Annotated in this window: 50 protein-coding genes and 1 tRNA gene (1 of these 51 running past the window's edge); 28 read left to right on the forward strand and 23 right to left on the reverse strand. The window is 63.2% G+C overall.

Annotation, left to right across the window (positions count from 1 at the left end; all coding sequences use genetic code 11):
* The first annotated feature begins 40 nt into the window (after positions 1–40).
* Both IB279_RS27895 and IB279_RS27900 read left to right on the forward strand, forming a co-directional pair.
* A tRNA-Met gene (locus tag IB279_RS27895) sits at positions 41–117 on the forward strand.
* 465 nt (positions 118–582) lie between these two features.
* Positions 583–1,665: a sensor histidine kinase gene (locus IB279_RS27900; protein WP_192340076.1), complete on the forward strand. Its 1,083-nt coding sequence runs from the start codon at positions 583–585 to the stop codon at positions 1,663–1,665.
* A 96-nt stretch (positions 1,666–1,761) separates the two neighbouring features.
* Here IB279_RS27900 and IB279_RS27905 read toward each other — a convergent pair whose 3' ends face one another.
* Both IB279_RS27905 and IB279_RS27910 read right to left on the reverse strand, forming a co-directional pair.
* A complete protein-coding gene (locus tag IB279_RS27905) occupies positions 1,762–2,802 on the reverse strand; it encodes a DUF2950 domain-containing protein (protein ID WP_246802169.1) in 1,041 nt (346 codons plus the stop codon).
* 21 nt (positions 2,803–2,823) lie between these two features.
* On the reverse strand, positions 2,824–4,203 hold the full coding sequence (locus IB279_RS27910) for a DUF3300 domain-containing protein (protein ID WP_034787232.1): 1,380 nt from the start codon (positions 4,201–4,203) through the stop codon (positions 2,824–2,826).
* Between the two features lie 321 nt (positions 4,204–4,524).
* Between IB279_RS27910 and IB279_RS27915 the strand changes: the two genes are divergently transcribed.
* A complete protein-coding gene (locus IB279_RS27915) occupies positions 4,525–5,673 on the forward strand; it encodes an AI-2E family transporter (RefSeq protein ID WP_060517439.1) in 1,149 nt (382 codons plus the stop codon).
* Here IB279_RS27915 and IB279_RS27920 read toward each other — a convergent pair whose 3' ends face one another.
* On the reverse strand, positions 5,674–7,440 hold the full coding sequence (locus IB279_RS27920) for a hypothetical protein (RefSeq protein ID WP_112771868.1): 1,767 nt from the start codon (positions 7,438–7,440) through the stop codon (positions 5,674–5,676).
* 294 nt (positions 7,441–7,734) lie between these two features.
* Positions 7,735–9,732: a bifunctional diguanylate cyclase/phosphodiesterase gene (locus tag IB279_RS27925; RefSeq protein WP_060517443.1), complete on the reverse strand. Its 1,998-nt coding sequence runs from the start codon at positions 9,730–9,732 to the stop codon at positions 7,735–7,737.
* Positions 9,733–10,045: 313 nt separating this feature from the next.
* Here IB279_RS27925 and IB279_RS27930 point away from each other — a divergent pair, with 313 nt between their 5' ends.
* Positions 10,046–11,089, forward strand: a complete 1,044-nt coding sequence (locus IB279_RS27930; protein ID WP_112771870.1) for a class I SAM-dependent methyltransferase — start codon at positions 10,046–10,048, stop codon at positions 11,087–11,089.
* A 99-nt stretch (positions 11,090–11,188) separates the two neighbouring features.
* Here the strand turns inward: IB279_RS27930 and IB279_RS27935 are convergent, their stop codons facing one another.
* Positions 11,189–11,788, reverse strand: coding sequence for a TetR/AcrR family transcriptional regulator (locus IB279_RS27935; RefSeq protein WP_034787219.1), 600 nt, complete (start codon positions 11,786–11,788; stop codon positions 11,189–11,191).
* A 270-nt stretch (positions 11,789–12,058) separates the two neighbouring features.
* Here IB279_RS27935 and IB279_RS27940 point away from each other — a divergent pair, with 270 nt between their 5' ends.
* Positions 12,059–13,216, forward strand: coding sequence for an efflux RND transporter periplasmic adaptor subunit (locus IB279_RS27940; RefSeq protein ID WP_181529555.1), 1,158 nt, complete (start codon positions 12,059–12,061; stop codon positions 13,214–13,216).
* Positions 13,213–16,311 carry an efflux RND transporter permease subunit gene (locus tag IB279_RS27945; protein ID WP_060581231.1) on the forward strand — a complete coding sequence of 1,033 codons (3,099 nt, stop codon included), beginning with the start codon at positions 13,213–13,215 and terminating at the stop codon, positions 16,309–16,311. Before IB279_RS27940 ends, IB279_RS27945 begins: the two co-directional genes overlap by 4 nt.
* Positions 16,312–16,409: 98 nt before the next feature.
* Here the strand turns inward: IB279_RS27945 and IB279_RS27950 are convergent, their stop codons facing one another.
* The 3 genes from IB279_RS27950 to IB279_RS27960 are packed head-to-tail and all read right to left on the reverse strand — an operon-like array spanning position 16,410 to position 19,067.
* Complete coding sequence (locus IB279_RS27950) at positions 16,410–17,168, reverse strand: ABC transporter ATP-binding protein (protein ID WP_060517449.1); 759 nt, start codon at positions 17,166–17,168, stop codon at positions 16,410–16,412.
* A complete protein-coding gene (locus IB279_RS27955) occupies positions 17,165–18,133 on the reverse strand; it encodes an iron chelate uptake ABC transporter family permease subunit (RefSeq protein WP_060581232.1) in 969 nt (322 codons plus the stop codon). Before IB279_RS27955 ends, IB279_RS27950 begins: the two co-directional genes overlap by 4 nt.
* Positions 18,123–19,067 (reverse strand): ABC transporter permease, encoded by a 945-nt coding sequence (locus tag IB279_RS27960; RefSeq protein ID WP_192340078.1) that lies wholly within the window; start codon positions 19,065–19,067, stop codon positions 18,123–18,125. The genes IB279_RS27955 and IB279_RS27960 overlap by 11 nt, the downstream gene beginning before the upstream one ends.
* Before the next feature lie 253 nt (positions 19,068–19,320).
* Between IB279_RS27960 and IB279_RS27965 the strand changes: the two genes are divergently transcribed.
* From IB279_RS27965 to IB279_RS27995, 7 genes are all read left to right on the forward strand, one after another.
* Positions 19,321–20,250 (forward strand): siderophore ABC transporter substrate-binding protein, encoded by a 930-nt coding sequence (locus IB279_RS27965; protein ID WP_034787212.1) that lies wholly within the window; start codon positions 19,321–19,323, stop codon positions 20,248–20,250.
* Between the two features lie 1,111 nt (positions 20,251–21,361).
* A complete protein-coding gene (locus IB279_RS27970) occupies positions 21,362–22,162 on the forward strand; it encodes a response regulator transcription factor (RefSeq protein WP_060517453.1) in 801 nt (266 codons plus the stop codon).
* Between the two features lie 540 nt (positions 22,163–22,702).
* Positions 22,703–23,743 carry a UDP-glucuronic acid decarboxylase family protein gene (locus tag IB279_RS27975; protein ID WP_112771872.1) on the forward strand — a complete coding sequence of 347 codons (1,041 nt, stop codon included), beginning with the start codon at positions 22,703–22,705 and terminating at the stop codon, positions 23,741–23,743.
* 1 nt (position 23,744) lies between these two features.
* Positions 23,745–24,728, forward strand: coding sequence for a UDP-glucose 4-epimerase GalE (galE, locus tag IB279_RS27980; RefSeq protein ID WP_034787210.1), 984 nt, complete (start codon positions 23,745–23,747; stop codon positions 24,726–24,728).
* Positions 24,725–26,689 (forward strand): glycosyltransferase family 2 protein, encoded by a 1,965-nt coding sequence (locus IB279_RS27985; protein ID WP_112771873.1) that lies wholly within the window; start codon positions 24,725–24,727, stop codon positions 26,687–26,689. Before galE ends, IB279_RS27985 begins: the two co-directional genes overlap by 4 nt.
* Before the next feature lie 50 nt (positions 26,690–26,739).
* A complete protein-coding gene (locus tag IB279_RS27990; RefSeq protein WP_034787207.1) occupies positions 26,740–27,255 on the forward strand; it encodes a DUF995 domain-containing protein in 516 nt (171 codons plus the stop codon).
* Positions 27,256–27,278: 23 nt separating this feature from the next.
* Positions 27,279–28,235, forward strand: coding sequence for a glycoside hydrolase family 26 protein (locus IB279_RS27995; protein ID WP_112771874.1), 957 nt, complete (start codon positions 27,279–27,281; stop codon positions 28,233–28,235).
* Between the two features lie 156 nt (positions 28,236–28,391).
* On the opposite strand, the gene hppD is transcribed toward IB279_RS27995, so the two are convergent.
* Positions 28,392–29,504 carry a 4-hydroxyphenylpyruvate dioxygenase gene (gene hppD / locus IB279_RS28000; RefSeq protein WP_112771875.1) on the reverse strand — a complete coding sequence of 371 codons (1,113 nt, stop codon included), beginning with the start codon at positions 29,502–29,504 and terminating at the stop codon, positions 28,392–28,394.
* 131 nt (positions 29,505–29,635) lie between these two features.
* Between hppD and IB279_RS28005 the strand changes: the two genes are divergently transcribed.
* Entirely contained in the window at positions 29,636–30,115 is a 480-nt protein-coding gene (locus tag IB279_RS28005) for an Lrp/AsnC family transcriptional regulator (RefSeq protein ID WP_034787199.1), read from the forward strand.
* Between the two features lie 4 nt (positions 30,116–30,119).
* On the opposite strand, the gene IB279_RS28010 is transcribed toward IB279_RS28005, so the two are convergent.
* Positions 30,120–30,584 carry a MarR family winged helix-turn-helix transcriptional regulator gene (locus IB279_RS28010; protein ID WP_060604581.1) on the reverse strand — a complete coding sequence of 155 codons (465 nt, stop codon included), beginning with the start codon at positions 30,582–30,584 and terminating at the stop codon, positions 30,120–30,122.
* Positions 30,585–30,757: 173 nt separating this feature from the next.
* Between IB279_RS28010 and hmgA the strand changes: the two genes are divergently transcribed.
* The 5 genes from hmgA (at position 30,758) to purU (ending at position 35,828) form a co-directional block, all read left to right on the forward strand.
* Complete coding sequence (gene hmgA / locus IB279_RS28015; protein WP_060517464.1) at positions 30,758–32,125, forward strand: homogentisate 1,2-dioxygenase; 1,368 nt, start codon at positions 30,758–30,760, stop codon at positions 32,123–32,125.
* Entirely contained in the window at positions 32,122–32,991 is an 870-nt protein-coding gene (locus tag IB279_RS28020; RefSeq protein WP_060517466.1) for an MBL fold metallo-hydrolase, read from the forward strand. The genes hmgA and IB279_RS28020 overlap by 4 nt, the downstream gene beginning before the upstream one ends.
* Positions 32,992–33,060: 69 nt before the next feature.
* On the forward strand, positions 33,061–34,086 hold the full coding sequence (locus IB279_RS28025; protein WP_034787188.1) for a fumarylacetoacetate hydrolase family protein: 1,026 nt from the start codon (positions 33,061–33,063) through the stop codon (positions 34,084–34,086).
* 20 nt (positions 34,087–34,106) lie between these two features.
* Positions 34,107–34,745: a maleylacetoacetate isomerase gene (maiA, locus tag IB279_RS28030; RefSeq protein ID WP_060604589.1), complete on the forward strand. Its 639-nt coding sequence runs from the start codon at positions 34,107–34,109 to the stop codon at positions 34,743–34,745.
* Positions 34,746–34,943: 198 nt separating this feature from the next.
* Positions 34,944–35,828, forward strand: a complete 885-nt coding sequence (gene purU / locus IB279_RS28035) for a formyltetrahydrofolate deformylase (protein WP_034787183.1) — start codon at positions 34,944–34,946, stop codon at positions 35,826–35,828.
* Positions 35,829–35,927: 99 nt separating this feature from the next.
* On the opposite strand, the gene IB279_RS28040 is transcribed toward purU, so the two are convergent.
* The 6 genes from IB279_RS28040 to IB279_RS28065 all read right to left on the reverse strand — a co-directional run bounded on the left by IB279_RS28040 (position 35,928) and on the right by IB279_RS28065 (position 43,946).
* Entirely contained in the window at positions 35,928–37,109 is a 1,182-nt protein-coding gene (locus tag IB279_RS28040) for an acetyl-CoA C-acyltransferase (RefSeq protein ID WP_112771876.1), read from the reverse strand.
* 135 nt (positions 37,110–37,244) lie between these two features.
* Positions 37,245–38,639: a dihydrolipoyl dehydrogenase gene (lpdA, locus tag IB279_RS28045; protein ID WP_112771877.1), complete on the reverse strand. Its 1,395-nt coding sequence runs from the start codon at positions 38,637–38,639 to the stop codon at positions 37,245–37,247.
* A gap of 7 nt (positions 38,640–38,646) precedes the next feature.
* Positions 38,647–39,945, reverse strand: a complete 1,299-nt coding sequence (locus IB279_RS28050; RefSeq protein WP_112771878.1) for a dihydrolipoamide acetyltransferase family protein — start codon at positions 39,943–39,945, stop codon at positions 38,647–38,649.
* Between the two features lies 1 nt (position 39,946).
* The gene (locus IB279_RS28055) at positions 39,947–40,960 is read right to left on the reverse strand and encodes an alpha-ketoacid dehydrogenase subunit beta (RefSeq protein WP_034787163.1); all 1,014 of its coding nucleotides are present in this window, start codon (positions 40,958–40,960) and stop codon (positions 39,947–39,949) included.
* Position 40,961: 1 nt separating this feature from the next.
* Positions 40,962–42,194: a 3-methyl-2-oxobutanoate dehydrogenase (2-methylpropanoyl-transferring) subunit alpha gene (locus IB279_RS28060; protein ID WP_034787158.1), complete on the reverse strand. Its 1,233-nt coding sequence runs from the start codon at positions 42,192–42,194 to the stop codon at positions 40,962–40,964.
* A gap of 420 nt (positions 42,195–42,614) precedes the next feature.
* Positions 42,615–43,946 carry an FAD-binding oxidoreductase gene (locus IB279_RS28065; protein WP_112771879.1) on the reverse strand — a complete coding sequence of 444 codons (1,332 nt, stop codon included), beginning with the start codon at positions 43,944–43,946 and terminating at the stop codon, positions 42,615–42,617.
* 185 nt (positions 43,947–44,131) lie between these two features.
* Here IB279_RS28065 and IB279_RS28070 point away from each other — a divergent pair, with 185 nt between their 5' ends.
* Complete coding sequence (locus IB279_RS28070) at positions 44,132–44,533, forward strand: winged helix-turn-helix domain-containing protein (RefSeq protein WP_060517635.1); 402 nt, start codon at positions 44,132–44,134, stop codon at positions 44,531–44,533.
* 100 nt (positions 44,534–44,633) lie between these two features.
* Here the strand turns inward: IB279_RS28070 and modC are convergent, their stop codons facing one another.
* The 3 genes from modC to modA form a co-directional block, all read right to left on the reverse strand.
* On the reverse strand, positions 44,634–45,707 hold the full coding sequence (modC, locus tag IB279_RS28075) for a molybdenum ABC transporter ATP-binding protein (RefSeq protein WP_112771880.1): 1,074 nt from the start codon (positions 45,705–45,707) through the stop codon (positions 44,634–44,636).
* The gene (gene modB, locus IB279_RS28080; RefSeq protein ID WP_090298031.1) at positions 45,704–46,405 is read right to left on the reverse strand and encodes a molybdate ABC transporter permease subunit; all 702 of its coding nucleotides are present in this window, start codon (positions 46,403–46,405) and stop codon (positions 45,704–45,706) included. The genes modC and modB overlap by 4 nt, the downstream gene beginning before the upstream one ends.
* A gap of 163 nt (positions 46,406–46,568) precedes the next feature.
* A complete protein-coding gene (gene modA, locus IB279_RS28085) occupies positions 46,569–47,360 on the reverse strand; it encodes a molybdate ABC transporter substrate-binding protein (RefSeq protein WP_090298028.1) in 792 nt (263 codons plus the stop codon).
* 235 nt (positions 47,361–47,595) lie between these two features.
* On the opposite strand from modA, the gene ung reads away from it, so the two are divergent.
* The 6 genes from ung to IB279_RS28115 all read left to right on the forward strand — a co-directional run bounded on the left by ung (position 47,596) and on the right by IB279_RS28115 (position 52,776).
* Positions 47,596–48,300, forward strand: a complete 705-nt coding sequence (gene ung / locus IB279_RS28090; RefSeq protein ID WP_112771881.1) for a uracil-DNA glycosylase — start codon at positions 47,596–47,598, stop codon at positions 48,298–48,300.
* A gap of 97 nt (positions 48,301–48,397) precedes the next feature.
* Positions 48,398–49,168, forward strand: a complete 771-nt coding sequence (gene cobF / locus IB279_RS28095; protein ID WP_112771882.1) for a precorrin-6A synthase (deacetylating) — start codon at positions 48,398–48,400, stop codon at positions 49,166–49,168.
* A gap of 110 nt (positions 49,169–49,278) precedes the next feature.
* Positions 49,279–50,646: a precorrin-3B synthase gene (gene cobG / locus IB279_RS28100; protein ID WP_192340108.1), complete on the forward strand. Its 1,368-nt coding sequence runs from the start codon at positions 49,279–49,281 to the stop codon at positions 50,644–50,646.
* Positions 50,647–50,648: 2 nt separating this feature from the next.
* Entirely contained in the window at positions 50,649–51,281 is a 633-nt protein-coding gene (locus IB279_RS28105) for a precorrin-8X methylmutase (protein WP_034787118.1), read from the forward strand.
* A complete protein-coding gene (locus tag IB279_RS28110) occupies positions 51,278–52,015 on the forward strand; it encodes a precorrin-2 C(20)-methyltransferase (RefSeq protein WP_112771883.1) in 738 nt (245 codons plus the stop codon). The genes IB279_RS28105 and IB279_RS28110 overlap by 4 nt, the downstream gene beginning before the upstream one ends.
* Entirely contained in the window at positions 52,012–52,776 is a 765-nt protein-coding gene (locus tag IB279_RS28115) for a precorrin-3B C(17)-methyltransferase (protein WP_060517485.1), read from the forward strand. Before IB279_RS28110 ends, IB279_RS28115 begins: the two co-directional genes overlap by 4 nt.
* Here IB279_RS28115 and IB279_RS28120 read toward each other — a convergent pair.
* On the reverse strand, positions 52,755–53,540 hold the full coding sequence (locus IB279_RS28120; protein ID WP_192340080.1) for a cobalt-precorrin-6A reductase: 786 nt from the start codon (positions 53,538–53,540) through the stop codon (positions 52,755–52,757). The two genes, IB279_RS28115 and IB279_RS28120, sit on opposite strands and share 22 nt — an antisense overlap.
* Here IB279_RS28120 and cbiE point away from each other — a divergent pair.
* Both cbiE and cobM read left to right on the forward strand, forming a co-directional pair.
* Positions 53,509–54,750 carry a precorrin-6y C5,15-methyltransferase (decarboxylating) subunit CbiE gene (gene cbiE / locus IB279_RS28125; protein WP_112771885.1) on the forward strand — a complete coding sequence of 414 codons (1,242 nt, stop codon included), beginning with the start codon at positions 53,509–53,511 and terminating at the stop codon, positions 54,748–54,750. The genes IB279_RS28120 and cbiE overlap by 32 nt on opposite strands.
* A gap of 68 nt (positions 54,751–54,818) precedes the next feature.
* Positions 54,819–55,580 carry a precorrin-4 C(11)-methyltransferase gene (gene cobM / locus IB279_RS28130; protein WP_060517490.1) on the forward strand — a complete coding sequence of 254 codons (762 nt, stop codon included), beginning with the start codon at positions 54,819–54,821 and terminating at the stop codon, positions 55,578–55,580.
* 53 nt (positions 55,581–55,633) lie between these two features.
* Here the strand turns inward: cobM and mnhG are convergent, their stop codons facing one another.
* The 3 genes in view from mnhG to IB279_RS28145 are tightly spaced (each overlapping or abutting the next) and all read right to left on the reverse strand, a layout consistent with a single transcriptional unit that may run on beyond the window.
* Complete coding sequence (gene mnhG, locus IB279_RS28135) at positions 55,634–56,005, reverse strand: monovalent cation/H(+) antiporter subunit G (protein ID WP_112771886.1); 372 nt, start codon at positions 56,003–56,005, stop codon at positions 55,634–55,636.
* Positions 56,002–56,283: a K+/H+ antiporter subunit F gene (locus IB279_RS28140; protein ID WP_034787089.1), complete on the reverse strand. Its 282-nt coding sequence runs from the start codon at positions 56,281–56,283 to the stop codon at positions 56,002–56,004. The genes mnhG and IB279_RS28140 overlap by 4 nt, the downstream gene beginning before the upstream one ends.
* Positions 56,280–56,639, reverse strand: the 3' portion of a protein-coding gene (locus IB279_RS28145) for a Na+/H+ antiporter subunit E (RefSeq protein WP_034787086.1). The gene runs 126 nt beyond the window's last position; the window shows 360 of its 486 coding nt (coding positions 127–486); the start codon falls outside the window, past its right edge — the gene reads right to left on this strand; the stop codon is at positions 56,280–56,282. Before IB279_RS28145 ends, IB279_RS28140 begins: the two co-directional genes overlap by 4 nt.

Genomic DNA, 56,639 nt, shown 5'->3' on the forward strand with positions numbered 1-56,639 from the left:
TTACGTTACCGCGATAAATCCCATCGGGATTTACGCTTGGCGCGGGGTGGAGCAGCCCGGTAGCTCGTCAGGCTCATAACCTGAAGGCCGCAGGTTCAAATCCTGCCCCCGCAACCAAATCAAAAAAGCCCGCATGGAGAAATCCAGCGGGCTTTTTGGCGTTTAAACCGCAGGGAAAAGACCCGGACGGGCGCAAGCGGGCAGATCAGGCAACGTTCCTGAGACCTGATCGCGCCCCGCAAGTCCGAGAGCAAGACGCCGTAACGCAGTGAGCGAGCTTCGCCGGGCGCTTACGTAGTCGCCACCAAAGCCGCGACATGCCATCACATGATCGCAGCCACGCCCGTTTCGTGGTCAAGCCCGTCCCTCAACGCACTCTCGCCCGACGCCTGCCGTCGTCGGCCCACGTGGCTTTCCACGGGGTCGAGCCATCTCCTCGACTTCCGCCGCAATCTTCGCGCGGAAAGACCGAACCGAGTGATCCTTTTAGTTGCTAAATTTCTTTATTTGCTTTTTCAAATAGCCGCCCCTCGTCATGCTGGCGCCTGGGGCTTGGACCCGAATTCAGCACGACAGAGTTTGATGAAGCACATCACCATCCCCACCGACAGTTTCCTGGACGGCAACCGGTTTCGCGTCGTCACCCTGCGGCTGGCACTGATCTACGCGGCGGCCGAATTCCTGATCAGCAGTCCCATCTGGCTCACGATCGGGGACAATCCGCTGAAGCCCCTTCTCGGCAAGCTGGCGCTCGAAGCGGTCTTTGTCTTCGTCGCCATCCTCCTGGCGCAGCTTCTCAGCCGGATGCGGCGGCAGAGCTATGGCCGGCAAATCGCGGCGTGTCTGTTGCTGTCGCTGGTCAGCTCGCTCGGCATGTCGCTGCTGGACGCCTATCTCTATAGCCTGATCATGCTGCCCGTGGTCGTGCCGTTCAGCATCATGGATTACGCCTATGCGGTCTGCTATCGCATGTCGATCTTCTTCGGCTGGTCGTTCCTCTTCGTCGCGTTGCTCAATCACATGGACGTGCGCGACCGCGACCTGAAGCTGATCGCCTCACGCGAAGAGGCGCTCGCGGCGCAAATGCGCGCCCTGCAGTACCAGATCAACCCGCATTTCCTTTTCAACACGCTTAATTCCATCACCGGCCTTGTCGAGGAGGGGGCCTCCGAGCGGGCCGAACGGATGATCATGTCGCTTTCGGCGTTCCTGCGCTCGACGCTGCAGCTCGACCCCATGCGTGAGCTCAGGCTTGCCGACGAGATGGCGCTGCAGAAGGAATATCTCGAGATCGAAAAGGAGCGGTTTTCGGACCGGATGCGCGTTCGGATCGACATTCCCGGCGAACTCGAGGATGCGAAAGTTCCAAGTCTCATCCTGCAGCCTTTGGTCGAGAACGCGGTCAAACACGGCGTCGGTCGTTCCAGCAGCACAGTCGAAATCCTGATCCGCGCGGCAAGGCGCGGGGACAGGCTCAATCTGATCGTCGAAAACGATGTTGCCGCAGCGACTGCGGCGGGGATGACGCACGGGCTCGGCATCGGTCTTGCCAATGTGGCCCACCGCGTCAGGACCCATTTCCCGGAGGGAGCTTCGCTGACAGCAGGCCCGATCGAGCCGCGCAAATTCCGAGCCTCGCTCGATATGCCCTTGATACTTGTTTGAGGCAGAGGAAGAGGCTGGCGGACGGGCCGGCGAGGTTATTGTCTGACGCCGCCCGACTGGGCGGCGCTGTCGTTCATGCCGATGGTAGCATCCCCGTCAATCGTCGACGACGGACCACTTGTCGTCCGGATCGAAGCGGTCGATGAAGGGTACGATTGCTTCCGTGCTCGGCCCGAGGTCGCGCTCGTAGACGATACCCTGCTGGTTGACGACGAAGGTCTTCACGCCCGTCTCCGCATAGGTGACCGGCCAGGCGATCAGCGCAAAGCCGCCGATCATGTTGCCGTTGATCACATAGTCGTAGCGACCGCCGGCAATGTTGTCGCCCTGCGAGGTCAGGATACGGAAGCGGTAGCCGAAGTATCCTTCGCCAGCCTTTGCCTTTTCCAGGGCCGCTTCGCTGATCGAGTCTCCGACGGGGCTTTCGCCATCCCCCTGGTCGGCCGGCCAATAGAGACCGTCGGTCTGGCCGGGCGTGCTGATCAGCTTCTGGGCATATTCGAGCACGCCGTCGGAGTCGCGATCCTCAGAGGCGTATTCCTTCTGGGCATCGACATAGGCCTCGACCGTGTCGATCGCCTGCAACTCGTTCTCACCGACGCGACGATTGACGATCTCTTCGAGCCCGACATAGGTATCGAAGGCCCATTTGCCGTCATCGCCCTTGGTGAGCGGGAAGGGCAAGGGCCAGAGCCGGTCGCCGATCTGCAGGATCTTTCGACCCTCCAGATCGCGAACGACGACATTGCGCGCTGCCCCTTCGCGGATAAGAGCGAACGTATCCTTCACCCCTTCGCTGTCTTTCAGCTTCTCCGCATTCAGCCCCAAAAGTTTTGCCAGGCCGTCGAAATCATCCGCGGCCAGCCTTGCCTTGAATTCGCCGATGGCTTTGTCCGGATCGTCGAAGACCGGCGGGTCTTCTGCGGCGGCATAGGCATCGAGCCCAACCACCATCTGGTCCGCCGGCGGCTGATCGGCCGACGGTTGGTCTCCTGCAGGCTGATCGCCGGCAGCTTGATCGCCAGCAGGTTTATCGGCAGGCGGTTTGTCCTGCGAATAGGCGGAGCCGATCGGCGTCGCTACCAGAACCAGCGCCATCGCTGATCCCAGGAGAAGGGAATTGAAGAGCTTTGTCATGGTCGTTCTCCTGTGATCCGATCAACGTCTGCGGCCGCCGCCGCCGCGTCCGCCACCGCCACGGTGCATCGGCGGCCGGCCGCCACCACGGCTCATCTGTGGCCGCCCACCGCCGCGATGACCACCGCCAAGGCTTTGCCCGCCGCGGCGTGACGAAGCGACCTCACGCCGTCCGGAATTGACATTGCCAAGGCCCGATGGCTTCTTCGGCCGGTTCTGCGCCTTTGCCGCCATCTTCTTCTTGCCACCGCTGCGGTTGACCTGCGACGGCTTGTTGCCCGGGCGATTGATGCTCGGCTTTCCGTCCCCAGCGCGGGCCTTGGCGATCGCCTGACCGCCACCGCCGCCGCCGGGCCGAGCCGCCGGTCTCTGCTGCGCTTTCAGCCCGTCGAGCGTGCTCTTGCGCACATCCCTGATCTGGCCGCCGCCACCTCCGCCGGGCCGTGCGTTCGGCCGGTCGCGATTGATCTCGGCGGCGCGGTTGCGCAGGTTGTTGTTGCCGTTCGCCTTGATGTTGTTCTTGATGCTGTTTCGGTCGAAATGCTGAAGCTGGTCACGATTGAAGTTGATCTTGCTGCGGTCGACATTCTTCCAGTCGACGTCGTTCCACTTCACCTTGCCGTTGATGTTGTTGAAGCAGTTGTTGCAGTCGATGTCCATGTCGCCGCCGTTCCAGCGGCCACCCCAGACGCCCCAATCGTCCCAGTCGACGATCGCGGCGAAGGCCGCACCCGTGACCGCGCCGGCGAAGAAGGCCGCACCCGGATACCAGTAGGCGGGATAGGGCTCGTCATAGTAGCCGATCGGCGCCGGCGCATAGTTCGGCTCGTAGAGCATCTCCGGCGGATACTGCGGCACGTAGATCGTTTCCGGGTTGGCCGCCTGGATGACGACGTTGTCGCCTTCCTGGACCACCTTTACCTTGTCGTCGGTCTTGATGATGTTCTTGGCGACCGCCTCGTCACGCAGTTGCTGGATGGCCATCAGCACGTCTTTCTGCTGATTGGCGATCGCATCGCCGAAAGACTGCGTCCACTCGAGATCCTCGCTCATCATCTTGACGATCTGGGGGTAGTTCAGCAGCGATATGATGCTGCCGTCCCAGTCGTCTTTCGGCTTCATGTCGGGTTTCTTCTCGCGAGCCTCAAGAAACCGTTCTGCCTCGACGATCTGCAAAGGATAGAGTGCGGCGGCGGAAATGAGCGCCACCAACTCGTCCGGGTAGAGCGCGATGCGCGCCACCAGCACCTCGAGCTCATCGTCGCTGAGCGGCTCGGGTGCTGTCTGTTGTTCCTGAGCAGCCGGTGCGGCTGCCGTCTGCTGTGCAAGAACCGCCGTGACGGGTGTTGTTATCAAAACCGCGATTGCGCTGCCGAGCGCGATGATCGTCTTTTTGATCATCTATCCAGCCTCCCTCGTGTATTGGGCAATGGCACGGGCGCTTGAACTGGCGCGCGGGACAGCCCCCTGTCGACGCTTCTTGTTCTGCAATTTCAAGCTGATCGCGCAGCAGTCTCTGACCACAGCCGTCATCAGTCAATGGAATCTCTAGAGGAGGCCGGCGGATCGGGAAGCCCGGCAGGCGTATTCTACTGTATGTTACTGCCCCACGGTTGCCGTGGGCGTGCCATCCACGTGACGGTAGAGCTTGCAACTTGCAAGGTGCCGGCGAGCATAGAGCTGCGGGTGTCGGCTGTTTCGCGTGAGGGGGAAGGGGCTAGCATGGACGAGGATCCTTCCCGATCGAATGTGGTCCGCAACGGAACGAACGGGTCGCCTTCCATCGAGGCGAAGATCACGGATATCGCCCGGATCGGCATCGTCGGGCTTCTGGCCTACTGGTCTCTGACGCTGATCGCACCCTTCGCGATCATTCTGATATGGGCGGCAATCCTCGCGGTGGCGCTCTTTCCAGCCTATGCCAGGCTGGGACGCCTGCTCGGTTCGCGGCGCCTTGCCTCATTCCTGATCACGCTGATATGCCTCGCCGTCATCGTCGCCCCGCTGACTGCGATCGCGGTCAGTTTTGCCGAAGGGTTGCAGGCGCTGCTTGCCAGGCTTGCCGACGGTTCGCTGAGCGTACCGGTCCCGCCGGAATATATCCGCACGTGGCCTGTCGTCGGCGAGCGCATACATGCGGTCTGGAGCATGGCGTCGGGCAATATCGAAGCACTGCTGAGCAAGATCGAACCGGCGCTGATGCAAGCCGGGACCAAGGTTCTCGGCAAGGTCGCGAGCGTCGGCGCCGAGGTCTTAAGTTTCGTGGTCTCGGTGTTGATCGCAGGTTTTCTCTTCGGTTCGGCGGAGCGGCTGGCGGAAATGGCACAGCGCTTTGCCGGCAGGATCGGCGGCCAGCGGGGCATCGGTTTCCTCAAGCTGGCGACGGCGACGATCCGCAACGTGGCGCGCGGCGTCATCGGCGTGGCGCTGCTACAGGCATTTCTGTGCGGACTGGTGCTCAGCCTGTTCGATGTTCCGGCGCCTGGCGCGATTGCCTTCGTCGTGCTGATCCTCTGCATCATCCAGATCGGCCCCGCGCTGGTGTTGCTGCCCGTCATGATCTGGGCCTGGTTCACCATGGATTTCGGTCCGGCGCTGTTGCTGACGATCCTGTTGATCCCGCTGTTCGTCATCGACAATGTGATGAAGCCGATCCTGGTGGCACGCGGGCTGTCGACGCCGACGCTGGTGATCCTGCTGGGGGTGCTTGGCGGCACGCTGTCCTACGGCCTGATCGGTCTTTTTCTCGGGCCGATCGTGCTGAGTGTCGCGCATGATCTGCTGATGGTCTGGGCGCGCTCTGATGCGGCGCCAGAGAAGGCGGCTGAACCGGCCGTCCGCGACGGCGAGCTTGAACCCGGCAATATCTGATCAGCGTATCGCGCTGGTGGTACCTGCCTGCTGATACTCCGCTTCGGGCACAGCAACGCCGGCGGCGCGCAGGCCGTCGAACAGGCGGTGCTGATCCTCGGGACGGTGAAACTGAAGGGCAATCGCTTGCCCGAGGTTACCGAAGAGAGCCGGGGCGTTGGGCTCGAACCACTTTCGCTCCTCACGCGCCTGGTCCGCCTTGCCGAGCTTTCCGAGAATCGCAAGCAGCAGGACCCGGTCGGCCGGGTTGGCGCCCGGATTGGCGAGGCGCGCCCACCGTTCGGCGGCGACGTAGTCGCCGGCGAAATAGGCGCAGCTTGCCAACCCCCTTTCGAAAACGCCAGTTTGGCCGAGGTTGCGTTCGATTGCGTCCGACAGGAGCTTGCAGCCCGCATCCCATTGGCCCGACTGCGCGAGCCGGAGGCCGTATGCGCCGGCAAGTTCGGTGTCGTTGGGATTGATGGCAAGCGCGCGGGCGCCGACGGCCAGGGCAGCATCGACTTCGCCGCGAGCGAAGAGGACGAGCATCTGTGCTTCGAGGGCGCGAACGTCGAAGGGGGCAAGATCGACGGCGTGCGCCGCCGCTTCGCCAGCCTGTTCCAGCAGCCCTGCTGAGGCCGAGGGATCGAGGCCATTGCTCAGCGCATCTATATAGCTCATCGACAGAAGCGCCCAGGCGGTGGCGTAGGTCGGGAATTGCCGGGTCGCGCGCTGCAGGCACTCCTCGGCGGAGCGACGGGATTGCGGATCGATGTCGCCGCGATGGTCGTAGTAGGTGAGGGAGCAGGCATAGGCCTGCCAGCCCTCGGGAACCGAACGCCTGAGTTCGGCTGCGCTTGCCTGGAAGATGGCCCCATAGGGTTCTGCCACCGCGCTCGAGACCGCGGCCGCCGTCCTTGCCTGCTGATCGATGACGTCGCCGGACTGCAGTCGTTCGTCGTAGGTGTTCGCCCAGACGACCGCCCCGTCGGATCGCTGGATGAGCCTCACGACCAGCCGCAGCCGCTCTGCCTCGAGCCTTACCCGTCCTTCAAGCGCATAGGTTTGATCGGCCGATGTCCGTAATGGATCGCTGACCGTGACCGGTACAATCTCCTTGAATTTGGCGAGGTTGCTCACGACTTCGTCCGTCAGCCCCTGCGCCATCATCGCCGATTGCCGCGTCCCCGAGATGTCCTCGAAAGGCGTGACGATCACCTTCGGAATATTTGGCCGACCGGCCGCCGTACTGTTGTCACCGGAAAGAAGCAGCAAGCCGGCCGACAGACCGGCGAGGCCACAGACAAGCGCCGCAGCGCCAAGCAGGATGCGGCGGAGATGACGCCAGCCGACCGGCGCGGCGTCGGACGGTGGCATTCCGCTTTCTCTAACGGCTGCTGGCTGCTTTTCGGCTCGTCTTTCGAAGGTCGGCACATAGGCGCCCTTCGGCATCCGGATCACGATCGGGTCGCTGCGTCCGGCGACGAGGTAATAGCGTTCGAGTGCCCGACGAATGCGGCCCGCCTCGATCCGAACGGCGGGATCCGTTTGCGGGTCGAAGGAGGAATCCCGGCCGAAAACCTCGGTGGCAATGGAATAGGCCTTGATGCGGTCGCCGCGCCCGGCCAGCGTTTCCTCGATGACATAGGCCAGGAATTTACGGTCGCGGTCTGGAGCATCGAATTCGGCGCTCAGGCGAATGCGCTCAAGCTGTGCCAGAACCTCCACGCTGCTGGGCGGAGATATGGTCGGTTCAACGCCGACGTCCTGCTGGTCCCCGATGGCCATCACGCGCCTCCATGGGCACAATGTGAGATTGTATCCGGCGGCAGTGTAGTCTCCCGTATCCTACGCACCGGTTCGGTCGGAGCGCAACATTTATTCGCGTCGGGCTTCACGTTCCCTGCCGAGGTTGCGCGGGCGGGCGCTGACGATGCCGAGGACGCGGCGCGCGGCCGGGCGTTTCGCTCGCCGATGTCATTGATCAGCGCCGAACGGGAAGCGGCAGCGGCATTCCCGTCCGCCGATACCGGTTTGCCTTCCTTCGACCGCAAATCGTGGCAAATGAAGTCGACAAGGCTACTAGGTACGGACGCCGTTTCGAAGCGGGAGGCGTGGCTTGTCGGTGGGCGTGCGGAACATGTCCGCTGGCGCCGGGCGTCCGACGTGGAAACCCTGGACGTGATCGATCCGAAAGCGCCGCATCAGGGCCAGTTGCTCGTCGGTCTCCACGCCCTCGATCAGGATCTTGTGGCCGCGGTTGCGCACGAGCCCGATGATGTCCTGCAGCATCGCGCGGCCCTTCGGCGTGGCGCAATCGTGCAGGAACGACCGGTCGATCTTCACCGTGTCGAAATCGATCAGGCGCAGCCAGGAGAGGCCGGCGAAGCCGGTTCCAAAATCGTCCAGCCAGATGCGGATGCCAAGGGTCTCCAGGTCACTGATGCAGCGCAGGATGCCCGAGTGCATCTCCATCTCCAGCCCTTCGGTGATCTCGAAGGCGAGCCGGCTTCCGGCAACCCCGGTTTCTCCCAGGATCGCCGCGACCGAGGTCGCAAAGCCCGGCGTCTTCAGCTGGATCGGCGAGACATTGACGCTGACCAAGGGAACGTGATTGTCGACAAGCAGTTCGCGGCACACGGTCTTTATCGCCCAGCGGCCGAGATCGAGAATGGCGCCGGTCCGCTCGGCGACCGGAATGAACAGGCTTGGCGGAACCGAGGTGCCATCCAGCATCGTCAGGCGCATCAGCGCCTCGACGGCATCGACCTCGCCGGTCGTCACGTTCGTGATCGGCTGGTAGACGAGGGATACCAGGTTCTGGTCGACGGCGATCTTCAGGAGGGCTGCGATGTTCTCGCTCTCGTCGCTGCTCTGCGGATCGTTCGGATCGAACAGCTTCGAGCAGTTTCGCCCGCTCGCCTTGGCCGCGTAAAGCGCGCGGTCGGCCTCGTGGATGATTTTCTCGAGCTTGGCGCCGGTGTGATTGCGGGTGAAGGCGGCGCCGACGCTGACGGTGACGATGGACACGCCGTCGCGTCGCTGCTCGTGGATCAGCCCCATGCTTTCAACCGTGCGGCAGATGACCTCCGCAAGCTCGGCCGCCTGCTCGCGCGTATCCAGGCGAGCAAGGACGATGAACTCCTCGCCGCCGTAGCGGCCGATCGAGCCGTGATAGTTCCTGATCGCTTCGCCGAGCGCATTGGCCACGAGAATGAGGCAGCGGTCGCCCTCCTGGTGGCCGTAGCAGTCGTTGTATTTCTTGAAGAAATCGACATCGATCAGCATGGCGGTGAAGTTCTTGCCGAGCTTCTGCCAATCGTTCCAGTAGTCGCGCAGCTGCTGATCGATGGCGCGGCGGTTGTCGAGACCGGTCAGCGGATCGGTGTTGGACAGCCGCAGAAGCGCCATTCCTCGCTCGGAAGCTTCGTTCTGCTGGATCTTCGCCTCGAAGGCGTTGAGGAAAACCTTGTAGCGCTCGCGGTTGAGCTTCCAGTTCACATAGGAGGTGAAGACGAAGCAGGAGACGTAGAACGTTCCGAAGGCGATCAGGTAGGCCGGATCGTGTTCGGAGAAGAACGACAGCGCGATGAAAAACGTCACCAGCACGATGCTGGAGGCGACCACCGAGAGGCGGAACCGTAAGCTGAAGAAGAGATTGGCGCCCATCATGAAGATGGCGCCGAAAATCATGTAGTAGGACATGCTGCTCGTATCGGCCGTCATCATCGCCGGAACGAGCCAGCCTATGTAGCCGAAGACGAGGGCTGCGGCGCAGGTGCCGTCGAGCCATTTGGTCTGGGCCTTCAGCCGAAACAGGATCTCGAAGGTCAGAAGCGAGCCGATGCCGACAAAGAGGCGCGAGACGATCGTGTAGAAGGCGACGTCGGGGACGAGCAGGATGTCCGGGATGAAGAAGAGCAGGTAGACGACGACGGCAACCCACAGCCCCTGCCGGGTCGAGGCGCGCCGGCCAGCCTCGCCCTCCATGCGATAGAGGGTCTGAAGCTCAGCCAGGTGCGGCCTGTGCGGCTGCTTGTGTAGGTCGATGTCAACTACGTCGGCCAACGTGTGCTTCATGCACTGATCCATCGCGCTGCGTCACGGTCAACGGAAATCTGTCGTCGCTTTTCCATCAATGGACGTTGTTTCGGACACTCCCTGCGTGTTCGCCGCAGCCCATATGCAACAAGGGCGGGAAACGCTGCGAGGCATGATAGGAGGTGTCCATTAAGTTTTGTTAAATTAATGGGTCAGGGCATCTGCGAATCGGTATCACCCAAAGGGGTGAGCTCCGAGTATTTACCTTATTATATACAAAAACTTGCATTCCGAGCCGTAATGCGCGCATCTTCGCGACTATTGTTAACAAAGCTTTAACGGATGGTCTCGCGTGCGCCAATTTCAGACTGTTTTCGACGGTCAGAGCCTCATTACTCCCAAGGCAATGGCTGATGAGTTCGTTTCGCCCCGCGGCGAACGACATGACGAACAGCTCTCGACCGCTAAGGCCGAGCTCGCATTGATTCTCAGGGTCGCTCAGGAACAATTCATTCAAGGAACGGATGCGTCGAAAATTATCGACCGGCTCGCGGCCTCCCTCCACCAGACCCGTGCCAAATACCACCCGAGCGTGTGGCAGGAGCTAATCCCGATCGCCCAGGATCACCCGGTTTCGGAGTACTTCCTGCAGGATCCGTTCACCCGGTGGTCGTTCGACAAGCCCAGGGGATATTCGGGTGACGCGCAGTTGCTCGACTTCATCTACGGCCATGCAAGCGTTGCCGGCGAAATCGAGCAGGCGTCGCCGGTCGGGCGCGCCCTTTACGACTACACGAAGGACGCTTCGTCCTCGGTGGCGGTGCGCGAACGCCGCGATATCCTCACGCGCCACGTCGACGAGATCGCGGCGAGCCGGGGTTCCGAGGCGGAGATCCTGACGATTGCCGCGGGTCATCTGCGGGAAGCCAACCGGTCCAAAGCGCTCGAGGAACGCCGCATCAAGCGTTGGGTGGCGCTCGATCAGGATCCTCTCAGTGTCGGATCGATCAGCCGCGATTTCTCCGGCACGGCGATCGAAGCGGTCGACGGTTCCGTTCGCAGCCTGCTCGGCCGCGACCAGAAGCTCGGCACGTTCGACTTCATCTATGCGGCTGGTCTCTACGACTATCTCGCCGACAAGGTGGCCATCAAGCTGACGCATCGCTGCCTGCAGATGCTGAAGCCGAACGGCGTCTTCCTTTTTGCCAACTTCGCTCAGGACATCGGTGTCGACGGTTACATGGAGACCTTCATGAACTGGGCCTTGCTTCTGCGTTCCGAATTGGACATGTGGAACATCATCCACAAGAGTGCCGGGAAGTCTGCGATCGACGCGCGCGTCTTCTTCGGTGCCAACCGCAACATCGTCTACGGCGTCATCCAGAAGCATTCCTGAGATTGCTTCGACGAACTGCCTCGGCTTCAAGCCGAGGCGGGCCGGCAACCGGAGACCGCAGGGTGCCGAAGGGCCGCTGCGGTTTCGTATTTCTCACGCTCAGTCTTGCGTGCGCAGAAAGCGGCTCAACAGGCGGTGTAGCAGCACGCCTTCCTCCTTCGGCTTGAAGCCGGGATCGACCGCGACCCTGCTGAAGATGCCGTCGATGATCGCGGCGATCCAGCGGGCAGCGCCCTCCGCGTCGAGGGTCCTGTCGATCTGGTTTCGGCTGGCGGCGTTGCGCAGGAGTGCCACGAGCGCCGACTGGAGTTCCGCGTCGTTCGTCGCCGCGAGCGTCCCGATGCGCTCGTCACGCATTGCTTCGGCGGCGATTTCGAGCGCGAGGCTCGAATAGGCAGGATCGCCCGCGAGTTCGAGAACGCTATCCATGAAGCCCAGCAAGGCGGCGAACAGATCCTCCTCTTCGCCCAGCTTTCGGAAAATCTCCGCCGTTTCTTGACGTTCCTCTTCCACGATCGCTGCGATGATGGTGTGCTTGGTCGGAAAATAATGGAAAAGATTTCCCGGGCTCATGCCTGCCTCGGCGCAGATCTCGGCCGTCGACGTGCCGTGAAAACCCTTGCGCGAAAAGCAGGCGATTGCCGCATCGAGAATCAGCCGACGCCTGGCCGCATGTTTTTCGGGGTCGATCTTGCGCATCGCCGGTTCTCCTTGCATGCCGTTCAATTATTAGATCAAGCACTCTGATTTCGGTGGGCAGACGATCGGTGTCAAGGCCGCCGGCCGTTTGCACGATCTCCGCCATCTTCCCGCAATGCTCGTGTGTGATCTGCCTTACAATTGTCGCGTTTGATGAATTCTATTGTTAGATTGAATGATCTAATAAATTATCGACGCCCTTTGCCCGACCCGGGATCCGGTATCGCAGGCGCATCACGCCGCCGACCCCGCCAATGGAAAGCCAATGAAATGAGACGTACAGTTGAGTTGAACGTCGCTCTCGCAGCGTTGCTTGTGATTGCGGCGGCTGCTGGTCCGGCGCGCGCCTCGGGGGAGGCCGCCGCCTCAGTTCCCGCCCCGTCTGCCACCCGCACGGTAACGACGCTTGTTGCCGACAGCCGCCCACAGCAATGGACACGCTCCTTTGCCGGCATCTTCGTTGCCCGCGAGGAGATTGCCGTCGGCACAACCTTGACTGACCAGCGTATCGCCAGTGTCGAGGTCGAGATCGGCGATCGGGTAGCCGCGGGGACGGTGCTCGCCCGGCTGGAAACCGACATGCTGGAGAACCTGCTGCGCGAGGCCAAGGGCCGCGTCGCGCGCGCCAGTGCAGCGATGGCGCGGGAGGAAGAGACGGTCACGCAGGAACAGCGAAAACTCGCGCGCGCCCGCCAGTTGAGCCACCTTCAGGCCGCGACCATTCTCGAGGAACGCGTCTCCGCGCTCGCCCTTGCAGAACAGGCAGTCGAGGTCGCGCGGGCCGATTACGACCAGGCGGAAGCGCTTGAGGCCGAGGCGCGCCGGAGGCTCGATCGTGCCGTGATCGTGGCACCTGCCGACGGGATCGTTTCGGAACGGCTGGCGCGCGCCGGTGCGCTTGCGGGCTCGGACCCGCTGCTCAAGCTCATTCGTGGTGGCGAAATCGAGTTTGCGGCCGAGGTGCCGGAAACCGAACTGCCGTTGCTCGCGGTCGGCCAGCCCGTGAAGGTCAAGCTTTCGGGCCGAGCCGACTGGCTCCAGGGGCATGTGCGGGTAATCAACCCGAAGATCGACCGCGAGACCCGCCTCGGCACCGCGCAAGTCACGCTGTCCACCGAGCGCCCGCCTTTCGCGGGCACGTTCGGCCGGGCGGAGATCGTGGTGGGCGAACGCAAGGCGATCATGGTCGACGATTCCGCCCTGCTTTTCGGTGCGCCGGATGGCGCCGTCTCGGTCTTCGTCGTCGATGGGGGCCAGGTCGTGCGCAAGTCGGTCAAGCCGGGCATGCGCCAGGGCGGCAAGGTGGAGATTACCTCGGGCCTTTCGACCGGCGAACGGGTCGTCCTTAAATCCGGGGCGTCGCTGCGCGAAGGCGAAGCGGTCGCAACGAAAGACGTCCAGCCGACGCAGACGGGCGACCAGCAATGACGAGCAACATTTCCGCCTGGGCGATCCGCAAGCCGGTTCCGACGATCGTTCTCTTCGTCGTGCTGACGCTGATGGGGATCGCCTCGTTTCTGAGGCTGCCGGTCAACGCCAATCCGAGCGTATCCTTCCCGATCGTGACGGTGACGATCACGCAACCGAGCGCACAGCCGGGCGAAATGGAAACGCAGGTGACGCGCCGCGTCGAAGGGGTCGCCTCCGGCCTTGTCGGGGTCAGTCACATCCGCTCGACCATTACCGACGGCGTCTCCACGACCACGGTCGAATTCAAGATCGGCACGGATCCGGACCGGGCGGCAAACGACGTGCGCGAGGCCGTGGCGCAGATCCGCGCCGACCTGCCGCAATCCATTCAGGAGCCGATCGTCTCGCGCCTCGACGTCGACGGCAGCGCCATCGTCTACTACGCCGTGCGGGCGCCCCACATGTCGGAAGTGGAGCTGTCCTGGTTCGTCGATGACACGATCACCAGCGAACTGCTGACACTGCCCGGCGTGCAGAAGGTGCAGCGTCTCGGCGGCGTCAGCCGCGAAGTGCGCGTTTCGCTCGATCCCGAACGGCTGCTGGCGCTTGGCGTGACGGCCGACCAGGTGAACACGGCGCTCAGGGAAATCAACATCAACATCCCGAGCGGTCGCGGCGAAATCGGCGGGCGCGAGCAGTCGATCCGCACCGTCGGCAGTGCCGGCTCGGTGGACGAGCTCCGGCAGCTTTCGATCCCGCTTGCAGGCGGCCGCTGGCTGCAGCTCTCCGACATCGCGACGATCGAGGACACTTCGTCCGAGCCGCGCAGCTTTGCCCATTTCGATGGCGAACCGATCGTGAGCTTCTCGGTTTCGCGCAGCAAGGGAGCGAGCGACACGGTCGTTGCCGAGCGCGTCATCGAGCGGCTGAAGGAAATCCAGGCGCGCACTCCCGGCGTCGAGATGACCGAGCTGATCTCTCTCGTCGAGTATACGCAGGAGAGCTACGATGCGGCCGTCACGGCCCTGATCGAAGGCGCACTTCTGACCATCGTCGTCGTCTTCGCCTTCCTGCGAAACTGGCGGGCGACGCTGATCTCGGCGCTTGCCATGCCGCTCTCCATCCTGCCGACCTTCGCGGTGATGGACCTGCTCGGCTTCACCCTCAACGGCATCAGCCTTCTGGCATTGACGCTGGTCATCGGCATTCTTGTCGACGACGCGATCGTCGAAATCGAGAATATCGAGCGACATGTCGACATGGGCAAGCGGCCGTTCATCGCGGCAATCGATGCGGCCGATGCGATCGGCCTTGCGATCGTCGCAACGACGCTGACGATCGTCGCCGTCTTTGCGCCGGTGAGCTTCATCGGTGGTGCGGTCGGGCAATATTTCAAGCAGTTCGGCCTGACCGTCGCGATCGCCGTTCTGTTCTCGTTGCTGGTGGCACGCCTGCTGACGCCGCTGATGGCGGCCTATCTGTTGCGGCCGAAACCTGGTCACGGCCATGCCGTCAAGCCGTCGCGCATCAGCGACGCCTATCGCAGCATGCTCGGCTGGACCCTCGATCACCGCAAGACCGCGCTTTCGATGGTCGCGCTGATCTTCGTCGGCTCGATCGCGCTTTTGAGCATGCTGCCGACGGGTTTCATGCCGACGAGCGACAGCAACGTCTCGCAGCTCAAGATCACGCTGCCGCCCGGCACGAGGCTCCAGGAAACCGCGCGCATTTCCGACGATCTGGTGGCCAAGCTCAAGGAACGCAAGGAAGTCGAGAACGTTCTGGCGACGACCGACAGTCTCAACGAGGTATCGCTGCGCATCAAGCTCAAGCCGCGCAAGGAGCGTGAACTCGACCGCAAGTCCTTCGAACTTTCGTTGCGGCCCCTGCTGGCGGAGACCCCCGACATCCAGGCAACCTTCTCCTCGACCGAAGGCGCGAAGGACCTCTCCATCTACCTGACGGGCGATGACCCGGAAACGTTGATGGCTTCGGTGCGGCGTCTGGAAAACGAGATGCGTGCACTCCCCGGGCTGGTCAGCGTTCGGTCGACCGAGCCGCTGCTTTCGCCCGAGCTTCTGGTCAAGCCGCGCTTCGACGAGGCGGCAAGGCTCGGCGTGTCGGTGACCTCGATCGGCACCGTCGCCCGTATCGCGACGATGGGCGACAGCGAGAGCAACTCCGCGCGGTTCAACCTCGGTAACCGCCAGGTGCCGATCCGGGTGATGCTCGACCGGTCGGCCCGCGGCGATTTCGACACCTTGCGCAATCTGCGGGTGGGCACGAATGCGGGTGCCCTGGTGCCGTTGACGTCCGTCGCCGACGTCTCCTTCGGCGCCGAGGAAAGCAGCGTCGAGCGTCTCGATCGCAAGCGTCTGATCGCCGTCGAGGCAAACCTCAACGGCATGACGCTCGGCACGGCCTTCGAGGCGATTTCGGCATTGCCGGCCATGAAGGAACTGCCCGCGGGCGTGACGCAGGCCAACTATGGCGACGCGGAATACATGTCGGAGATGTTCCGCAACTTCGCCCTGGCGCTGCTTGCCGGCATCCTGATGGTCGTGGCGGTTCTGATCCTGCTGTTCAAGGATTTCCTGCAGCCGGTGACCATCCTCGTTGCCCTGCCGTTGTCGATCGGCGGCGCGGCGCTGGCTTTGATCCTGTTCGGTGCGGCACTCGACCTTTCGTCGATGATCGGGATCCTGATGCTGATGGGGATCGTCTGCAAGAACTCGATCCTGCTGGTCGACTATGCGATCGAGTGCCGCAACGACGGTGCCGACCGGCGCACGGCGCTGCTGACGGCGGGCGTCACCCGCGCGCGGCCGATCATCATGACGACGATCGCCATGGTGGCGGGCATGGTCCCGGCAGTCATCGGCGTCGGCGCCGGTGCCGCCTTCCGCGCGCCGATGGCGGTTGCGGTGATCGGCGGCCTGATCACCTCGACGATGCTGAGCCTTGTCTTCGTGCCGGTGATGTTCACCGTGATGGACGACATCAACACGAAGATGGGCCGCTGGCTGAAGCGCTTCTCCTCCGTGACGGACGAGGACCACGCGGCGGATGCGGCCCGGATCGGCAAGGAGGGCGCACCCGGCGCCGCCGGATAGCGTCCGCGCTGTTCCCGGCATGATCATTGTCGAAGCGCGCTGCATGGGTGTCCGTGCAGCGCGCTTCGCGCATTCGGGCCAAGGCGTATGTCTGCGTTCTAGTCGAAATAGTTGACGAGGCGCGTGTCGCCGACGGCATGGACGCGGCAGTCGACATCGAAGATCGCCTGCAACCGCGACGGCACGATCATGTCTTGCGGCGGTCCCTCGAAGGCGAGGCGGCCGCCCTGCATGGCGACGATGCGGTCGGAATAGGCGGAGGCGAAGTTGATGTCGTGCAGCACGACGACCACCGTCTTGGCGAAATCGTCGGCCAGCCGGCGCAGGAGCTTCATCGTCTCGACCGCATGCTTGATGTCGAGATTGTTGAGCGGCTCGTCGAACAGCATGTAGTCGGTGTCCTGGCACAGCACCATGGCGATGAAGGCGCGCTGGCGCTGGCCGCCGGAGAGTTCGTCGAGAAAGCGGTTCTGGTAGGGTTCGAGCCCGAGATAGGCGATCGATCGGTCGATATGCTCCGCATCGGCCGCGGTCACCCGTCCCTTGGAATAGGGATAGCGGCCGAAGGCGACGAGGTCGCGCACGCTCAAGCGCGCGCTGATGTGGTTGTCCTGGCGCATGATCGACAGTCGCCGGGCTAGCACGTCGCCGGCGGCGCGGCTGACGTCGAGGCCGTCGACCAGCACCTTGCCCGTATCCATCGGCATCAGCCGGCTGACGATCGACAAAAGCGTCGACTTGCCGGCACCATTTGGGCCGATGATCGAGGTCAGGCCGCCTGCGGGTAGCGTCAGCGACACCCGGTCGACGACCGCGGTGCCGCCATAGGATTTCGTTACCTCTTGGATCTCGATCATCGCGCGGAGCCTCGGACGAGCAGGAAGATGAAGACTAGGCCACCGAAGAATTCGATGACGATGCTGAGCGCCGTGTTGAAGGAAAACAGCCGCTCGAGGATGACCTGGCCGCCGACGAGCGTCGCGACCGCGATAAAGACTGCGACCGGCAGGACGAAGCGGTGGCTGGCGGTGGGTGACAGCTGCCAGGCGAGACTTGCAACGAGCAGACCGAAGAAGGTGACCGGCCCGACGAGCGCGGTGGAGACCGAGACCAGCACGGCGATCAGCACCAGGAGAAGCGTCACCACGCGCTGATGGTCGACGCCAAGCCCGATCGCCGCCTCGCGCCCGAGCGAGAGCACGTCGAAGGTGGGCGACAACCGCCACAGGACGAAGGTCACGGCGAGGGTGGCTGCGGCGGCAATGCCGAGCAGGTTGGCATCGATACTGTTGAAGCTTGCAAACAGCCTGTCCTGCAGGACGATGAAGTCGTTGGGGTCGAGAATGCGCTGCAGGAACGAGGAGAGGCTGCGGAACAGGCCCCCGAGAATGACGCCAACCAGCATCAGGAGATGCAGGCTACGGCTGCCGCCGGAAAAGAGGGCGCGGAACAGGAGCAGCGACAGGCCGACCATCACGGTCGTTTCGAGCGTGAACTGCATCTGCGGGTTTATGCTTGCCGCGCCGGCGGCGCCGAGGAAGAACACCATGACCGTCTGCAGCAGCGTGTACATGGCGTCGAAACCGATGATCGACGGCGTCAGGACGCGGTTACCGGAAATTGTCTGGAACAGCACCGTCGAGACGGCGATCGCGTAGGCGACCAGCACCATGCCGAGAAGCTTTGTGCCGCGGAAAGAGAGGATGAAGCTCCAGCTTCCCTTCGCGCCGATGGTCATGAAGGCGATCATCGACAGTAGCGCCAGCGCAGCGGACGCAAGAAGGACGGTCGACGGAGAGATCCGCTTGGCATCAGCCTGCATGGGACCGCCTCGAAAGCAGGAGATAAAGGAAGGCGAGGCTGCCGATCACGCCCATGACCGTGCCCACCGGCACCTCGTAGGGCGCAATCACCATCCGCCCAACGATGTCGCAGGCGAGAACCAGCCCAGCGCCGGAGATGGCGACCACTGGCAATGTGCGCCTGAGATTGTCGCCAAGGGTCAGGCTGACGATATTGGGAACGACGAGGCCGAGGAACGGGATCATACCGACGGTCGCAACCACCGTCGCCGTGACCATGGAGACGATGGCAAGTCCGAGGATGACCACCTTGTCGTAGTCGAGCCCGACATTGCGGGCGATCGCCTCGCCCATGCCAATGACGGTGAAGCGCGCGGCGGTCGCGTAAGCGACCAGCGTCAGCGCTAAACCGATCCATAGCAGCTCGTAGCGTCCGCGAAGGACGACCGAGAAATCGCCGGACATCCAGGCGCCCATCGACTGCATCAGGTCGTAGCGATAGGCGATGAAGGTGGTAACGGCGTTGACCACGCCGCCGAGCATGAGGCCGATCAGCGGCACCATCAGCGCCGAGCGCAGCGGAACGCGGCGCAGGATCTGCAGGAACAGGGCGGTTCCGGCAAGCGCGGTCAGGGTGGCGAAGGCCATCTTGCCTGCCACCGGCAGGCCCGGCGCGATCAGCATGGCCAGAAGCATTCCGAGGGCGGCGGACTCGGCGGTGCCGGCGGTCGACGGCTCGACGAAGCGGTTGCGCGCCAGCATCTGCATGATCGTGCCGGACACGGCGAGGCCGGCGCCTGCGAGCATCAGCGCCAGTGTGCGTGGCAGGCGGCTTTCGACGACCAGAAGCCAGCCGCGGCCGTCGTCGCTGGCCGCAAGACTGCCGACACCGGTAAAGACGCTGACGGCGGCAAGCAACAGGACGACCGGGATGGCGAACAGGACCGGCCTCATGGTTGCGTCACGCTCCAGCTGCTTTTCGTTCTGATCACCGCTCTCGTATCCGTGGCTGCATTTTTCCATCGACCGCCGCAACGAAACCCCTGAGGCTTGCGGCCGTGAGGAGGTGCTCGATCGAAGGCTCGCCTTAGTCATATATATGATCGGCTTCGTCAAGTTTTGTGAGGCGGGAATGACGCGGAATGCGCGCATTGCCCTCCCGGGAAAATCGCGCTAGGGAGGAGGAGAAAACATGAGGTAAATAGTCATGAATATATCTCCCTTCTCTAATGGTTTGCGCGGACTGCTCGTCGCGGCCGTGATGACGGTTGGCGGCGCATCGGTGGCGATGGCCGAAACACTGAAGATCGAACACAGCAGCGGCGTCACCGAGGTGGAGAAAAACCCGAAGACCGTGCTGGTCTATGATTTCGGCATGTTGGAAACGCTGGATATGCTCGGCGTCGCCGTCGCCGGCGTCCCCGGATCGGCCGTCCCGCCGTCGCTCGAAAAGTACAAGGCCGACACCTATGCGAAGATAGGCACGCTGTTTGAACCCGACTTCGAGGCGATCAATGCGGCGGAGCCCAACCTCGTCATCGTCGGCGGGCGGTCGCAGGCGAAATATGCTGAAGTCGCCAAACTGGCACCGACGATCGACCTGACCTCGGACGACAAGGATCTGATCGGCAGCGTCAAGAAGAATGCAGAGATCCTCGGCGAGATCTTCGGCAAAGAAGCCGAGATCAAGGCAAGCATCGCCAAGCTCGATTCCTCGATCGAGGCGCTGCGTGGCCTTGCTGCGGAACGTGGAACGGGTCTCATCCTGCTGACGACCGGCGGAAAGATCAGCGCCTATGGCAAGGGATCGCGCTTCGGCGCGTTGCATGACGTCTTCGGGATCAAGCCGGCCGATCCCGAGCTGCAGGTCGCGACCCACGGCCAGGCGGTTTCCTACGAATACATTCTCGAAACCAACCCCGACTGGATCTTCGTCGTCGATCGCGATGCAGCCATCGGCCAGCAGGCACAGCCGGCAGCGGCCCTGCTCGACAACGAACTCGTGCGGCAGACCAAGGCCTGGAAGGACGGACACGTCGTTTATCTCGACTCCGCCAAGCTTTACCTCACGGCATCGGGCCTGAAGTCGCAACAGGACATTGTCGATCAGCTGGCGCAGGCGCTGAGCAAGAAGTGATCGCAGCGGCGAGCCGCCTTGCGGTGTCGCCGCGTGGTGCCCGATTGCATCATTGAGTGACAGGCAGCGCGCCGCTTTCCAGGCGCGCTGGTCATGGCTGCCTCTTTCGGCGTTGCCTGACGTCGCCGGGCGCGGTTTTCGTTGCTGGAGCGGATTTCGGAAAAAGGGGAGGCCAACACCAAATACCCTTAACTCTTACGGTATTTTTCCGGTGTTGGCTCCGTTTGGAAGAACGATAATATCTTGATTTAGAGATTTTCGCTTTTTTGCTAAATTTATTTTAGTTTTTACTTTTTTATATAATTTATGCCCGGATTTAGGTCCGGTTTGTATGTTGACTTGCTTTACGCTTACTCGGTGGAACGCTGACGCTACTCTCCGGAGGTCGAGGCTTCTCACGGCTGGAAGCGCTTGGTGGCGCTCAGCCGGTCCCTTTTGATCTTCCGGAACGAACGCTCAATTTGACACCAAATCGCGTGGCGCGGAAGATACCAATTCTAGTTAGTGGTTTGTAATTACTGACACTTTCTCGCCTAGCCATCGACCGCAAGCCATTGGCGCAGCGAGGAAATCCCCTGCTTTTTCAGGGGCATCTGCCGACCGGTACCTCCGCGCTTTCCACGCTTTGCGCTTGGCTTCGGGCTATCGTCGACAGCAGCGGACGGGCCTCCTAGTACCAACTAAGTATTCCTGCGTATATCGGAGCGGAAGAGGGGGGTTAAGCGCGGCTGCACGAGGCCGCTTAACTAATCCATTTATCGCGCGCCGTCGGGTCCGTCTTGGCAGAAATGCATAGGACGCTCGCTCTGCTGGGGGTATCCTAGAGGCTTGTTTTTGAGAGCGTTCCGCGTCTTGGTAAACAGAACGTTAGCAATATAACCCAAAGATGGTTCGATTTATAACGATTTAAGTGCCCTTCCGGCGCTTCTCTAATCCTTTTGGGCTGTTTCGTTGCGGAGATCTTTACGTTACATTAGCTATCGCGAATTTTATCGCACAGGAATAATCGTGACGCATAAGTGGTTCCGAATAAATTTTTTGAAAGTGGGGCGTGCCCACGGCCAGACCGGGGCACCCATAAAAATAAATGGAAAAATCCTAGGAGGGCGTAATGTATCCTGGAAGCTCCAAAGTGGGTGATTTTGAAGATAACAACAAGGCTTTGTCACAAAAGAAAAAAATCGTAATGCTCGCCAAGATCGACCTGTTCGCCGAATGCCTGATGCAGGCCGTCGGGTCCAGGTTTCAAGGGCACGATATCGTCAGCTTCTCCGATCCCGACAATCTGCTTGACGGTAGTCTCGTCGATGTCACGCTGATCATGCTGTACCGGATGCCTCCCAAGTCCTTTCCGGCTATCTTGCGGACCATTCACGAGTTCCACCCGCGGGCATCGATTGGCCTGGTGGTGGAGAATGCCGAGGAACTCGATCCGTCGATTGCCGGCTTCGTCGAAGAGCGCCTCATCCATGGCGTCCTGCCGTTGAACCTCAATCTGGATGTCTGCCTTGCGGCCATCGACTTACTGATGAAGGGCGGCGAACATTTCCCGGCGGCTCTGCTGCGGCGGCTTTCTCCCGAGCCTTTCGCGGCGAACAGCCTTTATGGCCGGCGCGGGGAGGCCCCGGGCCAGACGACCGTTTCGGGAACAGGACGGCGCAAGCGCGATGCTGGCCCCGATGGCCTGACGACACGCGAGGTCCAGATCCTCGATCTGATCTGCAAGGGCACGCAGAACAAGATCATCGCGGACCGGCTCGGGCTGTCGGAAAATACCGTCAAGGTTCACGTCCGCAACATCTATAAGAAGATGAACGTTCGCAACCGTACGGAAGCGGCGTCTCGATACTTCACCAACGATGCGGCGACGGAGCGCAACGGCGACGTCCTCCTGTCGCGTTGGAAGAACTAGGCGCGACGTAAGGCAGACATTTGTCTGCTTGAGGGCTTGGCCGTCGTCGAAGGCGTGCCAAGTTCAACTCGGCCCCAGGTGCGTTCTCCTGGGGCTGATTCCCGAAATCAAATGCTACTTTGAGCCTGCCCCGGCGATTGGCCGGGCGGTCCCGCTGTGGCATGTCTCCTCGACAGGTGCGTGAAAGCTCGAAAGATCACACCGAAAATTACCCTAGAATATACTGGTAAATATTTCGTTACTTTTGGCCTGGATTGGCTGAAATGTAATCACATATGATTATGTCAATAGTAATTTGTTGTAATTTTGGATTATTTACTGGAAATAAATTCCATACATATTGACTGGACGGTTCGTATTTGATAATTAGCTAATATTGAAATTGAGAATCTAAAAAATATTGATTGAAATTGAATAGTTTATTTTTTGTCGGGTTGTGCGTGTCGTTGTAATAAAGAGAATATTTTTATTATCTATTGCGCTCGCATCCCGTCTCCAAATCACCAACGAAAATGGTGAGTTTAATAATTGGAGGTGCGCATGCGAAAGGTCGTCACGGGACCGCTGTCCGTGGTCGGACAGCGGGAGTTTCTTAAGAAGATCGCAGGAATACCGAAGAGAATACTAATAACGGGTGGAAGTGGTTTTCTCGGATCTCATATTTGCGAAAGACTTATTTCCCTGGGTCATACGGTCATCTGTCTTGACAACTTTTCGACCGGCCGGCGCGAAAATCTCTCTCATCTGGCGCAGGACCCCCATCTCCACATCATCGATCACGACGTTCGAAAGCCCTACCTGATCGATGCCGATGTCATCTTCAACTTTGCCTCCCCCGCGTCACCACCGGACTATCAGGCGGACCCGGTCGGGACATTGATGACGAACGTTCTCGGCGCGCTGCATGCGCTCGAAAACGCCAAGGCCACTGGCGCCACCGTCATCCAGTCCTCGACTTCGGAAGTCTATGGCGATCCGCTGACCAGTCCGCAGCGGGAAACCTATTTCGGCAACGTCAACACGATCGGGCCGCGAGCCTGCTATGACGAAGGCAAACGGTCGGCCGAGACGCTGTTCTTCGACTACCACCGGACTTACGGCGTGAAGATCAAGGTCGCGCGTATCTTCAACACCTACGGTCCGCGCATGCGTCCCGACGACGGGCGGGTGATATCCAACTTCGTCGTCCAGGCCCTCCAGGGCAAGGACCTGACGATCTATGGTGACGGGCACCAGACCCGTTCCTTCTGCTATGTCGACGACCTGATCGACGGTTTCCTCCGCCTTTCGGTCTCGGCCGACCCGTGCACCGGGCCGATCAATCTCGGCAATCCCGGAGAGTTCACGGTTCTCGAGCTCGCGCGAATGGTGCTTTCGATGACGGGCTCGCGCTCGCGCATCGTGCATCTGGCGGCGGCCACCGACGATCCTCGCCAGCGGCGACCCGATATCACCCAGGCGCGTGGTGAGCTCGCATGGGAGCCGAAGGTGATGCTGCGCGAAGGCCTCGAGCGCACGATCGCCCATTTCGACGAGCGCCTCAGTGCGGCCGGTCGCGCAGTGGCCGGAGAGGCGGTATGACATGTCTCGCGTCGCACTGGTCACCGGCGGAGCCGGCTTCATAGGCAGCCACACCTGCAAGCGTCTGGCTGAGCAGGGCATCGTTCCCGTCGTCTACGACAATCTCTCGACGGGGCATCGAGCCAACGTGAAATGGGGCCCCCTCGTGGAGGGGGCGATCGAGGACAAGGAACGACTGGCGGCGGCAATCCGGACCCATTCGCCCGAATGCCTCATCCACTTTGCCGCATCCGCCTATGTCGGGGAATCGGTCGAGGATCCGGGAAAATACTACACAAACAATGTCGCCGGCAGCATCGCGCTTCTGGAAGCCTGCCGGGCGACCGGACTTGGACGCATCGTCTTTTCCAGCTCGTGCGCCACCTACGGTATCCCGCCGCAGCTGCCGATTACCGAGGACATGGTTCAGCTGCCGATCAATCCCTACGGCCGCACCAAGCTGATGATCGAACTGATGCTTGGCGACTATGCCCGCGCCTACGGCATCCGCTCGGTGGCGCTGCGCTACTTCAATGCGGCCGGCGCCGATCCGGAAGGGCAGCTGACGGAAAAACACGATCCGGAAACGCATCTCATTCCCCGTGCGCTGATGGCGGCGGCCGGGCGGATCGACAGGCTCGATGTCTTCGGCGACGACTATGCGACACCGGATGGCACCTGCATCCGCGACTACATCCACGTGACCGATCTTGCCGACGCGCATGTGGCGGCGGTGAACTATCTGCGCGACGGCGGCGAGGTGTTGCACGCCAATCTCGGTTCTGGCCATGGGACGTCGGTCCGGCAGGTGCTGTCGGCCATCGACCGGGTCACCGGTCGGCCGGTTCCGGTGCAGATGCTGCCGCGCCGGCCCGGCGACCCGCCGGTTCTCTATGCCGACACGAACTGGGCGCGCCAGAGGCTGGGTTTCCGTCCGCAGCTTTCGGACATCGACACGATCATCGCGACGGCCGCGCCGAGCTTCGGCCTGGAGGTGCGCTCATGAACTGGTCGCTGGAAACCGCGAAACCGGATGAGACGATCGCCTTCCGGCAGAGCCGGAAGGCCGCTTCGGCGCCCGCCGCCCTGTTTTCGGGCCGGCTGCGACTGCTCCATGTCCTCGGCATTGCCGCATGGTTTGGCGCCCTCCTGTATTTCTGGCAGTGGTGGCTTGATCCTGCCCACGTCGTCGACTGGCCGTCCTATGTGCTGATCACGGTGGTCGTCGGATGGATCACGCTGCTGCCGGTCTATTTCATCGTGATCTTTTCCGGCGCGAAGGTTATGGCGGCAAGCGCCGGCCCGGTGCCGCAGGGGCGGGTCGCGATGGTGGTAACCAAGGCGCCTTCGGAACCCTTTTCGGTGGTGCGCAAGACGCTGCTCGCCATGCTCGACCAGACCGGCTGCGAATTCGACGTGTGGCTCGCCGACGAAGATCCGTCGCCGGACACGATTGCCTGGTGCGCGGCGCGCGGGGTGATGATCTCCACGCGAAAGGGCGTCGCAGACTACCATCGCTCTTCCTGGCCGCGCCGGACCCGGTGCAAGGAGGGAAACCTCGCCTATTTCTACGATCACTATGGCTACGAGCGCTACGATTTCGTCGCCCAGTTCGATGCCGATCATGTGCCGGAAACCACCTATCTCGTCGAGGTGCTGCGCCCGTTCAACGACCCGTCTGTCGGTTATGTCTCGGCGCCGAGCATCTGCGATGCCAACGCCGCCACCAGCTGGGCAGCGCGCGGGAGGCTCCACGCGGAGGCCAGCATGCACGGCTCGCTGCAGGCCGGCTACAACAACGGCTGGGCGCCGCTGTGCATCGGTTCGCACTATGCCGTTCGGACGAAGGCCCTGAAGCAGATCGGTGGGCTTGGGCCCGAACTTGCCGAAGACCATTCGACAACGCTGATCATGAATGCCCATGGCTGGCGCGGCGTGCATGCGCTGAACGCGATCGCCCATGGCGACGGACCGGCCAATTTCGCCGATCTCGTGGTTCAGGAGTTCCAATGGTCGCGAAGCCTCGTCACGATCCTGTTGAAATACTCGCCGGTCTACGTGCCGAAGCTGTCGCCGCGGCTGAAGTTCCAGTTCCTGTTCTCGCAGCTCTGGTATCCGCTGTTTTCGTCGTTCATGGCGCTGATGTTCCTGATGCCGATCGTGGCGCTCGTCTCCGGTCGGACCTTCGTCGCCGTCACCTATCCGGAATTTCTGCTGCATTTCGCGCCGCTCTCGCTGGTGCTGATCGCGCTTGCCTATTTCTGGCGCTCGACGGGCACGTTCCGGCCCTATGACGCACGCGTCCTGAGCTGGGAAGGCACGCTGTTCCTGTTTGCACGCTGGCCCTGGTCGATGCTCGGTTGCCTTGCGGCGGTGCGCGATCATCTGACGGGCTCCTTCGTCGACTTCCGCATCACGCCGAAGGGTGGCGGGGCCGCCGCGCCTTTGCCGCTGCGGGTGCTGATGCCCTATCTGGTGCTCTCCTTGGCATCGGCTCTGGTCGCCTGGGGTATCTCCGATGCCGGCACGGCGCGCGGGTTTTATGTCTTCGCCGGCATCAACGCGCTCATCTATGCGGGGTTGGTGGCGGTGATCCTCATTTGCCACGCACGCGAAAACCGGTTGGCCCTGATCCCGCGGTCGACGATGACGGCGGCGACGGCCGGGTGCCTGGTGCTGGTCTCGGTGCTCTCGGCTCAATCGGCCGTGCGCCATGGGGCCGAGGCAACCCAGGCGCTGTCGCACGGCCTGCAGTTCGTGAGCTTCACCGAAACGAGATACACGGTCGCCGGTGCCGGCAGCGGCACCAATCTCAAAACCGTTCGCTTCCGCCTGAAATGGAGAGGGTTTTCACAGCCATCCGACGGGCAGGCGCGCGGCGAAATCAGTGCATCGAATGTCATCCAGCAAAGTAACAGGGAAACGATAACGACCAGGAAGGTCGGTCGGTTTCATGTGCCGTCATGACGACGGCAAGCAGTCGAGTGTGTGTGGTCTCCAATGCGAGGAGAAATGCAATGAAAGGGTCGTTGAAAGTCATAGCTCTCCCGCTGCTGGTGCCTTTGGCAGCGGCCGCGGTCTATTTCGGCGCCGAGCCGGTCAAGGCGAAGATGGAAGTCAAGCCAAAGCCGCTCAGCGCCTATGAGGTCTACTCGCTCTACCGCAACAAGACCTGGGAGTGGTCGACAGGCGGTGCCCGGTTCGAAGCCCACGGGCGCAAGCTCGTGGCGTTCGTCGACAAGGGCAAGGGCGATCGTTCCTTTGCCGAAGGCAACTGGTACGTCAGCGACCTCGGCATGATGTGCATGCAGGCCACCTGGACGACCTCGGCCAATGCCGGCAACGCCCGGAGCTGCTTCGGTCACGCCCGGATCGGCGACACGGTCTATCAACGCAAGGTGCCCAACGGGAAGTGGTACGTCTTCAGCCATGCCAAGCCCCGCGCCGGTGACGAGTACAAACGTTTCGTCGCCCACGACAACATCACGGCCAAGGCACTCCGGCTGAAGGAACAGTTCCTGGCCAAGAAATAGACGTTCTGCTGCAGGAGGATGAAATGAAACGCAAATTGGCATTCGCGCTATGCACGGCTCTGGCTCTCCAGCTGGATCTCAGTGCAAGCTTGGTATCCGCGTTGGCGCAGGAGAAAGCCAATCCTGCGACCAGTGCAGAACAGACGATGAGCGATAAACGTCCGGTCATTCACCCGGGCGGAACGAAGTTCGGTGCCTATGATCCGCATGGCGATTTCGGCGCCCAGAGCGATGTCTCGACCGAGGCCCTGTTCCTGCCTTGGGAAGACGTGGACCTCGCTTCCCTGCAGGTCGCCGACGAGTACGCGCTCCAGCGCAATCGCAACCTGCTGATCACCATCGAGCCCTGGTCCTGGTCGCTGGACTGGAAACTGACGCCGGCGCAGCTTCGCGACCGCATGCTCAGAGGTGAGTATGACGCCAACATGGAAGCAATCGCCAACACGATTGCCGGGCTGAAGAGCCCAGTCATCGTGCGCTGGGGCCAGGAAATGGAAGATACGTCCGGGCGTTTCTCCTGGGCCGGCTGGGAGCCCCAGGACTGGATCAAGGCCTACCGGCACGCGATGGACATCGTGCGGGCGAAAGCGCCAAAAGCGCAGATCATGTGGTCGCCCAAGGGGCTGCCGAACCTGGTCGACTACTATCCGGGCGATGACTACGTCGATCTCGTCGGCCTCTCGGTCTTCGGGCTCGAACCGTTTGACAAGATCGAATACGGCGCGCCGAAGACCTTCACCGAGGCACTGAAACCCGGCTACGACCTGGTCGCCAAATACAACAAGCCGATATGGGTGGCCGAGCTCGGATGGGAAGGCAGCCAAGCCTATATGCAGCCCTGGATGAACGCCGCGACGCAAGCGGATTCGCAGTTCCCCAATCTCGCCGAGGTCGTCTACTTCAACGACCGCGACGTCATCGATTGGCCGCACGACCTTGGTCGGCCAAACTGGCGCGTGGTCAACGACGCCACGAACTGAGGCTCTCGCCGATGCGTGCCCCTCTTGGGGCACGTTGGGGGTACACTGGGCGCAGCTGGCTTGCGGGTGGCCCAGGTCTCCAAAGTAAAAAGCCCCTCGCTTGAGGCGAGAGGCTGATTTGATTGGGCGGTGCCGTCCGGCCGATGCCGGACCTGCTTACTCGGCCGCCTGCGGACCCAGTTCGCCGCGACGGATCTGGTCGGCTTCGATCGATTCGAACAGCGCGCGGAAGTTGCCCTCGCCGAAACCCTCGTCGCCCTTGCGCTGGATGAACTCGAAGAAGATCGGGCCGATTACGGTTTTCGAGAAGATCTGCAAGAGGATCTTGGTCATGCCGCCGTTCACGACACCTTCGCCGTCGATGAGGATGCCGTGCTTCTTCATCCGCTCGATCGGCTCATCATGGCCGTGCACACGGTCGTGAGACATGTCGTAGTAGGTCTCCGGCGGCCCCGGCATGAACTTCAGGCCATTGTCCGACAGCTTGTCGGTGGCATCGTAGATGCCTTCGGTGCCGACGGCGATGTGCTGGATGCCTTCGCCCTTGTACTTGCGCAGATATTCCTCGATCTGGCTCGTATCGTCCTTGGACTCGTTCAAGGGGATACGGATCTTGCCGCAGGGCGAGGTGATCGCGCGGCTGACGAGGCCGGTGATGCGGCCGTCGATGTCGAAGAAGTGGATCTGCGTGAAGTTGAACAGTTCGCGGTAGAAGGCCCACCACTTGTCCATATTGCCGCGATAGACGTTGTGGGTCAGGTGGTCGAGATAATAGAAGCCGACGCCCTCGGGCTTCGGATTGCGCTCCCCGGTCCACTCGAATTCGGCCTCGTAGGCCGAGCCCTTGGCACCGTAAGTCTCGACGAAATAGAGCAGCGACCCGCCGATGCCGACGATCGCCGGGACATCGAGACACTTGTCCTTGCCTTCGTAAGGGATGGCGCCCTTCGAGACTGCGTGCTCGAAGGCGTGCTTGGCATCGACGACGCGCCAGGCCATCGACGGGGCGCAGGGGCCGTGTTCGTCGACGAAGCGCATGGCGTGCGAGCCAGGCTCGGCGTTCAGGATGTAATTGATGTCGCCCTGGCGCCAGACGGTGATGTTCTTGCTTCTGTGTTTGGCGACCGGGCTGTAGCCCATGCGAGTAAAGAGCTCGGCCAGCTTTTCCGGTTCCGGATGGGCGAATTCGACGAACTCGAAGCCGTCGGTGCCGGCGGGATTGTCAGCGGTAATCGTTGCCGGCGGGGCGTCATGCGGGAAGGGGCCCATCGGAAGTCTCCTCTTATTCTTCCAAACTTTGCTGGAGTATGACGCAATTCCCATGCATGATGCTTGTATTCTTGCGCGGTTTAGACAGAATGGCGCACGAAACATGCAAAATTGCGTATTAGGATGCACGAATGGAGCAGCTTGACGGGTTCGATCTCAAGATCCTCAGCGAATTGCAGCGTGACGGGCATCTGACCAACAACGAACTGTCGGAACGCATCGCGCTTTCGCCATCGCAATGTTCGCGCCGGCGCACCCGGCTTGAAGCGGAAGGCTACATCACCGGCTACCAGGCACAGATCGACCGGCAGAAGCTCGGTCTCGATCTGATGGTGGTGATCTCGGTCACGCTCGCCACCCACAATCGCGACAATGCCAAGCGCTTCGGCAAGCTCATTTCCGGCCTGCCGGAGGTGCTGGAGGCCTATGCGCTCACCGGCGAGATGGACTACCACATGCGGGTGGTGACGCCGGATCTTGCGGGGCTGTCGCGCTTCGTCAATGACGTGCTTCTGCCGCACGACAGCGTGCAGCATGTGAAGACGTCGATCGTGCTTGAAACGTTAAAGAGCTTCGAGGGCGTGCCGATCCCCGAGCGGATGAAGGGCTGAAGCCTCAGGCAGAGGGCGGAGGGTCGAACCTGCCGATGGCACGTTCCACTGCTTCCAGCCCGACGGCGAGCGCCTGTATCCCGGCCGGCCCGATCAGCGTGTCGAGTTCCGCCTGATAGCGGACGGCAAGCTCCGTCAATTCGCCATAGGCCCGGATGCCGGTCTTCGTCAGTTCCAGATGTTCGATGCGGCGGTCGTTTTCGTCTTCGCGCCGAGTCAGCCAGCGGCGTTTTTCGAGCAAGGCGACGGCGCGGCTGACCTTGGTCTTGTGCATGGCCGAGTGCGCGCCGACTTCGGTGGCCGTCATCGGGCGGCTTGTGCTGCCGAGGGCGGCCAGAGTGCGCCATTCCGGGCGCGTGAGCTGGTAGCGCGCCTTGTACTGGGCGGCAAAGCGCAGCGCGACGAATTCCGCGGCGCGGTTCAGCCGATAGGGCAGGAAGGCATTGAGTTCGAAGCCATCGGCGGCCATCGGGCATCCTTGATAGTTACAATATCGATAGTTACGATTGCAACTAATATGCCGAAGGCGACGCCTGCGTCCACCCTGGGAAAAGGCCGTCGCCGCGGTATTTGGAATTGCGCCGGACCTGTGAACAGGTCGCTTCGCGAAGCCGAAGCAGGGCGCCATGAGGAGGATCGACGATGCTGGACAAGGCAGGAAAACAGGCCGGGACACAGGCTAAGGCCAACGAAGCGCTTGGCTACATGCCCGGCTTCGGCAATGATTTCGAGACCGAGAGCCTGCCGGGCGCCCTGCCGCAAGGGCAGAACAGCCCGCAGAAATGTGCCTATGGCCTCTATGCCGAGCAGCTTTCGGGCTCCCCCTTTACCGCGCCGCGCGGCACCAACGAGCGGTCCTGGCTCTATCGCATCCGCCCGAGCGTTCGCCACACCGGACGTTTCAACAAAATCGACTATCCGCACTGGAAGACGGCGCCGCATGTCGCCGAGCATTCCCTGGCGCTTGGCCAGTTGCGCTGGAATCCGCTGCCGGAGCCGACGGAAAAGCTGAACTTCCTGCAGGGCATCCGCACGATGACGACGGCGGGCGATGCGCCGACGCATTCGGGCATGGCAGCGCATGCCTATGCCTTCAACGCCGACATGGTGGACGACTATTTCTTCAATGCCGACGGCGAGCTGCTGATCGTTCCGGAAATGGGCGCGATCCAGGTGTTCACCGAGCTCGGCAAGATGGACGTCGAACCCTCCGAGATCTGCATCGTGCCACGCGGCACCATGTTCAAGGTGACGCGACTTGGCGACGAGAAGGTCTGGCGCGGCTATGTCTGCGAAAACTACGGCGCCAAGTTCACGCTGCCGGATCGCGGTCCGATCGGCGCAAACTGCCTGGCCAATCCGCGCGATTTCAAGACGCCGGTCGCCGCCTTCGAGGAGAAGGAGACGCCCTGCCGCGTGCATGTGAAGTGGTGCGGCGGTTTCCACGTAACCGAGATCGGACATTCGCCGCTCGACGTCATCGCCTGGCATGGCAACTACGCGCCCTACAAATACGACCTCAAGACCTATTCGCCTGTTGGCGCGATCCTCTTTGACCATCCGGATCCGTCGATCTTCACGGTGCTGACGGCGCCCTCGGGCGAAGAGGGCACGGCAAATATCGATTTCGTAATCTTCCCGCCGCGCTGGTTGGTGGCTGAACACACTTTCCGTCCGCCCTGGTACCACCGCAACATCATGAGCGAATTCATGGGGCTGATCTACGGTCGCTACGACGCAAAGGAAGAGGGCTTCGTTCCCGGCGGCATGAGCCTGCACAACATGATGCTGGCGCATGGGCCCGATGCGTCGGGCTACGACAAAGCGACGAATAGCGAGTTGAAACCGGTGAAGCTCGACCATACGATGGCCTTCATGTTCGAGACCCGCTTCCCGCAGCAACTGACCCGCTACGCCGCCGAACTGGAGACGTTGCAGGACAACTACATCGACTGCTGGACGGATCTCAAGAAGCGGTTCAACGGGACGCCGGAAGGCGATTGGTCTTGAGTTCACGCCTGGTTTTGCTCGGCAGCAAGGGCGGTCCGGCGATCCGGCCGGGCGGCCCGTGGCCGACGTCGTCTCTGCTTCAAATCGGCGGCCGGACGGTTGTCGTCGATTGCGGCCTTGGCGTCACGCGCGGACTGACCGATGCCGGTGTGGCGCTGAAGACGCTGGACCTGATCGTCATTACCCATCTGCATTCGGATCATGTGCTGGAACTCGGGCCGCTCATTCACACGGCCTGGACCGCGGGGTTGTCGCAGGCGGTACGTGTGTTCGGCCCCGCAGGCACCCGCGCTTACTGGCAGGGCTTCCTGCAATCGATGGCCTTCGACATCGAGATCCGTATCGTCGATGAGGGCCGGCCCGACCTGCGGATGCTGGTCGAGGTCATCGAGTTTTCGGAAGGCGAGATCTTCTCCGAGAACGGCCTGACGCTCTCGGCGCTGCGCGTCGACCATCCGCCGGTGACCGATTGCTTTGCGCTTCGGTTCGACGATGCGGAAGGCTCGGTCGTGTTCTCGTCCGATACGGCCTATTTCCCACCGCTTGCTGATTTCGCCAAAGGAGCTGACATCCTCGTGCATGAGGCGATGCTCGCCGAAGGCGTCGACCGGCTGGTGGCGCGCACCGGCAATGGCGCGCGGCTGAAGGAGCATCTGCTGGCGAGCCACAGTTTCGCCGAACAGGCGGCGGCGATCGCGGCGGCTGCCGGCGTCGGCCGGCTGGTGCTGCATCACCTCATCCCCGCCGACGACCCCGAGATATCTGAGGCCCACTGGATTGCGGCGGCTCGCAAAAACTGGGCGGGCGCCTTGACGATCGCCACCGACGGCCTTGTTGTGAAGATTGCGGACGATTCGTCCGCGTAAAGAAATTCCGCGACGGCCGCGAAGCGGTCGTCGGTCTGGAACAATGAGAAGTTTGAGAGGGAGGACTGCATGAAACTGGCGACACTCAAGGACAGTACGCGCGACGGAAAGCTCGTGGTCGTCTCCCGCGATCTTACCCGCTGCTCGGAGGTCGGGCACATCGCCCGCACGCTGCAGGCAGCGCTCGACGACTGGGCGCATGCGGGCCCTCGGCTTGCGCGCGTCGCCGAAGGGATCGAGACCGGTTCGCAGCCGACGATCCGCTTCCATGAACATGATGCGCTGTCGCCGTTGCCGCGCGCTTACCAATGGGCCGACGGCTCGGCCTACGTCAATCACGTCGAGCTGGTGCGCAAGGCCCGCAATGCCGAGATGCCTTCAAGCTTCTGGACCGATCCCTTGATGTACCAGGGCGGCTCCGACAGCTTCATTGCGCCGCGCGATCCGATCCCGCTTGCCGACGAGACCTTTGGCGTCGACATGGAAGGCGAGGTCGCCGTCATCGTCGACGACGTGCCGATGGGTGCGACCATCGACGAGGCACGGGCGGCGATCCAGCTCGTCATGCTCGTCAACGACGTGTCGCTGCGCGGGTTGATCCCGGCCGAGCTTGCCAAGGGTTTTGGTTTCTTCCAGTCAAAGCCGTCGTCGGCCTTTTCGCCGGTTGCCGTTTCGCCGGATGAACTGGGCGACGCCTGGGACGGCGGCAAGCTGCACCTGCCGCTCCAAGTCGACCTCAACGGCAAACCCTTCGGCCGCGCCAATGCCGGCATCGACATGACCTTCGATTTTGCGCAGCTGGTCGCGCATGCGGCCAAGACCCGGCCGCTTTCCGCCGGCACGATCATCGGTTCGGGCACCGTTTCCAACAAGCTCGACGGCGGACCGGGCAAGCCCGTTGCGGAAGGCGGTGCCGGCTATTCCTGCATCGCTGAACTCCGGATGATCGAGACGATCGCCGGCGGTGCGCCGAAAACCCAGTTCCTGAGGGTCGGCGACGTCGTGCGCATCGAGATGAAGGACAAAACCGGTCATTCCATCTTCGGAGCTATCGAGCAGACCGTCGAAGCTTACAACACAGTCGCAAACGGCTGACTGACACGAACGGGCAAGGCATGAGCGAGACCGTCCTTTACGACTACTGGCGTTCGTCGGCGAGCTATCGGGTGCGCATCGCGCTCAACAGCCTCGGTGAAAGCTATCGTTCTGTGCCGGTCGACCTGCTTGCCAAGGCACACAAGGCGCCGGAGCATCTGGTCCGCAACCCGCAAGGGCTCGTGCCTGTCCTTGAGATCGATGGCGAGCGCTTCACGCAATCGCTCGCCATCATCGAGTACCTCGCCGAGACCCGGGCAACCTCCGGCTTCCTGCCGGAAGACGCCATCGGTCGTCAGCGGGTGCGCAGCCTGTCCTATGCGATCGCCATGGACATCCACCCCGTCTGCAATCTCAGCGTCGTGTCCCACGTCATGGCCAATGCCGAGGACAGCGAGGCGGCGCGGCGCAACTGGATGCGCAAGTTCATCGGCGAGGGGCTTGCCGCCTTCGAACGGTTGCTCGACCATTCCGCGACCGGGCGCTTCTGCCATGGCGACATGCCGACCATGGCGGATTTCTGCCTTGTGCCGCAGGTCTACAATGCCCGCCGATGGGACGTCGATCTTTCGGCCTGTCCGCGGCTGGTCGCGATCGACCAGAACTGCGCGGAGATCGAGGCTTTCGCCCGCGCACACCCGGACCGCACGCCGCGCTGAGGGGCCACGCGGCTTCTCGCTTGATCCCTTCTCCTTGCACCTTCGGGCGCGCCCGCATCCTGCGGGCCGCCTTCTCTGGCCGGTTCCGTCAAGCGAATGTCGCGAATGGATCGACGGCGGCGAAAAGGCCGCGCTAGTTTTTGTATGACTGGCCGTATAAGGGGGGCCGGAAAAACCTCTGGAGCGAGAGACATACCGATGAAAAGCTATGTGCTGAACGTCAGCTGCAAGACCACCCGTGGCATCGTCGCCGCGATCACCGGCTATCTCGCCGAAAAGGGCTGTTATATCTCCGACAGTTCGCAGTTCGACGACCTCGAAACCGGCCTGTTCTTCATGCGTCTCAGCTTCATCAGCCAGGAAGGCGCAAAACTCGACGAGTTGAAGGCAGGTTTCGAAGCGGTGGTGAAGCGCTTCGACATGAACGCCGAGATCCGCGACAGCGAGGAGCGCATGAAGGTGCTGCTCATGGTGTCGCGTTTCGGCCATTGCCTCAACGACCTGCTCTATCGCTGGAAGATCGGCGCACTGCCGATCGATATCGTCGGTGTCGTCTCCAACCACTTCGACTACCAGAAGGTGGTGGTCAACCACGATATCCCGTTCCACTGCATCAAGGTGACGAAGGAGAACAAGCCGAAGGCGGAAGCCCAGCTGCTGGAACTGGTCGACCAGACCGGCGCCGAACTGATCGTGCTTGCCCGCTACATGCAGGTCCTGTCCGACGCGCTCTGCAAGAAGATGTCGGGCCGCATCATCAACATCCATCACTCCTTCCTGCCGTCGTTCAAGGGCGCCAACCCCTACAAGCAGGCCTATGAGCGCGGCGTGAAGCTGATCGGCGCGACGGCGCACTACGTCACCGCCGACCTCGACGAAGGCCCGATCATCGAGCAGGACATCGCCCGCATCACCCACGCCCAGAGCGCCGAAGACTATGTCTCGATCGGCCGCGACGTGGAAAGCCAGGTGCTGGCGCGCGCCGTGCACGCCCATATCCACAACCGTTGCTTCATCAACGGCAACCGTGTCGTCGTCTTCCCGCCGAGCCCCGGCTCCTATGCTTCCGAGCGTATGGGGTGAGGCGTCAGGCAAATCGCATGCTGAAAACGAGAAACGCCGCCGGTTCGATCGGCGGCGTTTCTCGTAGGTTGGAGCGCGAGGCGACCGGAACGCGCTACGCTATTGCAACAGCTCAAGCCCGACCGCCGTCGCCTCGCCGCCGCCGATGCAGAGCGAGGCGATGCCGCGCTTGACGCCGTTGGCGCGCATGGCGTGAAGCAATGTCACGATGATGCGGGCGCCGGATGCTCCGATCGGATGGCCGAGTGCGCAGGCGCCGCCGTTGATGTTGACGATCTCGTCCGACAGGCCGAGGTCGCGGATCGCCGCCATCGCCACCACGGCGAAGGCCTCGTTGATTTCGTAGAGGCCGACGCTGCCCTTCTCCCAGGCGAGCCTTGCCAGCAGCTTGTCGATTGCGCCAATCGGGGCCGTCGTGAACCAGGCCGGCTCCTGGGCGTGGCCCGCATGGCCCGCGACGATAGCAAGCGGGGTCAGCCCACGCTTTTCCGCTTCGCTGGCGCGCATCAGGATCAGCGCCGCTGCCCCGTCTGATATCGACGACGAATTGGCGGCCGTCACGCTGCCGCCGTCGCGGAAGGCGGGTTTCAGCTTCGGGATCTTTGACGGATCCGATTTGGTCGGCTGTTCGTCGCGGTCGAGATTGGCGGTCTGGCGCTTGCCGGCGCCAGCGACTGCCACGACTTCCGCGGCAAAGGAACCATCCTCAGCTGCGCGGGTTGCGCGCTCCAGGGATCGCAGCGCAAAGCCGTCCTGATCGGCGCGCGAGAACTGATAGTGCTCGGCCGTGTCCTCGGCATAGGTGCCCATCAGCCGGCCGGAATAGGCGTCTTCGAGGCCGTCGAGGAACATGTGGTCCTTGACTTCGCCATGACCCAGGCGGAAGCCGCCGCGCGCTTTCGGCAGCAGATAGGGCGCGTTGGTCATCGACTCCATGCCGCCGACCGCAAGCACCGACGCGCTACCGGACAGCAGAGCATCGTGGCCAAGCATCAGCGCCTTCATGCCGGAGCCGCAGACCTTGGAGATGGTCGTCGACGGCGTTTCCTTGCCGAGGCCGGCACCAAGGGCTGCCTGGCGCGCCGGGTTCTGGCCAATGCCGGCCGGCAGCACATTGCCCATCAACACCTCGTCGACAGCATCAAGGCCGGCTCGATCGAGTGCGGCTTTGAGCGCTATGGCGCCGATTTCCGGCGCGGTCAAATCCTTGAGGCTGCCCTGAAAGGCGCCCATTGGCGTGCGGGCCGCCGAAACGATGACGATCGGGTCAGTTCTGCTCATGTCTTTCTCCCATACGGCAAAAGGCAATGGTTGGCGCGAGTGCGTGCCCCGCGTGTGTCCTTCTCCCCGCGTGGCGGGGAGAAGGTGGCCGGCAGGCCGGATGAGGGGCACTTTTGCCCCAACCGCCCCTCGACGTCAGATATGCAGCGCGTGCCCCAGCGCCTTCAACGCGGACTCCTGGAAAGCTTCCGATTGCGTCGGATGCGCATGGATCGTGCCGGCGATGTCTTCGAGGCGCGCGCCCATTTCGATCGCCAGGCTGAAGCTTGCCGAGAGTTCCGAGACGCCGTGGCCGACGGCCTGGATGCCGAGCACCAGGTGGTTGTCGGCGCGAGCGACGATGCGAACGAAACCGTCTTCGGCAAGCGTCGTCATGGCGCGGCCATTCGCCTGGAAGGGGAACTGGCCGATCTTGATCTCGATGCCGCTCGCACGCGCCTCGTCGGGCGACAGCCCTGCGGTGACGATCTCCGGATCGGTGAAGCAGACGGCCGGGATGCAGCGCTTGTCCCAGCTGCGCTTGTGACCGGCGACGATCTCCGCCACCATTTCCCCTTGCGCCATGGCGCGGTGCGCCAGCATCGGCTCGCCGGTGACGTCGCCGATCGCATAGATGCCGCGCATGGACGTCCGGCACTGGTCGTCGATGCGGATGAAGCGGCCAGTGCGGTCGAGGTCGATTTCCTCAAGGCCGAAGCCCTCGGTCACGGGTTTGCGGCCGACGGTGACCAGCACCTTTTCGGCGGCGACATCGATTGCGCGACCGTTGTGTTCGGCTTGCAGGCTGCCGGTTTCGGCGGAGTAGCTCTTGGCGACCGTCTGGGTGAAGACCTCGATGCCGAGTTCGCCGAGACGCTTGGCGATCGGTTTCGTCAGATCGGCGTCATAGAGCGGCAGAATGCGCGGCTGCGCTTCGAGTACGGTCACGTGGCTGCCGAGCTTGGCGAAAGCGGTGCCAAGTTCGAGACCGATGTAACCGCCGCCGATGACGGCGATGCTCTTCGGCACACTTTTCAGCGACAGGGCCTCGGTCGAGGAAATGATCGACCCGCCGAAAGGCAGGTCGGGCAGCTCGACCGGCGCCGAGCCGGTGGCAATGACGATCGTCTCGGCGCGGATGCGCTGCAGTCCGATCTCGGTCTCGACATCGACGGTCTTGCCGTCGACGAAACGAGCGGTGCCGATCACCGCCTTGACACCCGCCTTCTTCAGAAGGCCGATGACGCCGCCGTTCAGCCGTCCGACGATGCCGTCTTTCCAAGCGACGGTGCGGGCGAGGTCGATTGTCGGATTGGCGAGCGACAGACCGAGCGGGCTGCGGCCGGAAGCGGCCGAGCGCAGCTTATGAAACTCTTCCGCCGCGTGGATGAGGGCCTTGGAGGGAATACAGCCGACATTGAGGCAGGTGCCGCCGGCTTTCGCCTTTTCGACGATGACCGTGTCGATGCCGAGCTGGCCGGCGCGGATTGCGCAGATGTAGCCGCCGGGGCCGGCGCCGATGACGAGCAGCTTGCAGGAAATTTCCTTCATGATCGCCTCAGGCCTCCACGAAAATAAGCGCCGGCGTTTCGAGCAGGGTCTTCAGCCGCTGCACGAAGACGGCCGCATCCCAGCCGTCGATGACGCGGTGATCGAAGCTCGAGGACAGGTTCATGATCTTGCGCGGCACGAACTGCGTGCCGTCCCAGACCGGCCGGATCGCGAGCTTGTTGACGCCGATGATCGCCACTTCCGGGTGGTTGATGACCGGGGTGGAGGCGATGCCGCCGAGTGCGCCGAGCGAAGATATTGTAATCGTCGATCCGGTGAGTTCGTCGCGGGTGGCCGTACCGGTGCGGGCGGCTTCCGCCAGGCGGTTGAGCTCGTTGGCGCAGTCCCAGATGCCGCGCGCTTCGGCATGGCGCACGACCGGAACGGTAAGGCCGGCCGGCGTCTGCGTGGCGATGCCGATATGGACGGCGTGATGGCGGCTGATGATGCCGGCGCCGTCGTCGAAGGTGGCATTGACGGCGGGTTGATCGGCAATGGTGCGCACGAGCGCGCGCATCAGATAGGGCAGGATGGTCAGCTTCGGCTGGTCGGGTTTGCGGTCGCGGTTCATCGTCGTCCGCAGGTCCTCGAGCGCCGTCATGTCGACCTCTTCCACATAGGTGATGTGGGGAATGCGCGAGGTCGAAAGCGACATCTTCTCGGCGATGCGACGGCGAAGGCCGGTTACCTTGATCTCGTCGACGGCGGTCTTGCGCTGCAGGCCGGCCGGCGCAAGCGCCGGCTGGGCGCCGCGGGCGATGAACTGGTCGAGGTCATCATGGGTGATGCGGCCGGCCGGACCGGTGCCGGTCACCTGGCGCAGATCGACGCCGCTTTCCTTGGCGCGCAGGCGCACGGCGGGCGAAGCCAGTGCCTTTTCCAGCCGCTCGCCAGTCTGGTGCACGCCGTTGGCTTGGACGCCGTTCGCGGCCGGTGCTTTTGCCTCGATTTTGGCGGGTTGCGCCTGCTTAGCCGCCGGTGCGGGCGCCTCGGCCTTTACAACGGGCTTCTCTTCCGCCTTGGCAACCGGCTTGTCGTCAGCCGCCGTCGAGCTTTCCCCTTCGCCAGCGATTTCGATGCGCACCAATGGCGCCTTCACCGCAACGGTGTCGCCCACCTCGGCGCCGAGCCAGAGCACGGTGCCGGTGACGGGCGAGGGGATTTCGACGGTCGCCTTGTCGGTCATCACGGCGGCGAGCACCATGTCCTCGCGCACGGGGTCACCGGGCTTCACATGCCATTCGACGAGTTCAGCCTCGGCCACGCCTTCGCCGACATCGGGCATCTTGATTACGAATTCGCCCATGTCAGGCCTCCATCACTTCGACGAGCGCGCGTCCGACGCGCGCGGGGCCGGGGAAATAGTCCCATTCCTGCGCGTGCGGGTAGGGCGTGTCCCAGCCGGCGACGCGCACAACGGGCGCTTCGAGATGGTAGAAGCAGTGCTCCTGCACGAGGGCGGCCACTTCGCCGCCGAAGCCCGACGTCAGCGTCGCTTCGTGCACGACGACGCAGCGCCCGGTCTTTTCGACCGACTTGACGATCGTATCGAGGTCGAGCGGCAGCAGACTGCGCAGGTCGATCACCTCGGCGTCGATGCCGGTTTCCTCGGCAGCCGCGAGCGCCACGTGCACCATGGTGCCATAGGCGACGACGGTGACGGCGGAGCCCTCTCGGCGGACTTCCGCCTTGCCGATCGGAACGGTGTAATGGCCTTCCGGCACCTCGCCGAGATCGTGTTTCGACCAGGGAATGACCGGCCGGTCATGGTGGCCGTCGAAGGGACCGTTGTACAGCCGCTTCGGTTCCAGGAACATCACCGGATCGGGGTCCTCGATCGAGGCGATCAGCAGGCCCTTGGCGTCGTAGGGATTGGAGGGCACGACGACTTTCAGGCCGCAGACATGGGTGAAAAGCGCTTCGGGGCTCTGGCTGTGCGTCTGGCCACCGAAGATGCCGCCGCCGGTCGGCATGCGCAGGACGATCGGGCAGGTGAAATCACCGTTGGAGCGGTAACGAATACGGGCCGCTTCCTGGGTGATCTGGTCGTAGGCCGGATACATATAGTCGGCGAACTGGATCTCGACGCAGGGCTTCAGCCCGTAGGCGGCCATGCCGATCGCCGTGCCGACGATGCCGCTTTCGCTGATCGGCGCGTCGAAACAGCGGGTCTTGCCGTATTTCGCCTGGAGGCCTTGCGTGCAACGGAAGACGCCACCGAAATAGCCGACGTCTTCGCCGAAGACGACGACATTGTCGTCGCGTTCCATGGAGACATCCATGGCGCTGCGCACGGCTTCGATCATTGTCATTCTGGCCATATCAGTATCCTGCCTTCTGCCGCTGGCGGCGAATGTGCGGCGGCATCTCGGCATAGACGCCCTCGAAGATATCGCGCACCGACGGCTTGCCGCCGGCATGCAGCGTGCCGTGGCCCTCGGCCTGTTTCTGGGCCTGGATCACTTCGTCGGTGATCTCGGCTTCCGCCTGCGCATGACGTTCTTCCGACCAGGCGCCGCGCAGAATCAGGTGCTTCTTCAATCTCAAGACTGGATCGCCGAGTGGCCAGGCTTCGGATTCCGTCTTCGGGCGATAGGCGCTCGGATCGTCGGAGGTCGAATGGGCGCCGACGCGGTAGGTGACGTATTCGATCAGTGTCGGACCGAGATTGCGACGGGCGCGCTCGGCCGCCCATTTGGCGACGGCGTAGACGGCGAGATAGTCGTTGCCGTCGACGCGCAGGGCCGGAATGCCGAAGCCGAGGCCGCGGGCGGCAAAGGTGCCGGAGCCGCCGCGGGCGATGCCCTGGAAGGTCGAGATCGCCCACTGATTGTTGACGATGTTGAGGATAACGGGCGCCTTGTAGGTGGAGGCAAAGACGAGCGCCGAGTGGAAGTCCGATTCCGCCGTCGAGCCGTCGCCGATCCAGGCGGCTGCGATCTTGGTGTCGCGCTTGATGGCCGACGCCATCGCCCAGCCGACCGCCTGCACATATTGGGTGGCGAGGTTGCCGGAGATGGTGAAGAAGCCATGCTCCTTGGAGGAATACATGATCGGCAGCTGCCGGCCGCGCAGAGGGTCGCTCTCGTTCGAGAAGATCTGGTTCATCATCTCGACCATGGGATAGCCGTCGGCGATCAGAAGACCGGCCTGTCGATAGGTCGGGAAGTTCATGTCGCCCTTCACCAACGCCTTGCGGAAGGCGCAACTGACGGCCTCTTCGCCCAGATGCTGCATGTAGAAGGAGGTCTTGCCCTGGCGCTGGGCCATGACCATGCGCGCATCGAAGGCGCGCAGCAGCATCATGTGCCTGAGGCCGGAGAGCAACTCGTCATCCGAAAGCAACCCGGCCCAGGGACCAACCGCTTCGCCGTCGCGGTTCAAGACGCGGATGATCGAATAGGCGAGGTCGCGCATCTCTTCCGGCGCGACGTCCACCTCCGGGCGCGGCACGGAGCCGGCCTTCGGGATCTTGACGTTGGAGAAATCCGGCTGGCCGCCGGGCCGAACGGCGGGTTCGGGGACATGCAGGCTAAGTCGATCGAGATCGCTCATGCGGTTTCCGGCCTCCTCCGGAGTGCGCAGTGCACCAAATCAAGATCGGTTCCAGTCGAACCGCTCTTCATTTCTGTTCTCACGCATTTCCGGACGCAAAGGCGCTAGGACCCTCGCTGGAAATGCTCTGGGACGGGATAACGATGGGCCTGAGGTGTACGAGGACGTGCAATGTGACCGGCAAGGCTCCTCCGCCCAAGGTCTGCACAGACTCCTCCTAAAAGCCCCCGCTCTCCCGACGGGAATGCTCACAGACTGCCACGAGTTCCGGGGCTTATGAAGGTCTTTCCGTGTTGCGGGGCAGGGGCAGGCGAAGAAAGATAGAATCCTGCCGGGAGTGCGCCCACGCGTTGTGTCGTTCACCTTCTTGCCGGTCATTGCCGGTAATTTTCTTTCGCGGCGATCCGTCGGCGGTAGCGCTCAGACCGGCGGGGCGATGGTGATCGGCGTTCCATCGAGGAAGCGCGAGAGCCGGAATGGCGTCGGATCGACGATCGGTTTCTCGCCGGTTACGAGGTCGGCGACGAGGTGTCCGGCGCCAGGCCCGATGCCAAAACCGTGGCCGGAAAAACCCGTCGCGACAATGAGGCCCGGAACGGTTTCGGCGGGTGAGATGACGGGGACGGCATCGGGCATCACATCGATCAGTCCTCCCCATATCTGTTGCACCTTGGTTTTGCGCAGGAATGGCAAGGCCCTGCCGGCGGCGTCGAGGGCCCGCAGGGCGCGCCGCGAATCCGGATTGGGATCGAGCACGCGGTGGCGCTCGAAGGCGCCGGGCCGGTCGAGCGGGACGGTGCCGATCTCGAACAATTCGTTCCAGCTCTGGGCGTTGATGCCCACCTGCACGGCATCGCCCTCCGCCTTTCGCGCCGGCTGGAAATCGCGGAAGAATGCGAAGCTGTCGGGCACGACCGCGTGCAGGTTGGCGGCACCGTCGGCAATCGTGTAACCGCCATCGAGGCGCTTGCGATAGGCATAGGTCGCGGTTGCGCCGGCCCCTTCCGGACCGCCGGAGACTGGCCCGGTTCTCAACACCGTATTCCGCACCTTCAGCTGCGGCAGCCGGATGCCGAGGCTTTTGAGAAAGAGCCTGGACCAGGCGCCGCCGGCGACGATGACGGTCGACGTCTCGATGCGGCCTCTCTCGGTGACGACGGCGGAGATCCGGCCCGCTGCCTTTTCGACCCCGCGCACGGCGCAGCCCGTCAGGATACGGGCACCGGCGCGGCGGGCACCGGCGACAATCGCGGGCACCGCCTTCTGCGGTTCTGCCCGGCCGTCGCTCGGCGTGAAGAGCCCGCCTTGGTAGCGGATGGCGGCGCCCGGCATCATCGCCTCTGTCGTGTCGGAGCTGAGTTGCACGCTGTCGACGCCGTAGGGTCGGGCCATGGCAAGCCATGCGTCGCGATTGGCGATGTCGCGCTCATTCTCGGAGACATAGAGAATGCCGCTGCGGCGAAAGCCGGTCTCGCCACTGATGCGCGCGTCGAGCGTGTCCCAGATCTTCAGCGCCTCGATCGCCAGCGGGATTTCGCGCTCGTCACGGCCCATCACCCGAACCCAGCCCCAGTTGCGGCTCGATTGCTCGGCGCCGGGCGAACCCTTCTCGCAGAGCACGACGTCGATACCGCGTTCGGCAAGGAAGAGGGCGGTGCTGACGCCGATGATGCCGCCGCCGACGATGACGACGTCGGCCCTGGCGGGCAGGGTGGTGTCTGTGGCGATCGGATCGAGCGTGGGACCGGGCATGGGGAGGGCACTTTCGGGCAGGAGGTGTCACGGCCATCGGTGCATGCCGCCGCCGCGAGATCAAGACCTGCAATCTGGCCGTCGTCGGCCGGCGCTCGGTTGCTGGCAATCTTTTATCGCCAACCCGTCCGGTTCGCCGCGAGACGGTCTTTCGGAATTTTGCGCGTGCTTCTATGCTCGCGCGCATGAGTGAGAGCCGCCCCGATCTTCGCCCCGTCCTGCGCATCGATTTTCCGCCCGCCGACCGGCTCGGCCGCGGCAAGATCCTCTTGCTCGAACTGATCCGCGAGACCGGCTCCATCTCCGCCGCCGGCCGGGCGATGGACATGTCGTACCGCCGCGCCTGGCTGCTGGTCGATGCCCTGAACCGGATGTTCAGCGAGCCTTCGGTAGAATCGCAGCGCGGCGGCAAGCAGGGTGGCGGAGCCCTGGTGACGCCGTTCGGCGAAGAGCTTATCCGGCGCTACCGCGAGATGGAGGAGAAGGCACGCCTTGCGATCGGCGAGGATCTGGCCTGGCTCGAATCCGTTCGGAGCAGCGATACACCAGCGTTCGATACGGCCGAGGCTGTTTCCAAAAAGGCCTAATGCATGTCGCGCAAAAGTGTGCAGCGGTATCGCGGCAACGACATGCATAAAAACAAGAGCTTAGAGCCTGGCGCGCGAATGCGTTTTCATGCGACAGGCTTTAGTGATCGATCGCGACCGACTTGATGACGGCATAGACGGTTCTGCCGGGAGCAAGCTGCAGCGCGTCGCGGGAAAAGCGGGTGATGCGGGCGGCAATCGTCGCATCGCCGCAAGTCACCCGGACATCGACGCTGCCGTCCTCCTCCGATGTCAGCGTCAGAATGCGCCCTTCGAGTACGTTGAGCGCACTGATTTCCACTGGCCTTGAGGTCGCCAGCATGACGTCGCGGGCGGCTATGTGCAGGCGAAGCCTGACGCCGGCCGTCGCGCTGACACCGGCGATGCGCAGCCGTTCCCGCCCGACCCGGACGGTCGTCAGTTCGTGCACCGGATCGGTTCCCTCGACTTCGCCCTCCAGCAGGACACCGGCCTCGCGCCGGCCGGTGGCAAGCGTTGCGGCGGGCGCGCTCAACACCTCGGCGGCCGCGCCCGATGCGGTGACCCGACCGTTTTCGAGCACGACCACGCGCCGGGCCAACCGGGCGACTTCGCCGACGGAATGGCTGACATAGACGATCGGGATGCGGGCATCGTCGCGCAGCCGTTCGAGATAGGGCAGGATTTCGGCCTTGCGCGCCTCGTCGAGCGCGGCCAGCGGCTCATCCATCAAAAGCAGGCGCGGTGCCGCGAGCAAGGCGCGGCCGATGGCGACGCGCTGCTTTTCGCCGCCGGAAAGGGCCGAAGGGTTGCGTTCGAGCAGATGGCCGATGCCGAGCAGGTCGACGATGCGGGTAAACTCATTGCCGGTGCCGCTCTTGCCGGCGAACCAGCGGCCATAGGCGAGGTTGCGGCGTACACTCAAATGCGGAAACAGCCGCGCCTCCTGGAAGACATAGCCGAAGCGCCGGCGGTGCACCGGCGTGAAGATCCTGTTCTCGCTGTCGGCGATGACGTCGCCATCGAGCAGGACACGGCCGCTTTCGGGCTTCAGAAGCCCGGCGATGATGTTGATGAGCGAGGTCTTGCCTGAGCCGGAGCGGCCGAACAGCGCCGTCACGCCGCCATCGGAACTAAAGGCGGCGTCGAGCGAGAAATTGCCGAGCTGGTGGCGGGCTTCAACGATGAGGCTCATTGGGCGGCCACCCGGCGTGCGGCGAAGGTCGCCAGCAGTTCGGAGAAGATGAGCGCGGCCATGGAAATGATGACGGAAATGATTGTCAGCCGCATGGCGCCGGCGTCGCCGCCCGGCACCTGGGTGAAGGTGTAGATGGCGGCCGAAAGCGTCTGCGTTTCGCCGGGAATGTTGGAGACGAAGGTGATCGTGGCGCCGAACTCGCCCATCGCCTTGGCAAAGGCGATGATCATGCCGGCGATGATGCCGGGAATGATCAGCGGCAGCGTGACGGTGGCAAAGACCCAGAGGGGGCTCGCGCCGAGCGTGGTCGCCGCGTCCTCGAGCTTGCGGTCAACCGCCTCGATCGACAGGCGGATGCTGCGCACCATCAACGGGAAGGCCATGACGGCGCAGGCAAGGGCAGCGCCGGTCCAGCGGAAGGAAAAGACGAGGCCAAAATAATCGGCGAAGAAGGCGCCGAGCGGGCCGCGGCGGCCGAAAAGCAGGAGCAGCAGGAAGCCGGTGACGACAGGCGGCAGGATCAGCGGCAGATGAACGAGGCCGTTCAGCAGTGTCTTGCCCCAGAAGCGCCCGCGGGCAAGCAGCATGGCGACGACGAGTGCGAAGGGCAGGCTGCAGATCATTGCGACGGTTGCGATACGCAGGCTCAACAGGATCGCCGTCCATTCCGCATCGCTCACTGCAAGCCAGTCCAATGGATATCGCTCCCCAATACGAGGCTTGTGGGACGCGGCTGTCTGCCCCCTATGCCTCTGACAAATGTTCGCGTCGCCCGCGTTTGGGCGCGGGCGGCGCGAACATGACGTTAGATGCTTCGCCTGCCTCTGGACAGACGGCACTAGCGCCTATTTCAGCCGGTTACTTCAGGACCGTGAAGCCCTGCTTTTCAAAGAGTTCAGCAGCCTTTGCCGACTTGACGAAGTCGATGTAGGCGGCCGCATCAGGGCTCTTGCTCTCGGCCGTGATCGCGATCGGGTAGATGATCGGCGGATGGCTGTCTTCCGGGAAGGTGCCGACGACCTTGACGCCCGGGTCTGCCGCGGCATCGGTCTGGTAGACGATGCCGTACGGCGCTTCGCCGCGCGAAACGAGCAGGAGGGCGGCACGCACGCTTTCAGCGCCGGCGACCTTGGCCTCCACGGCCTTCCAGGCGTCGAGCTTTTCGAGCGCAGCCTTGCCGTACTTGCCGGCCGGAACGGAATCGACGGCACCCATGGCAAGGCGACCGTCACCGAGAATGCCAGCGAGATCGAAGCCCTGCTTGATTTCGACCGGGGCAGCGTCCTGCTTGCCGGAGACGAGCACGATGCGGTTGCCGAGCAGGTTTGCGCGGGTGTCGTCCTTGATCAGCTTCTTTTCGGCGAGGTAGTCCATCCAGGCGAGGTCGGCAGAGATGAAGACGTCGGCGGGCGCGCCCTGTTCCACCTGCTTGGCCAGTGCCGAGCTGGCCGCGTAGGAAACGGTCGTTTCCTTGCCACTTTCCTTCTGCCACTCGGCATTGATCGCATCGAGCGCGTTCTTCAGGCTCGCAGCCGCAAAGACCGTCACCTTTTCTTCCGCCTGTGCGGACGCCGGCAGAACACTTGCGCCGGCCCAGGCGAGGCCGAGCGCCAGCACCAGTCCCTTCAGCCAGTCTCTTCTCTTGATCATCGATTTCCCTCCAACGATGCGTGATATCTCTTAGGATACAACGATATCGCCTCCTGATTACCGTTGTATCTGTTGAAATACAATGCTCCTCAAAAGGGCTAGCGTAATACCCGTGTGGTTGTGGCCGCCCGGCAAAACCGGTGCAGCATTCCCGCGGCGGGCGCGATTGGGCTTGCGATGATGTCCGGGCGGCCTAAATTGCGGCCTCGATCCCCTGACATGGAGCGGACGTGCAATGGAAACGGCAGTGAAGCTTGAAGAAAGCTGGAAGGAAGCGTTGGCACCGGAATTCGCCAGCGCCTACATGGCTGACCTCAAGCAGTTCCTCGTGGCCCAGAAGAACGAGGGCCGGCAGATTTTCCCTCGCGGGCCGGAGTATTTTCGCGCGCTCGACCTGACGCCGCTCGACAAGGTGCGCGTGGTCATTCTCGGCCAAGATCCCTATCACGGTGACGGCCAGGCGCATGGGCTCTGCTTCAGCGTTCGCCCTGGTGTCAGGACGCCGCCGTCGCTGGTCAACATCTACAAGGAACTGAATACCGATCTCGGTATTCCGCCGGCGCGTCACGGTTTTCTCGAAAGCTGGGCAAGGCAGGGCGTGCTGCTTTTGAACAGCGTGCTGACGGTAGGGCGCGGGAACGCTGCGTCACACCAGGGCCGCGGCTGGGAAAAATTCACGGATGCGATTATCCGTGCGGTCAACGACGCCGAGCATCCCGTCGTCTTCATGCTCTGGGGCTCCTATGCGCAGAAGAAGGCGGCCTTCGTCGACCGCTCGCGCCATCTTGTCCTGAGGGCACCGCATCCATCGCCGCTCTCGGCCCATTCCGGCTTTCTCGGCTGCCGGCATTTTTCCCAAGCCAATGCCTTCCTTGAAGGCAAAGGCTTCGATCCGATCGACTGGCGGTTGCCGGAAAATCCGGCTGCGGACATCAACTGAAGGCTTGGCGCGAATGACGGCTTTGTCGTCGCCCCGAGGCCTTGCCTTGGCGGCGGCGATCCGCCTAAGACGCCCGAACGAAATGGCGGAGGCGGGCATGCGCAAAATTCTGATCATCGGCATCGGTTCGGGCAATCCCGAACACATGACCGTGCAGGCGATCAACGCGCTGAACCGCGCCGACGTGCTCTTTATCCCGACCAAGGGAGCGAAGAAGACCGAGCTTGCCGAAGTGCGCCGCGACATCTGCGCCCGCTACGTCACGCGCAAGGACAGTCGCACCGTCGAGTTCGCGGTGCCCGTGCGGCGCACCGAAGGCGTCAGCTATGACGGCAGCGTCGATGACTGGCACGCCCAGATCGCTGGGATTTACGAAGCGCTTCTGTCGAAGGAGTTGGGCGAAGAGGGAACTGGCGCGTTTCTCGTCTGGGGCGACCCGATGCTCTATGACAGCACCATTCGCATCGTCGAGCGGATCAGGGCACGCGGTGAGGTCGCCTTCGCCTACGACGTCATTCCCGGGATCACCAGTCTGCAGGCGCTTTGCGCCAGCCACCGCATTCCGCTGAACCTCGTCGGCAAGCCGGTGGAGATCACCACGGGGCGTCGGCTGCACGAAAGCTTTCCCGAGAAGAGCCAGACCTCGGTCGTCATGCTCGATGGCGAACAGGCGTTTCAGCGGGTCGAGGACCCGGAGGCGGAGATCTATTGGGGCGCCTATCTCGGCACGCCGGATGAGATCGTCATTTCCGGCCGCGTGGCTGAGGTGAAGGACCGGATCCTTGAAACGCGGGCGGCGGCGCGCGCGAAGATGGGATGGATCATGGACATCTATCTCCTGCGCAAGGGCGCCGACTTCGACGAGTGACGGGGAGGGCCGATCTGCGTCGTGTTTGATCTCACTCAAGGTTTGCGGCTGTGTTATAGCGTCTTAAGAGGCTTCTTCAGGGAGGAGAGCCTCAAGTGATGACGGATTTGATGACCAGCTGCGCCCTTCCATTGACCGGAGAAACCGGCACCGTCGCTTCGATGCGCCGCGGCGCCTGCCCGTCCTTGGCAGAGCCGATGCAGACCGGCGACGGCCTGCTCGTCAGGGTGAGGCCAACGGATGACAGTCTGACGCTGCCGAAGGTCATTGCCCTTGCCACGGCTGCCGAGCGCTTCGGCAATGGCATCATCGAGATTACCGCGCGCGGAAACCTGCAGCTTCGCGGCCTGAGTGCAGCTTCGGTGCCGATGCTGGCGCAGGCGATCGGCGATGCGGAGATCGCCATTGCCAAGGGGCTCGCGATAGAGGTGCCGCCCCTGGCCGGCATCGACCCGGACGAGATCGCCGATCCGCGGCCGATTGCCACCGAGCTTCGTGAAGCGTTGGGTGCGCGCCAGGTGCCGTTGAAGCTTGCACCCAAATTATCCGTCGTCATCGATAGCGGTGGCCGGTTTGGTCTCGGCGCTGTCGTCGCCGACATTCGCCTTCAGGCGGTTTCGACTGTCGCGGGGGTCGCCTGGGTGCTGTCGCTTGGCGGCACGGCAACGAAGGCATCGATCGTCGGGACGTTGGCCGGCAACGCGGTCGTGCCGGCCCTGATCACCATTCTCGAGAAACTGGCGAGCCTAGGCACGACGGTGCGCGGGCGCGATCTGGACCCGTCGGAAATCCGCGCGCTCTGTCGCTGTGAGACATCGTCCGAACGCCCGGCCGCTCCGCGTTCGGCCGCAATACCCGGCATTCATGCGCTGGGTAACGCCGACACCGTTCTCGGCCTCGGTCTGGCCTTTGCTCAGGTGGAGGCCGCCGCGCTGGCATCCTACCTGCATCAGGTCCAGGCGCTTGGCGCCAATGCGATCCGGCTTGCGCCCGGGCACGCCTTCTTCGTCCTCGGCCTTTGCCCCGAGACCGCGGCTGTGGCGCAGAGCCTGGCAGCGTCACACGGTTTTCGCATTGCCGAGCAGGATCCGCGCAATGCGATCGCCACCTGCGCCGGCAGCAAGGGTTGCGCCTCGGCGTGGATGGAAACCAAGGGCATGGCCGAGCGCCTCGTCGAGACGGCGCCGGAATTGCTCGACGGGTCGCTCACCGTGCATCTCTCCGGCTGCGCCAAGGGTTGCGCCCGGCCGAAGCCGTCCGAACTGACGCTTGTCGGTGCGCCATCAGGATACGGGCTTGTCGTAAATGGGGCTGCCAATGGCTTGCCAAGCGCCTACACCGATGAGAATGGAATGGGATCCGCCCTTGCCCGGCTCGGCCGGCTGGTGCGGCAAAACAAAGACGCTGGCGAATCGGCGCAGTCCTGTCTTACACGGCTCGGAGCTGCGCGCGTCTCGGCAGCGTTCGAACAGGGATAGACATGCCTGAGTATGATTACATTCGCGATGGCAACGCCATCTACGAGCGTTCCTTCGCCATCATCCGCGCCGAGGCCGATCTGTCGCGCTTCTCCGAAGAGGAAGCGGATCTGGCTGTGCGCATGGTGCACGCCTGCGGTTCCGTCGAGGCGACCAGGCAGTTCGTGTTTTCTCCCGATTTCGTAAGCTCGGCCCGTGCGGCGCTGAAAGCCGGTGCGCCGATCCTCTGCGATGCCGAGATGGTTGCGCACGGTGTCACCCGCGCCCGTCTGCCGGCCGGCAACGAGGTGATCTGCACGCTGCGCGATCCTCGCACGCCCGGCCTTGCGGCCGAGATCGGCAACACCCGCTCCGCCGCAGCCCTGAAGCTCTGGAGCGAGCGGCTGGCCGGATCAGTGGTCGCGATCGGCAACGCACCGACGGCGCTGTTCTTCCTCTTGGAAATGCTGCGCGACGGCGCGCCGAAGCCGGCGGCAATCCTCGGCATGCCCGTCGGTTTCGTCGGTGCGGCGGAATCGAAGGATGCGCTGGCCGAGAACTCCTATGGCGTTCCCTTCGCCATCGTGCGCGGCCGCCTCGGCGGCAGCGCCATGACGGCGGCAGCGCTTAACTCGCTCGCGAGGCCGGGCCTGTGAGCGGCGTCGGCGTGGGGCGCCTGATCGGTGTTGGGACCGGCCCCGGTGATCCGGAACTTTTGACGGTCAAGGCGGTGAAGGCGCTCGGGCAAGCCGATGTGCTTGCCTATTTCGCCAAGGCCGGGCGAAGCGGTAACGGCCGCGCGGTGGTCGAGGGTCTGCTGAAGCCCGATCTTGTCGAGCTGGCGCTATACTATCCGGTGACGACCGAAATCGACAAGGACGATGGCGCCTACAAGACCCAGATCACCGACTTCTACAATGCGTCGGCCGAAGCGGTAGCGGCGCATCTTGCCGCCGGACGCACGGTCGCCGTGCTCAGTGAAGGCGACCCGCTGTTCTATGGTTCCTACATGCATCTGCATGTGCGGCTCGCCAATCGTTTCCCGGTCGAGGTGATCCCCGGCATTACCGCCATGTCCGGCTGTTGGTCGCTTGCCGGCCTGCCGCTGGTGCAGGGCGACGACGTGCTCTCGGTGCTTCCCGGCACCATGGCCGAGGCCGAGCTCGGCCGCAGGCTTGCGGATACCGAAGCCGCCGTGATCATGAAGGTCGGGCGCAATTTGCCGAAGATCCGTCGGGCGCTCGCTGCCTCCGGCCGTCTCGACCAGGCCGTCTATGTCGAACGCGGCACGATGAAGAACGCGGCGATGACGGCTCTTGCGGAAAAAGCCGACGACGAGGCGCCCTATTTCTCGCTGGTGCTCGTTCCCGGCTGGAAGGACCGACCATGACCGGTACGCTCTATGTCGTCGGTACCGGACCGGGCAGCGCCAAGCAGATGACGCCGGAAACGGCGGAAGCCGTTGCGGCCGCTCAGGAGTTTTACGGCTACTTTCCCTATCTCGACCGGCTGAACCTCAGACCGGATCAGATCCGTGTCGCCTCGGACAACCGCGAGGAGCTCGATCGGGCACAGGTCGCGCTGACGCGGGCTGCGGCAGGCGTGAAGGTCTGCATGGTCTCCGGTGGCGATCCCGGTGTCTTTGCCATGGCGGCCGCCGTCTGCGAGGCGATCGACAAGGGACCGGCGGAATGGAAGTCGGTTGAACTGGTGATCACGCCCGGCGTGACCGCGATGCTCGCCGTTGCCGCCCGCATCGGCGCGCCGCTCGGTCATGATTTCTGTGCGATCTCGCTTTCCGACAATCTGAAGCCCTGGGAAGTCATCACCCGGCGTCTCAGGCTGGCGGCGGAAGCGGGCTTCGTCATTGCCCTCTACAATCCGATCAGCAAGGCGCGGCCCTGGCAGCTCGGTGAGGCCTTCGAGCTTCTGCGCAGCGTTCTGCCGGCAACGGTTCCGGTCATCTTCGGCCGTGCGGCCGGGCGACCGGACGAACGGATCGCGGTGATGCCGCTCGGCGAGGCCGATGCCAACCGCGCCGACATGGCGACATGCGTCATCATCGGCTCGCCGGAGACGCGAATCGTCGAGCGCGACGGCCAACCCGATCTCGTCTACACGCCGCGCTTCTATGCAGGGGCGAGCCAGTGAGCGATGCGGTTGAGTACCTCGTCGCAACTGCCGACCGTCGGCACGTCCGCGGGCTTGCGCCGCTCGACCATGATCACCTCGATGCCGAGCCGGCGCGCTGCGGCAATCTTGCCGTAGGTGGCGCTGCCGCCGCTGTTCTTGGCGACGATCACATCGATCTGCCGGCTCCTGAGCAACGCGGCTTCATCGGCTTCCGCAAAGGGACCGGTCGCCAGGATCGCCTCCTGGTCGGGCAGATTAAGCGGCGGCGTCACCGGATCGACGCTGCGGATGACGTAGCTGTGCTGCGGCGCGACCTCGAAGTGGAAAGCTTCCTGTCGACCTATCGCCAGGAAGACGCGGCGTCGCCGATCACCGAGCGCGCTGACGGCCTCGACAACGCTATCGACAGCAGTCCAGCGGTCGCCAGGCAGGGGCACCCATTCCGGTCGGCGGAGGGCGATAAGCGCAACGCCGGTTCTTTGCGCTGCGTCCGCGGCGTTGTGCGAAATGCGTGCGGCAAAGGGGTGCGTCGCATCGACCAGCAGCGCGATGTTTTCGTCATGCAGGAAATGCGCCAGCCCATCGGCGCCGCCAAAGCCGCCGATGCGCGTCTTGACCGGCTGCGGCCGCGGGTCCGCGGTGCGGCCGGCCAGCGAGATGGCGGTGTCGTAGCGGACATCTTCGGCCAAGCGGCGCGCGAGTTCGCGTGCCTCGGTGGTGCCACCCAAAATCAGAATACGAGGTTTTTCCATGGCTGACGTGTCGAACAGCGAACCCGCCATCGTCTCCCCCTGGCTGACCGTCATCGGTATCGGTGAGGATGGTGTAGCGGGTCTCGGCGACGAGGCCAAGCGGCTGATCGGCGAAGCGCCGGTCGTCTACGGCGGCCATCGTCATCTGGAGCTCGCCGCCTCCCTCATCACCGGCGAAGCGCACAATTGGCTAAGCCCCCTCGAACGCTCGGTCGTCGAGATCGTCGCACGTCGCGGCAGCCCGGTGGTGGTGCTTGCCTCGGGCGACCCGTTCTTCTTCGGCGTCGGCGTGACGCTGGCGCGCCGCATCGCCTCGGCCGAAATACGCACGCTTCCGGCGCCGTCGTCGATCAGTCTTGCCGCCTCGCGCCTCGGCTGGGCGCTGCAGGATGCGACGCTCGTCTCCGTCCATGGGCGGCCGCTGGATCTCGTCCGGCCGCATCTTCATCCGGGCGCCAAGGTGCTGACGCTGACCTCCGATGGCGCCGGCCCCAGGGACCTTGCCGAGCTCTTGGTTTCGAGCGGCTTCGGTCAGTCGCGGCTGACGGTTCTCGAGGCGCTTGGCGGCGCCGGCGAACGGGTGACGACGCAGATCGCCGCGCGCTTCATGCTCGGCCTCGTGCATCCTTTGAACGTCTGCGCCATTGAGGTGGCGGCCGACGAGGGCGCGCGCATCCTGCCGCTTGCCGCCGGCCGCGACGATGCGCTGTTCGAACATGACGGGCAGATCACCAAGCGCGAGGTCCGGGCGCTGACGCTGTCGGCACTCGCACCGCGCAAGGGCGAACTGCTATGGGACATCGGCGGCGGCTCCGGCTCGATCGGCATCGAATGGATGCTCGCCGATCCGACCATGCAGGCGATCACCATCGAGGTGGAGCCGGAGCGGGCAGCGCGCATCAGCCGCAACGCGACGATGTTCGGCGTGCCCGGGCTGACGGTTGTCGAAGGCGAGGCGCCGGCGGCGCTTGCCGGCCTGCCACAACCGGACGCGGTCTTCATCGGCGGCGGCGGCAGCGAAGACGGCGTCATGGAAGCAGCGATCGAGGCGCTCAAGTCAGGCGGACGGCTGGTTGCCAACGCGGTGACGACGGACATGGAAGCGGTGCTGCTCGATCATCACGCGCGGCTCGGCGGTTCGCTGATCCGCATCGATATCGCGCGTGCAGGACCCATCGGTGGCATGACCGGCTGGAAGCCGGCCATGCCGGTCACCCAATGGTCGTGGACGAAGGGCTAAAGCAGTTCCAGCGAAAGTGTGACGCGGTTTTGCGTCCGGAACTGCGTAAGAAAAAGAAAGAGTAACCTATGACGGTACATTTCATCGGCGCCGGCCCGGGAGCCGCAGACCTGATCACGGTGCGCGGTCGCGACCTGATCGGGCGCTGCCCGGTCTGCCTCTACGCCGGCTCGATCGTCTCGCCGGAGCTGCTGCAATATTGCCCGCCGGGCGCCCGCATTGTCGATACGGCACCTATGTCGCTCGACGAGATCGAGGCGGAGTATGTGAAGGCCGAAGCCGAAGGGCTCGACGTGGCGCGGCTTCATTCGGGCGACCTCTCGGTCTGGAGTGCTGTGGCCGAACAGATCCGCCGGCTCGAGAAGCATGGCATCGCCTATACGATGACGCCGGGCGTTCCTTCCTTTGCGGCGGCGGCTTCAGCGCTCGGTCGCGAACTGACCATTCCGGCCGTGGCCCAGAGCCTGGTGCTGACCCGTGTTTCGGGCCGCGCCTCGCCGATGCCGAACTCAGAAACGCTTTCCGCTTTCGGCGCTACTGGATCGACGCTGGCAATCCACCTTGCGATCCATGCGCTTCAGCAGGTGGTCGAGGAACTGACGCCGCTCTACGGTGCCGACTGCCCGGTCGCCATCGTCGTCAAGGCCTCCTGGCCGGACGAACGCGTGGTGCGCGGCACGCTCGGTGACATCGCCGCCAAGGTGGCGGAAGAGCCGATCGAGCGCACGGCGCTGATCTTCGTCGGTCCGGGGCTCGAAGCCTCTGATTTCCGTGAAAGCTCGCTCTACGATCCCGCCTATCAGCGGCGCTTCAGAGGGCGCGGCGAATAGGCCGCACTCCCTCGGGGGTCCGCCTAAGTTTCCCGCTAAGAGAGTTTTGAAACCTATTCTGCCGGTTCTTCGCGCGGCGGCCGCTGCTTGAGCGGGACGCCGCGCTTTTCCTCGACGCGGTCGCGGTAGAGCGCTGCCTGTCCAAGCAGCATCAGCGTCACCGGCGTGGTGGCGACGACGAAGACGATGATCAGGATTTCGTGGAATACCCAGCGGCTCTGCAGCACGGCAAAGCAGATGATAGAGGCGGTGCAGATCATCAGTACGCCGCCGCTGGTCGCCAGCGTCGGTGCGTGCAGGCGCTCGTAGAAGCTGGTGAACCGGAGCAGGCCGACGGAGCCGATCAGCGCCACTGCGGCGCCGAGGACGGTGAGCCCGCAGATGAGAACGGCGGCCCAGACGGGAAGGTCGGTGAGGTGGCTCATTCGATGATCTCCCCGCGCATCAGGAACTTGCCGAAGGCGATCGACGAGACGAAGCCGATCAAAGCCACGATCAGGGCGGACTCGAAATAGAGCGAGTTGGCCGTGCGGATGCCGAAGGTCAAGAGCATCAGCATGGCGTTGATATAGAGCGTGTCGAGGCCGAGGATGCGGTCCTGGGCGCGGGGTCCCCTCACCATGCGATAGAAGGCAAAAGCCATCGCCAGGCCGAGCATGATCTGGGCAATCAGGATCGACCAGATGATTGAAAGTTCCATCATCCGAATATCTCCTTCAGGGCGGTCTCATAGCGCTTGACCGTATCGAGCCAGATGTCCTCGTTCTCCATGTCGAGCACGTGGAAGAGCAGGGACTTGCGGCCGCGATCGTATTCGAGCCAGGCCGTTCCCGGCGTCGCTGTCATGACACAGGCAAGCAGCGCCAGGGCGTTTTCGTCTTCCAGATCGAGATCGATGGTCAGGAAGCCCGAGTTCGGCGGTCGGCGCTGGCCACGCAGGATGACGGCGATGACGGCGATGTTCGAGCGGATCACGTCGACGGCGACGGCAAAGCCGAAGCGCACGATCAACAGAACCCGGCGCGGGTGCGAGCGCACGAGGCCAAGCTTCAGCGTCAC

It is taken from the genome of Ensifer sp. ENS06 (assembly GCF_014852205.1).
Taxonomy (GTDB): domain Bacteria; phylum Pseudomonadota; class Alphaproteobacteria; order Rhizobiales; family Rhizobiaceae; genus Ensifer; species Ensifer adhaerens.

What these genes read in the sequence shown, in the direction of transcription:
- IB279_RS27900 (WP_192340076.1), top strand. Translation starts at nt 583, where the DNA reads ATGAAGCACATCACCATCCCCACCGACAGTTTCCTGGACGGCAACCGG.
- IB279_RS27905 (WP_246802169.1), bottom strand. Translation starts at nt 2,802, where the DNA reads ATGACAAAGCTCTTCAATTCCCTTCTCCTGGGATCAGCGATGGCGCTG.
- IB279_RS27910 (WP_034787232.1), bottom strand. Translation starts at nt 4,203, where the DNA reads ATGATCAAAAAGACGATCATCGCGCTCGGCAGCGCAATCGCGGTTTTG.
- IB279_RS27915 (WP_060517439.1), top strand. Translation starts at nt 4,525, where the DNA reads ATGGACGAGGATCCTTCCCGATCGAATGTGGTCCGCAACGGAACGAAC.
- IB279_RS27920 (WP_112771868.1), bottom strand. Translation starts at nt 7,440, where the DNA reads ATGGCCATCGGGGACCAGCAGGACGTCGGCGTTGAACCGACCATATCT.
- IB279_RS27925 (WP_060517443.1), bottom strand. Translation starts at nt 9,732, where the DNA reads ATGAAGCACACGTTGGCCGACGTAGTTGACATCGACCTACACAAGCAG.
- IB279_RS27935 (WP_034787219.1), bottom strand. Translation starts at nt 11,788, where the DNA reads ATGCGCAAGATCGACCCCGAAAAACATGCGGCCAGGCGTCGGCTGATT.
- IB279_RS27940 (WP_181529555.1), top strand. Translation starts at nt 12,059, where the DNA reads ATGAGACGTACAGTTGAGTTGAACGTCGCTCTCGCAGCGTTGCTTGTG.
- IB279_RS27945 (WP_060581231.1), top strand. Translation starts at nt 13,213, where the DNA reads ATGACGAGCAACATTTCCGCCTGGGCGATCCGCAAGCCGGTTCCGACG.
- IB279_RS27950 (WP_060517449.1), bottom strand. Translation starts at nt 17,168, where the DNA reads ATGATCGAGATCCAAGAGGTAACGAAATCCTATGGCGGCACCGCGGTC.
- IB279_RS27955 (WP_060581232.1), bottom strand. Translation starts at nt 18,133, where the DNA reads ATGCAGGCTGATGCCAAGCGGATCTCTCCGTCGACCGTCCTTCTTGCG.
- IB279_RS27960 (WP_192340078.1), bottom strand. Translation starts at nt 19,067, where the DNA reads ATGAGGCCGGTCCTGTTCGCCATCCCGGTCGTCCTGTTGCTTGCCGCC.
- IB279_RS27965 (WP_034787212.1), top strand. Translation starts at nt 19,321, where the DNA reads ATGAATATATCTCCCTTCTCTAATGGTTTGCGCGGACTGCTCGTCGCG.
- IB279_RS27970 (WP_060517453.1), top strand. Translation starts at nt 21,362, where the DNA reads ATGTATCCTGGAAGCTCCAAAGTGGGTGATTTTGAAGATAACAACAAG.
- IB279_RS27975 (WP_112771872.1), top strand. Translation starts at nt 22,703, where the DNA reads ATGCGAAAGGTCGTCACGGGACCGCTGTCCGTGGTCGGACAGCGGGAG.
- galE (WP_034787210.1), top strand. Translation starts at nt 23,745, where the DNA reads ATGTCTCGCGTCGCACTGGTCACCGGCGGAGCCGGCTTCATAGGCAGC.
- IB279_RS27985 (WP_112771873.1), top strand. Translation starts at nt 24,725, where the DNA reads ATGAACTGGTCGCTGGAAACCGCGAAACCGGATGAGACGATCGCCTTC.
- IB279_RS27990 (WP_034787207.1), top strand. Translation starts at nt 26,740, where the DNA reads ATGAAAGGGTCGTTGAAAGTCATAGCTCTCCCGCTGCTGGTGCCTTTG.
- IB279_RS27995 (WP_112771874.1), top strand. Translation starts at nt 27,279, where the DNA reads ATGAAACGCAAATTGGCATTCGCGCTATGCACGGCTCTGGCTCTCCAG.
- hppD (WP_112771875.1), bottom strand. Translation starts at nt 29,504, where the DNA reads ATGGGCCCCTTCCCGCATGACGCCCCGCCGGCAACGATTACCGCTGAC.
- IB279_RS28005 (WP_034787199.1), top strand. Translation starts at nt 29,636, where the DNA reads ATGGAGCAGCTTGACGGGTTCGATCTCAAGATCCTCAGCGAATTGCAG.
- IB279_RS28010 (WP_060604581.1), bottom strand. Translation starts at nt 30,584, where the DNA reads ATGGCCGCCGATGGCTTCGAACTCAATGCCTTCCTGCCCTATCGGCTG.
- hmgA (WP_060517464.1), top strand. Translation starts at nt 30,758, where the DNA reads ATGCTGGACAAGGCAGGAAAACAGGCCGGGACACAGGCTAAGGCCAAC.
- IB279_RS28025 (WP_034787188.1), top strand. Translation starts at nt 33,061, where the DNA reads ATGAAACTGGCGACACTCAAGGACAGTACGCGCGACGGAAAGCTCGTG.
- maiA (WP_060604589.1), top strand. Translation starts at nt 34,107, where the DNA reads ATGAGCGAGACCGTCCTTTACGACTACTGGCGTTCGTCGGCGAGCTAT.
- purU (WP_034787183.1), top strand. Translation starts at nt 34,944, where the DNA reads ATGAAAAGCTATGTGCTGAACGTCAGCTGCAAGACCACCCGTGGCATC.
- IB279_RS28040 (WP_112771876.1), bottom strand. Translation starts at nt 37,109, where the DNA reads ATGAGCAGAACTGACCCGATCGTCATCGTTTCGGCGGCCCGCACGCCA.
- lpdA (WP_112771877.1), bottom strand. Translation starts at nt 38,639, where the DNA reads ATGAAGGAAATTTCCTGCAAGCTGCTCGTCATCGGCGCCGGCCCCGGC.
- IB279_RS28050 (WP_112771878.1), bottom strand. Translation starts at nt 39,945, where the DNA reads ATGGGCGAATTCGTAATCAAGATGCCCGATGTCGGCGAAGGCGTGGCC.
- IB279_RS28055 (WP_034787163.1), bottom strand. Translation starts at nt 40,960, where the DNA reads ATGGCCAGAATGACAATGATCGAAGCCGTGCGCAGCGCCATGGATGTC.
- IB279_RS28060 (WP_034787158.1), bottom strand. Translation starts at nt 42,194, where the DNA reads ATGAGCGATCTCGATCGACTTAGCCTGCATGTCCCCGAACCCGCCGTT.
- IB279_RS28065 (WP_112771879.1), bottom strand. Translation starts at nt 43,946, where the DNA reads ATGCCCGGTCCCACGCTCGATCCGATCGCCACAGACACCACCCTGCCC.
- IB279_RS28070 (WP_060517635.1), top strand. Translation starts at nt 44,132, where the DNA reads ATGAGTGAGAGCCGCCCCGATCTTCGCCCCGTCCTGCGCATCGATTTT.
- modC (WP_112771880.1), bottom strand. Translation starts at nt 45,707, where the DNA reads ATGAGCCTCATCGTTGAAGCCCGCCACCAGCTCGGCAATTTCTCGCTC.
- modA (WP_090298028.1), bottom strand. Translation starts at nt 47,360, where the DNA reads ATGATCAAGAGAAGAGACTGGCTGAAGGGACTGGTGCTGGCGCTCGGC.
- ung (WP_112771881.1), top strand. Translation starts at nt 47,596, where the DNA reads ATGGAAACGGCAGTGAAGCTTGAAGAAAGCTGGAAGGAAGCGTTGGCA.
- cobF (WP_112771882.1), top strand. Translation starts at nt 48,398, where the DNA reads ATGCGCAAAATTCTGATCATCGGCATCGGTTCGGGCAATCCCGAACAC.
- cobG (WP_192340108.1), top strand. Translation starts at nt 49,279, where the DNA reads ATGACCAGCTGCGCCCTTCCATTGACCGGAGAAACCGGCACCGTCGCT.
- IB279_RS28105 (WP_034787118.1), top strand. Translation starts at nt 50,649, where the DNA reads ATGCCTGAGTATGATTACATTCGCGATGGCAACGCCATCTACGAGCGT.
- IB279_RS28115 (WP_060517485.1), top strand. Translation starts at nt 52,012, where the DNA reads ATGACCGGTACGCTCTATGTCGTCGGTACCGGACCGGGCAGCGCCAAG.
- cbiE (WP_112771885.1), top strand. Translation starts at nt 53,509, where the DNA reads ATGGCTGACGTGTCGAACAGCGAACCCGCCATCGTCTCCCCCTGGCTG.
- IB279_RS28120 (WP_192340080.1), bottom strand. Translation starts at nt 53,540, where the DNA reads ATGGCGGGTTCGCTGTTCGACACGTCAGCCATGGAAAAACCTCGTATT.
- cobM (WP_060517490.1), top strand. Translation starts at nt 54,819, where the DNA reads ATGACGGTACATTTCATCGGCGCCGGCCCGGGAGCCGCAGACCTGATC.
- mnhG (WP_112771886.1), bottom strand. Translation starts at nt 56,005, where the DNA reads ATGAGCCACCTCACCGACCTTCCCGTCTGGGCCGCCGTTCTCATCTGC.
- IB279_RS28140 (WP_034787089.1), bottom strand. Translation starts at nt 56,283, where the DNA reads ATGATGGAACTTTCAATCATCTGGTCGATCCTGATTGCCCAGATCATG.